This is a genomic window from Streptomyces sp. NPDC059695, from assembly GCF_042733785.1.
Taxonomy (GTDB): Bacteria; Actinomycetota; Actinomycetes; order Streptomycetales; family Streptomycetaceae; genus Streptomyces.
In genome coordinates, this window is sequence record NZ_JBHWFF010000004.1 from 267,415 (window position 1) to 312,309 (window position 44,895).

Consider the following 44,895-nt stretch of genomic DNA (forward strand, 5'->3'; position numbering starts at 1 on the left):
CTGGGTGTTGTTTATAAGAGAAAGGTCCCGGACCGACCGGCCCGCCCCCTCCACATTTCCGGACAGCCTCCAGCTCCGTCGAGACGTCCACAAACCGCCGAGCGCCCCCTCCCGCCACCCCATCGAAGGATCCCCACATGACACCCGCCCCGCAGCCCCCCACCCCTGCCACGACAATCCCGTCCCAGCCGATCAACCAGCCCGCACCGCCGCAGATGCCCGCCAGTCCTGCCCGAGGCGGAGCAAGTTGGGGCGGAAGCAGTGCTTCCGCCGTACCCGCCCATGAAGGGGCGGGAGAGGACCTGGACCGGGAGGCGCAGGTCCTGGAGGCTTCGACCGAGGGCGGATCGAAGCCGGGGGAAGAGCAGAAGCCGAAGCCCCGCCGTCGCGAGCGCGGTGTCCGCCAGCGCCCGCGTCAGCCGCCTGCGAAGAAGCGCCGTCACCAGCACTCGACGCGCTTCAACGACGACGAGTACGCGCTCGTCGCCACCGCCGCCGCCCAGTGCAACCTGACCGTCGCCGGCTTCCTCGCCCGTGCCGCCCTCGCCGCAGCCCGCGACCTCGACCGCACCAGCGCCGAGATCGCCACCGAGCGCGACATGCTCACCGCTCTGTTCGACAGCCGGCGCAAGCTCGGCTGGGCCGGCAGCAACCTCAACCAGGCCGTGAAGGCCCTCAACTCCGGCACGGACGCACCTCAGCTGGAGGCCACCGCCACGGCGGTCCGCCGGGCCGCCAACGCCGTGCACGCCGCCGCGACCAGCATCCTCGAACGACAGCAGGCTGCGTGATCCCCAGCATCAACCCGCCCGGCGACCGGACCATCGGCCTGCTCGCCTACCTCTACGGCCCCGGCAAGCGCGAGGAGCACGTCGACCCGCACCTCGTCGACTCGTTCGACGGCATGGCCCCCGACCCCGGCCGCGACCCGAACTCCACGCTGAAGGCCCTCCAGCAGCTCCTGGACCAGCCCGTCCAGGCGCTGCCGGAGCACGCCCGCCCCGCCAAGCACGTCTGGCACACCTCCGTCCGCACCGCGCCCGGCGACCGGACGCTGTCCGACGAGGAGTGGGCCGAGGTTGCCCGCCGGATCGTCGCCGCCACCGGCATCGACCCCGGCGAAGGGCAGCCCGGCTGCCGCTGGGCCGCCGTACGGCACGCGGACGACCACATCCACATCGTCGCCACCCTCGTGTGCGAGGACGGCACCCGGCCCGACGACTTCCGCTCCGGCAAACGCGCCCAGGCCGAGGCCCGACTCATCGAGAAGGAGCTCGGCCTGCACCAGGTCGCACCCGGCGACGGCACCGCCGCCCAGCGCCCCACCAGCGCCGAACGGCACAAGGCGGACCGCCAGGGCCGCGAGCGCACCGCCCGCGAAGAACTCCGCGAGACCGTACGACGCGCCGTGGCCGGCGCGACCGACGACGATGAATTCTTCGACCGCTTGGCCGCCGCCGGCCTCCTGGTGAAGAAGCGCGTCGCTCCCTCCGGTGATCTGCTCGGGTACAAGGTCGCGCTTCCCGACGACCGCAACAAGGACGGCGAGCCGGTCTACTACCCCGGCGCCCGCCTCGCCCCCGACCTCTCCCTACCCCGCATACGCGAACGCTGGTCCATGGACCAGCCCGAGCCGCCGCCTGCCAGGCCGATGGCACCGGCTGCCGCACGACGGCGTGCGGCAGCTGCGCTCTCAGATGCGGTCCTCGTCGTCCACCACGGCGAGGACGCCGTCGCGGCCGCGCACATCACCGCCGCCGGCGAGATCCTCGACGCGCTCGCCAAGACGTCCGCCGCCCACACCCGCCACCAACTACGAGAAGCCGCCTGGGCATTCGAGCGCGCTACCCGCTCCCACATCCGCGCTGCACGCGGACACGACCAGGCATTGCGGCAGGCCGCTCGCGAGCTCGTCAACGGCGGGGCCGCCCTCGGCCGCGGCGAGGACGGCGCCACCACGGCCATGGCGATCGACATGCTGTTCTTCCTGATCACCGCCGCCGCGCACTGGCACGCCAGGAAGGGCCACGCCCAACAGGCCGAAGCAGCCCACCGGGCCGCCGAGCACCTGCGCGTCGCCTACCAAGTCACCGCCGGCCAGCCGCTCGCCGTCCTGCACCAGCGCGGCCGAAACCTCGCCCGCTCGCTGTTGGAGAGACACGCCGCCGCCGTGCGGGCGGCAATGCCCGAGCTGGCTGAACAGGTACTAGCTGAGCCCGGCTGGCCGTCTCTCGCCGCCACACTCGCTGACGCCGAGGCCGCCGGTCACACCTCTGCCGACCTTCTTGCCGACGTGGCAGGACGCCGCGAGCTGAGCACCGCAGAGTCAGTCAGCGACGTGCTGGTGTGGCGCGTACGACGGATGGCCAATCTGCCTGCCGACCCGTATCCCGGGTACGTGGCCGGTCCCGGCGCCAAGCGTGATTCTGCTGCGCCACGGACAGCCGAGGCGCTGGGAATCAGCACTGCGAACGGGCCCCTCCGACGACGCTAAGCCGCAGGTCGAGCGGCGCAACATAGCCGAGAATCCCCGGTTAGCCTAACCGGGGATTCTCCGCACCATGGACCTATCAGCACCCACCCCACCATGTGAGGAGAACACCCATGCCCGAAACCGATTCCTACCTCCGCGCCGACGTCTTCACCCTGCTCATCGACACAGACTTCCGACTCCATCCCGACACCGGCACCTTCTCCCACTTCGACGGCCGCCCCTTCACCGACGAGGAGCAGGCCACCGTCCTCCTGGCCAACCGGGACGAGCTCGAAGCAACCCTCGAGGTCCGTCTCCTCATCGACACCGAGGTCCAGAAGAAGGTGGGAATCGCCGGACTAAGCATCGTCCTGGCCTCGTACGACGAGCGGCCCGACGAGGACTTCACGCTCGGAGACGTGATCACCCACCGGCCCCAGGATGGCCCCTCCGACATCGAGCGCCTCGCCTACGTGATGAACGGCTTCGTCCCCGACAAGCAGTAACACCAGCCCCAGGCACCTGACCCCACAGCACCGATCGACCGCACGGTGGGCTCGCCTCGGAACGTCGCTCAACATAACGGCGGCTGGGGCCATCCCCGGCTGCCGTTCGTGTCAGAGGCGCCCCCCAGGGCAATCGGCCATCCCCACGGCCTCGCTTGTCAGCGGCGGACATCCTGAGGCAGCAACGAAAGGGCCTCCTCCCACCGGAAACGATCCGCTCCACCACCCGCCTTCGGCTGGTGAGGCTCGTACGACCCGACCATCACACCCATCTCCCGCAACCGGTCCAGGCTCCGGCTGTACGCGGGGTGGGCGGCCATGGCGGCGTTCACGTACGGCAGGGCAACGGTCGGGATGCCCAACCCGTATGCCTCGCACAGGATGCCCAGGGCAAGAGTGTCGGCGATGCCGGCAGCCCACTTGTTGATCGTGTTGAACGTGGCCGGCGCGACGGCGATGGCGTCCGCGGGTGGCAGCGGCCGCGGGTCACCGGGACTGCGCCATGCGGACCGGATCGGGTAGCCGGTCTGTTGGGTGATCGCCTCGGCATCGAGGAAGCCGAGCCCTTGAGGTGTCGCGACGGCACCCACGTCCCAACCCTGGGCTTGCGCGGCGGTGATCAGCTGGTGGGCGTCGCCCGCTATGCCAGCGGCGCAGACGACGATGTACAGGAAGGGCTTCGTCGGCTGATCGTTCACCGCCTGCTTCCCCCGTCGGCGGCCAGGAGGTTTCCTGCTTCTTCGGCACAGCCCCACGAGAGCGTGACGCCAGTGCCTCCATGCCCATAGTTGTGCACGATCAGGTTGCCGCCATCCTGCCGCTCCGACTCGACACGGACTGCGGCGCGGGTCGGCCGGGCACCGATCCGGTGCTCCAGGACTCGGGCCCCGGCAAGGCGGGGCTCGACCTCCGCGCAGCGGGCCAGGATGTCGGCCGCCGCTTTGTCGTCGGGAGCGAGGTCACCCTCGCCATCGATGGCAGTGCCACCCAGGACGACGGTGTCGCCGTGGGGATAGAAGCACAGCAGGTCTGGTGAGAGGCCGGTGTCCTCGGAGAAGAACTCGGTCAGCCCCGGGTTGGTGACGACGACATGCTGGCCACGGATGGGCCGAAGGTCGGGGTCCGGAACCAGGTCCTTCGCACCCAATCCCGCGCAATTGACGATCACAGGGGCCGGACCGGCGTCCGCGAGCGAGGCCAGGCGTCGGCGCTCGACCGTGCCTCCAGCAGCGTCGAGCCGACGCAGGAGGTAGTCGAGGTAAGCGGGCATGTCGATGAGCGGAACGGTGAACCGGTAGCCCGCAGTGAAGCCAGTCGGCAGTTCGGCCGACTCGCACGGTCGGAAACCAGGCAGGGTGGTGGCCCAGTCCGGCGGTGCCTCGGCAGTGCGGGACGCCTCAATGCCGCTGGTGAGCCGGACGCCCGTCGACGGGTCCTCGGCCAGCTCGCGGAAGATCTTCAGGGACCGCTGCCCCCACTGGTCGACCTTGTCCTTCGGTTCGACCAGGTACGGCCCCCACATCGCCCCGGCCGCCAGCGACGTGACGCCGGGCACCTGCTCAGCGATCACATGTACTGAGGTTCCGCCCTCGGCGAGAACGACGGCGGTGGTGAGCCCTGCCACCCCAGCTCCTACAACTACAACGCGCTCCCCTGCGGTCATGATCCTGACCCTAGCGGCCAGGTGGCGTCGACGGGGCGTGCTCGGCGAGGGCGTGCTCCAGGACCGGCAGGAAGCTGCGCACGTGGAAGTTGCGCTGTCGGCGCCGCAGGTCTGCGGCGAGCTGGTGGAGCAAGGCCGCACTGCGGGGCGACCGCACCACGTCGAGTCGGTCGGCAGCGATCTGGCCGATCTCGCAGGCCGCCTCCAGGTCACCGTGAGCACTGTGTCCCAGGGCCAGCCAAGCCCCCTCGAACAAGGCCCTGCGCTGACTGGGGTCGCCGCGCGGGACGTCGTACGCTCCAGAGCGGAGCATCTCCGAACCCTGGGCGAGGAACCGTCGTCCCCTCGTTCCACCGTCTGCCTTCAGCTGCACGCGGCCCATCTGAATGAGGCCGTAACCGGCCTGGCAGTCCAAGTGATTGTCGGTGAGGAAGTACATCCAGCGAGGCTCCTCTTGGCTACCGTCCCGGCTGGCGATCAGTTCACGAGCGGCCCCGCGGGTGTGGCCGAAGTCGTTGTCACGGCCGGCGGCTGCGTACGCGTACGCGAGCCGCGACAGGACGGATGCCCGGACGACCGGCGGGGCAGCGTCGCTGGCCCGGCGGGCGGCCTCGCCGAGGGCGATGGCGTCTGCGGGGTGGCCCCGGCTCGCCGCCTGGAAAGAGAGGTCGCCAAGGATGTGGGCGCACAGAGGCAGGTCGTTGACCTGGTGCGCTGCCCGCAGCGCGGTGGCGAAGTAACGCTGCGCCAGGCCGTGGTCGGCGGCGTCGAAGGCCATCCAGCCAGCCAGCTGGCCGATCTCCGCGAGGGCGCGGATGAGACGGCTCGCAGCGGCGGGAGCGTGACCGCCTTCTCGGATCAGCAGCCCGACCGCACGGAACTGGGCACCCACATAAGGGAGGTGACGCGCCCCTCCGTGCTCGTCGTCGAGCGCGGAGAGCATGGGCAGGTGCTGCTCGACCTGGTCCACAAGCGGATCGGCGCCCACGGACGGCGTGATCCGGGGCGCGTACTGACCGCGCCCCGCAGTGCCGTCGAGATACTGGGCGACGATCGCGAGAAGCCCCGCGCCCGAGATCGCGAGGAACCGGCGTCGGTCGACGAGCCCTCCCATCACCCAGTCCTCCACGATCGCCTCCATACCCTGCACGGTCCAGGGCCGTGCGAGATCCGTGTCCGCAGGGACGAGCGCCGAGGAGTCGCCCACGCGGCCCTGCCAGAGTTCGGCCACCGAGACAGGTCTACCCAGTTCCTGGGAGAGCACGTAGGCGGCCATCATCGGTAACGGCGAACGCGGCAACGAGCCGGCGTCCCGCCAGTGGTACGGCGCCGACTCGGCCACCGTCCCCGCTCCGAACACCCTGTTCAGCTTGCGAGCAAGCGCCTTGGGGCTCCATCCGAGTTCATCCAGGCACCCCGCCAGTACGTCGTTGGGTTGCCCTGCCTGCGGTGCCACGTGCGACCACCTCTTGCCCCAGTGGTTCATCCATCACTTCTCGCGCTCCCTCATGGTGACGCCCTCGGACGGCTGATTCACCTCCTTCTCAAGGAAGTTGACCGAGTTGACCCGTTGATCGGGTCCTGCGCCACCCCCCTCCTCCGGTGTTCTTGGATCCCGGCGGAAGGCGCCGCCCTCGGTGCCGACGGAGAAAGAGGTGGGCCTTGAGACACCGCACGAGCACCTCCCGAAGCCGTCTCGGCAGTGTGCTGGACCACGACACCGAGCGTCCGGCCCGCGTCCCGGCGTTCGGGCACACCGACGGCGCCGCCGCGATCACGTTGATCACGGATCTGCCGTACGGGCCAAAGGCGGCCGAAGTCGCCCGGGAGGCTGTGACGGTCGCACTCCACGGCGCCGAGGCTGACTTGCTTGATGACGCCCGCCTGATCACGTCGGAGCTCGCGACGAACGCGTTCGCCTCGGGCAGGCCGCCTCTGGTCCTGTGCGTCGACCGCTGGAGTCAGACCGCCGGTGGCCTGGAGGTCGAGATCACGATCACCGACGGCGGCTGTTCTGACCCCGCGCCCTCCTCTCCTCCGGCTGCTGAGGAGGAGGCCGAGTCGGGACGAGGGCTGGTCATCGTCGAGGCCTTGGCCGATGCCTGGTCGCTGACGACCGGTACCCACGGCACCCGTGCCTGGTGCCGACTCAGGCGCGGGTCCCACCACTCGCCCGACGGCACCCATTGATGTCCACGCCCACGACACCCCTTCTTCGAAGGAGGCACCACACGGTGCGCATCGACCATGCCACTCCACCTCCCCCGCCGACGGCCGCCGTACCGGAGGCGGTGCGCCAGCCCCGTGTCGTCGTCGCCCTTCACGAGGGCTTCTATGGCGCGGCGTCGGGTACCGGCTTCAGCAACCGCGCCTTCCTCACGGCCCTCACCCGCCTGCTGCCGCCGGGCCACCTCTCCGTCATCACCCCGCATGTGTCGGAGACAGCGGGAGCGCACGACCGACGGTGGGCCAGCGAGGTCCAGCAGATGCTGCGACAGGCCAAGGCCGACGTGATCACGATCCCGGAGGTCCCTGCGGCGCCGGACTCGGTCCACGGCTCCGTGCAGCTGTGCGACCTGGCAGGCGAGGCAGCCGTACGCATCGCTGATCGAGCGTGCCGGTGCCTTCTCATCGGCCTCGACATCCCGTTCCTCGGGCTGGCCCCCTACACGTCGCCAGCCATGGACCTGCTTCTCGTGCCCCGCTCCACGACCGCGCTGACGCGACCCAAGGACATGTCCCGAGTCCGCTGGGAGCGCGACGCTCTGCGGGCGGCGACCGTCCGAGGCGGGCGGATCGGCGCCATCTCCTCCCATATGCGCGGCCACCTCATCGTCAGCTACGCCGTCCCCCGGGGAAGCATCGTGAGCGTCCCGAACGGGCTGATCCAGGAGGAGATGGCCCGGCCGACGAGCGCGCCGCCCCTGCCTTTCAAGGCACGCGCCGGATTCCTGCTCGCCATGGGCCGTGCGGTGTCGACGAAGGGCTTCGACGACCTCCTGGAGGCGTTGCACCTCCTCAAGGAGCGCGGGGTCCGAGCTCCGCACCTGGTCCTGGCGGCCGTGACTTCGGAGGAGCACGAGCGCCCCACCTCGTATCAGGAGGACCTGGCAGCGCGCATCCGTGCCTACGGCCTGGACGCGACCCTGATCACGCGCTTCACCCCCGCGATCCGCGCCTGGCTGCACAACCCGGCCCTGCGCGCGGTCATCGTTCCTTCCCGAGAGGAACCCTTCGGTCGCATCCCCCTGGAGGCGTTCGCGGCCGGTGCTGGCCCGGTGGTGGCTACCACGGCCGGCGGGCTGGCCCAGACCGTCGTCGAGGGTGAGACCGGCTTCACCGCCGCACCGCGGGACGCCAGGTCTCTGGCCTCCGCACTGCACCGTGCCCTGACCGTCCTGCCCCGAGAGCGCGACCGGCTCCGGAGCGCCGGGGCGGCCCTGGTGCGCTCGCGCCACGACTACGAGGCGAGCATCGGTTCCGTCGTCGAACGCATCGCTCCTTGGGCTCTCGCGCCGGCGTCCAGCGCGGAGGGCCGAGCGCGATGAACCGGCCGGTGGTGTTGATCAGTCTGGAGTCCCCGCACTCCTTCTGGCGGCTGTCCGCCGAGCACGAGCGGGCGCTGTCCGCCGCCTTCCCCGGTGTCGAGTTCCGTACGGCGACCGAGGAGGCCGTGCCGCACCAGCTCGCCGAGGCACACGTCTACTTCGGCTGGACGTTCAAGCCGTCGTGGCTGTTCGGCGCGCCTCATCTGAGGTGGATCGCGTCCCCGGCCGCCGGCACCGACCATCTGCCCGTCGCCGAGGCCCACTCCGTCGGGGTGGCTCTGACCCGCTCGTACGGGTTCCACGGCAGGCCCATGGCCGAGCACGCCATGGGCCTGGTCCTGGGTTTCTCACGCGGGTTGTTCATGAGCCAGCTCGCCCAGCGGAACCGGACCTGGTGGAAGGACGACCTGGCCGAGGAGTTCTTCGACCTGGCGGGGGCGACGATGACCATCGTCGGCTGCGGCAGCATCGGCGGACACCTCGCTCGTGCGGCCCACTCCTTCGGCATGGACGTCATCGGCGTACGGCGGACGCCGCCGGTGACCGCCGAAGGTGGGATCACGTGGATGCACACGTCGGCGGTGCACCAGGCGGTCGCCGTCGCCGACGTGGTGGTCGATCTGCTGCCCGCCACCCGGGCCACCGACCGCTTCTTCGAACACGACCTCTTCACGGCCTTCAAGCCGAAGTCCGTCTTCCTCAACCTCGGCCGCGCGGCGACCGTCGACCAGGCGGCCCTCCTGGCCGCCCTCAACGCCGGCCGCCTTCGCGGCGCCGCCCTGGATGTCTTCGACCCGAAACCGCTGCCTGCCCGCCATCCGCTGCGGCTCCACCCCCGGGTCGTCCTCACGCCGAAGAGCTCCACGCTCAGCCGCACGTACATAAACGAGGCGGTCGCGTTCTTCGCCGACAACCTGCGCCGCTACCTCACCGACCAGCCGCTTAACGGCCTGGCCGAGGTACCCGTTGCCCGCTCTCCCTTCGTAGGAGGCTGACTGATGCCCACCACGCGCCACCACGACCTCGCCACCGCCTTCGCCACGACCGGCCGCAACCACCCCTACCTGGCTTTCACTCTGAACTCGCTCTGCAACCTGGACTGCGTGTTCTGCAAGCCACGCTGCATGCCGGACTACGGGCACAAGGACCGTCCCCTGACCGCCTCCGACTATGCGGCCATCGCCGCCGAGGCCGGCGCCTGGAAGATCAGGAAGGCGCACTGCTCCGGCGGCGAGCCGACCCTCCGGGCGGACATCCTCGACGTGATCGCGGGCCTCGCCGACGGCCTCGGGCCCGACGCCGCGATCGGCATGACCAGCCACGGCAACCTGCGCCGCGGCCTGAGCGTCGAGAAGCTCCACCACGCCGGCCTGACGTACCTCAACCTCAGCCTCCACAGCCTCGACCCCGACCGATCCGCCGAGATCATGGGCGGCGGCGACCCGCGCATCACCCGGCGCACCCTCGACACCGCCCTCGCCCTCGGCCTGCGTGTGAAGATCAACTGTGTTCTCCAGCGCACCTACCTGGACGATGCCTTCGCCGTGGCCGAGCTAGCCCGCGACCTGCCCATCGCCGTCCGCCTGATCGAGCTCCAGAACATCGGCCCCGCGCAGGCGCTGTTCGAGGCCGAGTTCATCAGCGAGGCGGAGGTCCGCGACCGCCTCCACGAGTGGTTCGCGAACGCCGGCGAGGTCGGCAGGGACGAGCTCGGGGTGCGCAGCCCCGGGCAGTACCTCCGCCCGGACGGTTGGGCGGGCTCGATCGGCTTCATCTCGAACTCCAGCTGTGCCACCTGCTCCGACGCCAACCGCATCAAGATCACGCCCACGGGCGTGGCCCGCCCCTGCATCCTCCACAACCGCGACATCCCCCTGAAGCCCCACCTCGTTGACGGCACCCTCGGCGATGCCTTCGCGCACCTCTTCCAGGCAATGCTCGACCGCAATACCAACGACGCGTGGCAGGGCTTCCACTACGTCGACTACGACCTGCGCTGGGACCGGATGGAGCGCCCCGAAGGCAGCCCGGTCCTGCCCCTGCTCCCCCTCCTCACCACGAACGCGGCCCAGCCCGCTTGCTCCCGCGCCTCCACTGGAGAGCGGTGATGGTCATGGTCGAGGCACCGCCCCTGTACCCGGGGCTCGGAGCGCTGTACGAACGCGAGCTGGACGCCCACGGCGTCGGCGCGGTGATGCTCACCCACAAGTGGCAGCCGGCCGACCTGCTGGCTCCCCACTCCGACATCGACGTACGGGTCCTCCTCCCCCAGGCCCCGGCCGACTGGGAGGAGTGGAACCACCGCCTGGCTGCCGCGCACACCTCCGCGGTCGGCCGGGAGGTCTCCCATCGGCGTCTCCTGGAGCACCCGCCCGGCTTCGCCTTCACTGTGGCCGAGGCGGACGAACGGCTCGTCTCCGCGCCCGAGCTCGCAACCTGGTCGCTGATCAGCGGGAGCGCCCGGGACTTCCAGCGCTGGAAGTCCCGAGCCCAGATGGCTCCGTGGTGCGAGGTCGACGAACGGTTCTACCGGGGAATCCTCCAGGCCCGGCTGGGCGGCCGGTACCAGCTGGCTGCGGACAGCACCGACAACGTGGTTGCGGACATCGCCGCCTACCGGCGCCACTGCGTGGCCTGGCACTACCTCGCCCCGTGCTGGTTCGCCGCAGCCGCACTCGCGACACGGACCCGATGCCCAGGCAAGACGGCCGCCCTCACGCAGTGGCGTCCGGACGGGCTGGACGGATACGCCGAGCTGTTCCTCGGGCACGCCGAAGACCGACCCGACGCCCCTCCCCGCAGCCCGCGTCACCTGCTCCGCACGGCCCATGTCGCTTTGGAGGCGGCCATGCGGCGCGTGCCCGACGCGAACCGCCCCGCGGGCCAGGGCGAGGAGCACGCCCGTACCGACTGGGTGATGGCCGCCGGAATGCTTCGCGTACGCGTCGCCCGCTGGCTGTACTACCTCGACCCACCGCCCGGCGTGGCAACCGACTACCTGATCCGGCGCGAGGCGAAGGAACTCCGAGCCGCCGCGCAGGCCCTGAACGTGCTCGCGGCGGGCGGGGCCGCTTCCGCCCAGCAGCTGGCCGCCCGGATGGCGACGCTGATCCCCACCGGACCGACCACCGCCGGCACCCTGCGCGCGACCCTCGCGCTCTGGCACCGGCAGAAGTCCACCGTGCAGGACTTCCTCAGCCTCACCCCCGCTGACGTCCATCCCTGACACAAGGAGTCCAGCCATGCACGCGCGTGCGCCCCTGCCCCGCGCCCTGAAGACGGCGAAGATCAAGATCACGACGAAGTGCAACCGCTCCTGCGACTTCTGCATCTTCGCCGACGGCGCCCAGGGCGAGAACATGTCCATGGAGCTGTTCTCCACCATCCTGGCCCTGCTGGAGACCATCCCCTTTCAGCAGCTGCACATCAACGGCGGCGAGCCCACCGTGCACCGGGACTTCCCCGCCCTCAGCGACGCGGCCCGTACCCGCCTGCCCGACAAGGTCATGGTCCTGGGCACGAACGCCATCACCTTGGCCCGCAACAAGCGGATCATGGAGGCCACCCTCCGCTCGTACGACCAGGTCCTCATCGGCTGCGATGACGAGCACGAGAACTACGACGAGGTCCACGCCGTCGTGCCCCGCCTTCGCGAGGCCGGCAAGACCGTGGTCATCAACAGCGTCCTGGAAGGCATCAGTTCCTCCCGCCTCACGCAGCTCGCGAGGCTGTGCGACAGGTACGGAGCCATCCACGTCACCAACCACGTGCACCACGTCGACGTCGGCCAGCCGGCGAACGAGCTGCGCGGCATCTGCGACCGCTACCTCGACCAGCACCTGATGATCGAGATGGACGGATCCTGCTACCGCTGCTTCAACGCCATGGCGAAGGACGACAGCGAATTCAGCATCTGGGACGAGGACTTCGCGGCCAAGGTGTTCGCGCCCCGCGGCCACCACTTCCGGTTCTGCCTGCGCTGCCACGAGTACGCCGACTCCGGCACCGCCCTCCTCCCCGTCCCGGCCCTCACCGTCTGACCCCATAGCGGAGGTACACCACCATGCCCGCAGTCCTCGGACTGAACTTCCACCACGACACCAGCGCCGCCTTAGTCGTCGACGGCCGCCTCTACGCGGCCGAGGAGGAACGCTGGAGCGGCGTCAAGCACAACCACCCCACCCGCAAGGGCACGCTCACCGCCCCGACCCGCGCGCTCCAGTGGTGCTTGGAGGCCGCCGGCCTCGAACCGCAGGACATCGACGCCGTCTGGGCCGCCTCCATGCGCCCCAACCCCGCCGCCGGCTGGTGGCTGGCCGAGGAGCGTGACGAACTCGCCGCCCTCCTGCCCACCCCGCTCGGCGAACACCTCCGCCTCCTCTCCCACCACACGGCCCACGTGCTCTCCGGCTACCTGCTCTCCGGCCACGACCACGCGGCGGGCCTCGTCATCGACGCCGGCGGCTCCTCCCTCGGATCCGACTTCGGGCCGGGCCGGGAGCGCATCACGGGGTACGACCTGCGGCCCGATCGCATCGACCGCCTCCACCAGGGCATGCCGACCGTCGCCCCCAGCCCGGCCGGGCCCCGGCGTGTCCACTCCTCCCTCGGACACCTCTATCGGAACCTCGCGCGGCGGGTGATCCCACCCGGCGACGAACCCGAGGGCAGCATGATGGCGCTCGCGGCCTTCGGCGATCCCCAGCGCTTTGGAGCGCAGATCCGCGAGCTGGTCCGGCTCGGCGACGACGGCGAGGTCCGCATCGACCACCCCTGGGGCTCGGCGGACAGCAGCACACCGCTGCTGCTCGGGGGCCGGGCCTGGACCGCCGACAACGTCGCCGAGCAGCCGGACCATGAGCGGGCCGACCTGGCCGCCGCCGTCCAGGAGGTCTTTGCCGAATCCGTCGTCCACATCGCCCGCCACCTGCAACGGATCACCAGAGCCTCCACGTTGGTGTTCTCCGGCGGGTGCGCCCTGAACTCCCACCTCAACGGCCAGCTGGCAGCCGACAGCGGCTTCGACACCCTCTTCGTGGCACCGGCCCCGCACGACGCGGGCACTGCCGTGGGCGCCGCGCTCTACGGCTGGCACTACCAGCTCGGCCAGGAGCGCCTTCCGGTGCCCACCGACGCGGCCTGGGGTCCACACCCGGGCGCCCTGCCGGCGACGGCAATGCCGACCGGGTATCGCGCGCTGACCGGCCTCGGCCCGGGGCTGGCGCCCACGGTGGCCGCGCTGCTCGCGGAGAACCACATCGTCGGCTGGGTGCAGGGGCAGCTGGAGTTCGGGCCGCGGGCCCTCGGCCATCGCTCGATCCTCGCCCACCCCGGCTACGACACCACGCGCGACCGGCTCAACACGATCAAGAAGCGAGCCACATACCGCCCCTTCGCCCCGGCCGTCCTCGCCGAGCACGCCACGGAGTGGTTCATGTCGGCGGGCGACCCCTTCATGAACCGCGTCGCCCGCGTCCGCCGATGCCGAGCGGACCGCATCGCCGCGGTCACCCACCACGACGGCACCGCCCGCGTGCAGTCCGTCACCGCCGACCACCAGGGTCTGCACGGACTCCTGGAGCAGTTCCACGAGCGCACCGGACTGCCGCTGCTGCTGAACACCTCCTTCAACCGCAAGGGCACCCCGATCCTGCGGACCGCCGAGCAGGCTGTGGCAGCGGCGGCGGACCTGAGCCTCGATGCCCTAGCGGTCGGCGACACCCTGCTCCTCGCCGACCATGTGCCCGACCCCCGTGCCACGGCCCTCCGTACGAGGTGAGGCGGATGAACCCCATCGACCTGGACCACGTCTTGACCGTGCTCGGCGCCGCCGCGTGGGGCACGGACGAGCAGTCCCGTGCCCGCGTGGCCGGTGCCCTCGCCCTCACCGTCTACGACGGCCACACCCGCGACCAGGGCACGCCCTACCTGGGACACCCGCTCGCCATCATCACGCTGCTCGCCACGGAGATTAGGGTCAGCCAGGTCCAGACCCTTCTCCTCGCCCTCCTCCACGACGCCCTGGAGGTGGCCCCCGAATCGGAGGCGCTGCTCGTCCAGCACCTCGGCGCACCGTTCGCCTGCCGCCTGCGGGCGATGACAGCCGACCACCGCCTCGAACAGCGCCCTAAGGCCGCTGGCGACGAGTCCAGCTGGCGCTTCAAGCAGGCCGCGCTCCCACCCGAGGACCTCCTCGTCCGGCTCGCCGACCGCCTCCACAACCTGCGCGATCTCGCCGCCTCGCCCAACCTCGACCGGCGCCGGCGGTTCCTCCAGAGTCTGCAGGACTTCTACCTGCCGCTCGCCGAAGCAGCCCGTGGCCTCAGCCCTCAGCTGGAGGCCATGCACGCGCTGCTCCACGCCGAGTACGTCCAACAACAACAGGAGGTACGTCCGTGAAGCGGGTCGTCTACTCGATGGAGCCGGTCGGCCGGACCGGCGGCCGGGTCTACCTGCGGATGCTCCACGAGGCGACGGCCGACGACGTGGAGTGGCGCACGGTCCCGGACCACAAGCGCACCTATCGCGTCCGCCGCTGGCGCAAGCTCCGCCACCTCGCCCGCCTGGCCCCGACGGTCCGGGCGCTGGACGACGCCAGCGGAACCTTCGTGTGGGACGACCTGAGCCTGCTGCTCTTCACGCCCGAGATGCGGGCACGCACAGTCTTCCTCCTGCAGCACTACGAGCCGTTGCAGCACGACTCGGCCCCCGTCGAGGCCATGCTCTGGGAACGGCTGTTCCAGGTGCTGCCGCAGTGCGCCGCCGTAGTGTGCGTCGCCCCGTACTGGGCCGACTTCCTCCGGGCCCGAGGCGTCCGCGACGTACGGGTGATCTACAACGCCTTCGACATGACAGAGGTCGAGCGAGCACGTGGCTTCGACCGAGCCGAGTGCCGTGCGGAGTTCGGACTGCCCTCGGACGTGATCGGCGTCTACGCAGGCAAGGCCGTGCACTGGAAGGGCATCGAGAAGGTCTCGGCAGCCCTGGCTGACGCTCCGGGAGTGCGGGTGATCACCAGCGGCAGCAACACCATCGGCTTCGACGGCGCGCACTACGACGTGGAGCGTGAGCAGTACCTGCGCCTGCTGTGCGCCTGTGACGTCGGTGTCTTCATCCCCCGGATGCGGGAGGGCTGGAGCCGCTGCGCGGCCGAGGCCCTACTGCTAGGCCTGCCCTGCCTCATCCGCCCGGTGGCCGGCCTGGGCGACCTCGCCGCGCTGACCGGCCAGCCGACCCCGGACCTCGGCCGCCTGCCAGCGGAGGTCCGGGAACGCGCGACGGCACGCCAGACCGAGGCCAAGGCCGCGTACGAGGCCCTGGCCCGGTTCGATCTGAACTACTTCGGCAACGCCTGGGGCGACCTCCTCGCGAAGGTCGCCTGACCAGCGGCTACGCCTGCGCGGCCAGCTTCTTGGTCGCGGTGTCCAGACGGGTCAGCACGCGGTCCCGGCCGAGCAGCTCCATGGACTCGAACAACGGAAGTCCGATCGTCCGGCCGGTGACCGCGACCCGGATGGGCGCCTGGGCCTTACCCAACTTGAGGCCGTGCTTCTCGCCGACAGCGAGGAGGACGGCCTTGAGGTCGTCCGCCTTCCACTCCGCGACAGTGGCCAGCTCGGCACGGGTGTCCGACAGGATGTCGATCGCACCCGCCTTCATCGCCTTGCTCCACGACGCCTCGTCCTCGACCGGCTCGTCGAGGAACAGGAAGTCCACGTAGCTGGTGATCTCCGACAGCAGCGCAATCCGGGTCTGAGCCAGCGACGCTGCCGCCTCGAAGACGTCCTTGTCGAACGCATCCGGGGCCCACGGCGCGTATGGGGCGACGAGCCACGGCGCGCACGCGGCGGCGAACTGCTCCGGCTCCAAGGCGCGGATGTAGTCGCCGTTGAACGCCGTCAGCTTCTTCACGTCGAAGAAGGCAGGCGCGGTGTTGACGTCCTCGATCCGGAAGAGCTGCTCCAGCTCCTCGTACGGCATGATCTCCCGGTCTTCACCAGGGCCCCAGCCGAGGAGCATGAGGTAGTTCACCATCGCCTCGGGCAGGAAGCCCTCGGCGAGGTAGTCCTCCAGCGCGACCTTGTCGCGGCGCTTGGACAGTTTCTGCCGCTTCTCGTTCACGATCACCGGAAGGTGCGCCCACACCGGCGGCTTGGTACCGAGCGCCTCCCAGAGCAGCTGCTGCTTCGGCGTGTTCGACAGGTGCTCCTCACCCCGGATGACCTGCGTGATGCCCTCGTCCAGGTCGTCGACCACGTTCGCGATCAGGAAGACCGGGGACCCGTCACCGCGAGCGATCACGAAGTCCTCGATCGCACTGTTCGGGAACGCCGGCTCCCCGCGAATGAGGTCGACCACGACGGTCTCGCCCTCGTCCGGCGTCCGGAACCGCAGCGCCCGGCCTTCCTCGAAGGCAAGCCCCCGTTCCCGGCAGAACCCGTCGTACCCGAGGTGATCCGAGCCCGTTCGCTCCTTCAGCTGCTCCCGGGTGCAGTCGCAGTAGTACGCCCGGCCGGCCGCGAAGAGCTGCTGGGCCGCCTCGCGGTGCCGGTCGGCGTTATGCGACTGGAAGTACGGTCCCTCGAAGGCCGTGTCCTCGCCGTGGATGCCGATCGCCGCGAGCGCATTGATGATCCCGTCGATCCACTCCGGCTTGTTCCGGGCCGCGTCGGTGTCCTCGATCCGCAGGACGAACGTGCCGCCGGACTGTCGCGCCACGGCCCAGTTGTAGAGAGCGGACCGTGCACCACCGACATGGAACATGCCGGTCGGGGACGGGGCGAAACGAACGCGAACCGGAGCAGTAGACATGCGCTCCAGGGTACCGACGCCAGACACCCGCCCCGGACCACTCCCGCCTACCCCCGCACCAACATTTTCCGGCCGTCCTCGCCTCCTACTCGTACGTCTCCTTCCATCGCTTGCGGTGGAGCTGGTCCCCTTGTCCCAGGCCGTTCACCGCGCCGAGCGACAGCAGCGAGGCCCCGTTGTTCCACAGCCCGAGGTGATCGCGGTGGACGGCCAGGATGTCGTTCTCCGTGGCAAACGTCTCAGCTGGCCGGGTGAAGTACGTGGTGGCCACGAAGATCGCCACGTCGACCTTGAAATGCACCCTCACCCCCAGCAGGTCACGGACCTCCCGGCTGGGGATCTTGCTTTTGGGCGTGTACCGCTTGCACTGGATCACCATGGTCCGCCCGTCGGGGAGGCACCCCAGCACGTCCGCCCCGTTGTCGTGGGAACCGCCGACCCTCCGCACATCGGTGCACCCATCTCTTCGGCACAGGTCCACGACGAAGTCCTCGAACTCCGTGCCCGTCATCGCGTCGACTTCGGCAAGCGTCCGGTGCCCAGCCTTCACGGCCTCGTCATGCCGCCACCGCCGATCACCGCCCCTGATGAACCGATCGGTGCGCCACAACCACCACCCACCGCCGACAAGACCACCGAGAACGAGTGCACCGACGAGATAGGGCCAGATCGCGCTCCAATAGGCCACCAGGAGGACGACGCTCACGCCCCCGGCGATGGCGCCGCCGCGGAACCGCTGAGCTCGACGCTTCCGAGCCGCTGTTCCTCGCCGCTTCCGTACCGCCGTCATGGCGCCCTCCCTCGTCCCGTGCAGCAGTCTCGGGAAGCGTGAGGTGCCCGAGAAGGGCGCAGTTCAGCCAATGGCTGGTCGTAGTCAGGGCGGCCGGGGCCCGCACCGCGAACGGGGCACGGGTAACGGAGACGATCACAGGATTCCGGGTGGCCCTACTCAGATGCCTTCCGAATGGGTGACTACGGGAGCATGCAGCTGGCTCCATACCTTTCGAGTCTGGATGGTGGTTGCTCCAACCCGTCGGCTGCGTTTTGCTGGGAGGCATGGCACAGTCCCTCACTCCTCAGGCTCTGGAACAGCAGCGTGGGTTCCGAGGTATGAGCGTGAAGGAGCTGGCCGAAGCAACTGGTGTCTCACCTGGATCCGTGCGCCGCTGGGAGGCTGGCACACAAGCGGTAAGCGACCGAGCCTTCGGGCGCCTGCTGAAGGTGCTGCGCTGTGATGCGCAAGACTTGGCTGCAGGAGAACGGGGGACCGAAACGCTGCAGGATCTGCGTCGTCGGGCGGGTATGAGTACCGCCGAGGTCGCTTCGCTACTTCGCCGCAAACGAGCATCACAAGGTCTTCACATCAGCGCCGAGAAGATACGTGACCTTGAGCGTGGTCGCCCGGTGCGCGGGCAGGCTTGGCTGTCGCCCGAAACTCAAGGCCGAGTGGCACGGATGCTGGCCCAGGTCTACGGACTTTCTGACCGCGTAGTCATTGATGCCTGGCGCCGCACGCGCCCGAACGAAGTGGCCCCCGCGCTTCCCGCTCGTCGGCCTCGCAACGCGTCCGAGAAAGCGCTGACAACCTGGAGTGAGCTCAATGAGCGGCAGCGCAGCTACCTGACGTGCATCTTCCATCAGGATCAGGAGGCAGAAGAGGAACAGCGCCAGAATCGCTATGCAGGGGGCACTCACCGCCCCGCTGCAGCATGGAGACGGCTGACCTTGGCACTCAGTGCGCCAGCCGACCTCGTCGGCTTCACCCGCATCCAGGAGCGGCTCCGGGAGGCCGGCATTCACGACCCAGGGACCGGGTCCTCCGTCAGCGCACTGGACAGACGGGGGCTGATCACCGTTTACCGGGATCGCCTGTACGTCGATGGACTGGGGGATGTTCCTCGTACACGCGTAGAGATGACTCGGCACGGCCGAGCGGTCGCACGCGCAGCGCTCGGGGTTACTCCCGCTCCAGCACCGCCCGCAACGCTACTGTCGCCGTGGCTGTGGAAGATCGTGGTTCGTGTCGCGCGGGCAGGGGCGCAAGGCGTGGACGGCAGCCTCGCCGGACGGGGACCGCACTACCTTGCCGTCGGCCAGAGTCCCGACGGGCGTACACCCAGCCGCGGCTTCATTGTTCTGCGCCTCCCTGACGGGACGGACCACGGACGTTACCGCTGGTTCCTCACCGATTCCGGCCGACGCCATATCAAGGACCACATCGATACCTACCGCTCTTTGTATCCAAGCGTCGAAGTTGATTCGATCGCACCGACGTTCGTCTAATCACCCCAAAGGGTGAAGCTGAGGTCCATTGTCAGTGCGGTGTCGTAGCCTCCACACCGATGACGCGACACGGAGACACGACCACGGTCCAGCAGACCCATGTCCTGCTGGAGATCGTCAAGGCATTCGCGGTGTGTGAACACGCGATGGCTGCCGGGGAGCTGACCGGCCCCCGGCGTCTGGACCGCCTCATGGAAGCCCACGGGATTCTGATGGCCGCGTGTGGCCCCGGACACCACATCCCCTTCGATGAACTGATGGGCAGACTCACCGGTGAACGGGCCGGGTCTCTCGAGCGGTTGCTGCCCGAATGGATCAACGCCGAGGAGCTCGCCGGCGTCCGGCTCTTGGAGAGCGACGGCGTCGCAACCGAGGACGGCTTCGACTTCCGGCACGAAGCGCAGCGTGTCATGCGCGCTGCAGAGAAAGTCGGGAAGTTCAGCGGTCAGGTCACCAAACCCAAGCTGGATGACGAGTACAGCCAAGAGTCCGTCTTCAGCGCGATCAAGGGCCCCTTCTACGAGAGGCACCGCAGGACACTGGTTGAGAACCCGACCGTACCGAGGAAGGATCTGGCTACCCTCAACCTGCCATCTCGGGCCTACGACTTCTACCGCCCTATCGCGCAATACGCGCAGTACAGCGGCTGGTGGTGGCCCTGTCCGGCCTGTCAGTGGCCGATGAAAGTGACGACAGACCGATCCAACGGGCGTATCCGCGGCCAAGTCCGCTGCCTGTACCCCTGGCACGATGAGACAGGCGCGTCATACGAGTTCGTCGTGACCGCTCGCCGGAAGACGGCGCCCGAGCTGCAACCGACGTTCGAGTGCCGAGTGCCGTCGGGCCGATTCGCCCCGCTGTGGACCGGTGCCGTTCCGCTCGTGCCGGAGGCCCGAGCGGTGGAGGATACGGTCGTGCTGGTGCGGCCCGTGTGGCGATACACCGTGGTCCCCGGACTTCCCGAGCTGGCCCTACATCGGGCAGTGTCGGCCAGCCTCGAGGGAACACCCTGGACATCGCACCTGTGGCCCAACGGGGATCAGTGCGACCTGTGGATGACCCATGCCGACAACGATGCCCCCCGGTTCATGGCCGACTTCAAGGACTACACCTGGTCCAACCATCTGGTCAGCAAACTCGACCTGGACGGCGGCGACCGGGGCGGCGCCGAGTATTTGGTGGTTCCCGACCATCGCAGGGAGCAAGTGGACCAGCTCGATGCGGTGTGCCGCAGACACAGGATGAAAGCGGCGATGACCGCGACGGAATACCTGGAGATGGTCATCAACCACGCCAAGGGGGGCCGGGCATGAGCGGCGACATGACGGGCACGGAGGCTGGCCTCGCCGGAGCACTCGCACTGGCCGCCCACTACTTCCCACGCAAGGACGACGAGGGTCACGTCCTGGCCGGCTTCGAGGAAGCCACGTTCTTCGCGCACCGCAAGCCACAAGCCTGGTCCGAATGGGCGGCCTTGCCCAGCACTGAGCGAAACCTCATCCGTCAGGTCATGACCTTGATGGCCCAGGAGTGGACAGACCCGAAGAAACTCCGGACCTCGGTGCTCGCCATGCTCGGAGTCCTCTCATCAGAACCGGACATCACCGACCGCTCCGGAGGCGCGCTGCGTTTGCCGCCCGGAGATCCACACCTGGCGGACGCAGCGATCCCGCGGATGGGAGGTGACTTCCTCGGCTACGTGCAACGCGTCACCGGCCCCTTCTTCACCTTCGGCAAGCGCCCCAAGGCCCAGGCGTTCGCCGGCCCGGGAAAGCTGAAGACGAGGACTGCCTACCTGGGCCCGGAGCACGGCACGACCAGCAGGGAGATCTTCATCCCGGCTACGCCCGACTTTCGGGAAGCACCCGGACATGAGCTCCTGCCTCAGGTGCACACTCGGCCGCCGCGTGACCGGGTCGCGCCGACCGTGGAGCAGCTGTTGGAGGTCGCCAAGACTCTCAGCGGGCAGGACAAGAGCGTCCGCTACCTGCACAAGGTGCTCAAGCGGTTCTTCAAGAGCATGAAGACGACGACAGGAAAGCTGACCGAACTCGACCTGACTGCTGGCGATCTGCAGCTGCTCAACGCTCCTACAGGAAGCGGCAAGACTGTCCTGGTGAGGGTTCTGGCCTCCTGGGCTGCTCTGAACGACCGACGCATCACTCTCGCCGTCACTGACGTCCGGGCCACCTTGGAGATGGCCTGGGACATCAACAACGACCTGGCCTATCTCCACAACATCAAACGACTCGCCGAGTTCACTCACTGCACGCCGTTGATGTCCCCATCAAGCATGCACCGGCGCGCCATGGACTACGCAGCCCTCGGCACCTCCACCCAGATCGACGAGTGGGACCGTCGCGCCAAAACGGACATCGGCCTTCTGTCGACAGGATGCGCGCAGCGAGCGCTGATGGACCCGCCCACCCTGTACCCCTATGGGGAAGAGAACTGCACCTCGCTGACCTCAGAGGCCACTGGCTCCAACCGGCTGACCTGCCCGTTCGCACCGACGTGCGGCAAATTCCAGCAGTTCTACCGAGCCACCAACGCGGCCGTCATCGTCACCAACCACGCAAACCTGCTCGAAGGACGCACTCGCATCGGTGTCGTGCTAGACGGCCAAGAGTGGCGTGGTCAGGCGCGCGGCACCCGAGGCATGAGCGTGCTGGAGCTGACTCTGCGCTCCTCCGACGCTCTTGTGATCGACGAGATCGACGCCTTCCAGACGGCGGCGATCAGCCGCTGCACTTCGGAGATCACTCTCGCCTCCCGGAAGAGGACAACCGCACTGCGGGAGATCGACTCCGACGCGAAGAACCTTCCCGTTGTCCACGAGATGGGGCTCGTCTCACCGGTCAGCCATGCCCGCCTCATGGCCGAGATGCTGCTGCTGTGGCTCTGCTCCGGTCGTGGGCTGAAGCTGAATCCCGGCAACGAAACGGATGGCCCCGACGGCGCCGGCCGCGACAACACCGGCTGGCGTCTGGCCCACTCACGGGACCGCGAGATTCTCCAGATCCTCTTCCCCGAGGCAACTGCGGCCGAGGACATTCCGCCCGAGCTCTTCGCCTTCCTCAACGAGATCATGCCCGCCCACTGGTACGGCTCCGAGCCGGACGAGGAAGAGTTCGACCTCCCCGAAGGCGCGGACTGGGACGCCGTTCAGACCGCCCTGATGACGCTCACAGCGCAGCGCGGCCAGGACCACCTCACAGACACCCGCGACGAGATGCGCAAGCTTCTCCTCGGGCTTGTGCCAGATGCGCACCGGCAGGCTGCTGTGATCAACCTGCTGGTCACCCGGACTGTGCTGCGCGAACTCGACGGCGCACTCGACGAAGTGCGCGCGCAGGCACAGACCCTGCGTTACCTGGACCTGGGCTCGGTCCGCAAGATCCTTGAGACCATGCGCAGCAGCACGGTGGCCACCCTTTACCCCCTGGCGATGCTGGGCCGCTCCATCCACGGCTACCAGATCAAAGGCATGGACAACAAGGAGAAGGAAGCGGAGCTCCTCTCCCGGTCGTTCGGAGGCGATCCGCATACGTTCGTTTCCGAACTGGGCGGCCTCACATCGCTGTTGACCGCGGGCGTGCAGCGGCCCGTCATGGGGCTGTCGGCCACCGCCTACCTGCCACAGGCCGTGCAAGAGCACATCCACGCCCCGGTGCGATGGTGGCTGCCCGATACACGCCCCGAATCCATCGTCACCCTTGCAACACCCGTACGTAGTGGCGCTGGCGACGCGATGCGTATCGGTGGTCTGCCACCGGAACTTAAGCCCAACGCCCTGCGAGATCTCGGGCGGGGTCTTTACGAGCAGCAGCTTGCCCGACGCCTGACCCACCTGCAGAAACGGGAGCCGGAGCGAGCCCGCGTCATTCTCACCGTCAACTCCTACGAGCAGGCCGCCCACCTCGCTTCCGGAGTGGCGCAAGCCGACGGTCTGAACCACCGGGTCTGCCTGCTCGTGAAGAAGGCAGAGAAACAGAACTACGAGGAGCACCTGCCTCCTCACGTGGACAGGATGGTCCGCGAGGAACTGAAGGATTTCCCCGAACGAGGGGAGATCCTGATCGCTCCCCTCGCTGTCATCGGACGAGGTCTGAACATCGTCGTTGGCACACGCTCCGCAGTCCGCGACATCTACCTCTGTGTCCGGCCTGTCCTCAGCATCGAGGACACCGACTGGCTGCACGCGAGCGTCAACGCCGCCGGCGTCAACGCCCTCCCTGTCGGCGGCAGCGACACCCCGCTGGCCGAGTTGCGCAACGCCGGGGAAGCCTCCTGGAAGCAACTCTCCAAGATCCTCCGCTCCCCGGCTCGCTTCTCCAACATGGACCACGACCTGCGCAAGGAACTCGTGGCAGGAATGCTCGTCCTGCTCATCCAGCTCGCCGGCCGAGCCCGCCGCGGCGAGACTGACATGACCCTGCACATCGTGGACCATGCCATCCATGACCAGAAGTTCAGTTCCGATCTGGCCACGATCATCAAGCAGATCTATGCCGACTGGAACCCCGAGCAGCGCGCAATCATGAATGAGCTCTACGGTCAAGCACTTCAGGCATTCCTCACCTACGCAGGGCTCGATCGCGAGATGCTCTGAACGACCTACATCCACCCCCGCCCTCTCCGGGTGCAGGCGGGGGCTGCTTTCCCTTTTCGGGAGAAAAGCCGAGAGAAGAGGTAAGACCGTCCATGGGGCGTCGCAACACGCAGCGGGATCTCACCGCACACACCACATCGATCAAGTGCACCCCGCAGCTCCTGGACGGCATGACCGCCCTGGTCTGGGGCTTCGGTGACTACCACTCGCCGACGCGCAGAGCCTGGCGTGACCTGGGCAGCACGGCTAGCCGCAACAGCAAGCGGATCGCAGGCGTACAGGACTCTGACCCCTTCCTGATTCCGTACTCCATCGCGGTCACCGTCCTCCAGCAGATCACTGACGGGTATGTGTACCTGGACAGGGACCTGGCGTTCATGGTGACGCTCAGCCCCGTCGAACCCGCCGTCCTCAAGAACGTCTTCACCTACCTGGAAGGGATCGTCCGCAAGATCCCGCTCGACGAGATCCCGTTCATGGACGAGCCCACTCTGGCGAAACTCGTGGGCGGCGCCACCCCGCAGTCGCTCAGCCTCGCCGAGAACATCCTCGCTCAGAAGGACGACAGGCCAGCCAGCCCTGACAGCTGGGCCTATCAGGCGGTGAGGTGGCATATCGCGAAGAAGCTGGCCGCTAAACCGCTCTTGGACACGGAAGTGGAACCGGTCCGCGAGCTGTACGAGACGAAGGACGGCGAGACGAAGGAACGCATCGTCGACTGGCAGCCGTCCGCCAACACCGCGGCCGTGTATTACCGCCCCGACAGTGACGGCGACCTGATCGCATGGGACCACCCCATCGGCCCGCTGTTCGCCTCCCTGGCCCATCCTGTCAACCTCAGCGAAGCTGCCACCGCCCGTCCCAAGGACCCCACGCGGACGCAAGTCCAGTACGCCATGTCCCGCGTCTCGGTGAAGATGGCCACCTACACCGCCGAGCCCAACCCCGTCCTGAACCTGAACGCACACATCCGCCGCGTCAACAACACCGTGGTCCACGCGCGCACTGCCTTGCTCGATCAAGGGACGCAGCGCCCGCTGTTGTCCCTCGCTCTGGACGGGTGGGGCCTGCGCCAGGCAAACAAACACGCGCTGGAGATCCTGGCGAAACTCGACGCCGACCGGACTGCGCTCACAGCCTTGGAAGAGCGCGTTGCCGACGAACGCCACCGCCTGAACCTCAGGGACGAGAACGGTAAGAGGATCGACATCCTCACGCCCGCGCCCGGCACCATCCGGCCGACCATGCCCAAAACGGACTCCTTCGCTGTCGGTGCCGGGGCCGGCATCTACCAGCTCTCTCTTCTCCAGGACCAGATCCGGCGCGCCTTCGGCGACACCGTCTCTCTGCTCCAACTGAAGTCGAAGGGGAACGTGTTCGGCAAGCGGCTCCACGAACCCGCCACCTCGGCGCAGGTGAAGGAGAAGAAAAAGCGAAAGAGCGACGGGGACTACATCGACCTCATCGGTAATCCCTCGCCCGACAGCATCCGACGGTCCATCGAAGCTGCCGGCTACACCAAGCTCCGGATCCTGTGCCTCTGGTACCGGGACGAAACCCTCACGCGCATGATCCATGGTCTCGCCCACCCCTACAGCCTCAACCCGGGACAGATCGACCCCGACCCCAGCGGAAAGGACATCACGCCTCTCGCGGAGGGTATCGAGGCAGTTTTCTGCAACGCCGAGGCCCTGCTGAAACACGGTCCTGGAAAGGAGAGGGCCTCGGACGCCGAAGCCCTCATCAGCCAGTTCACGGAACCGGGCGTGCTCCTCGCGGCCTGGTGCGAGACGGAGCTCCCTGTCCGCGGGGATGAGCACGAAGGCATGAAGCCCGCCGAGGTGAAGTCCGCCCTCGCCGAGAATGACGCCAAACACCAGGTAGTACGGGAGCTCGCAAAGGCCGCAGTGCCATCTCAGTTCTTGGTCGGCCGCACCTACGACCCGTTTACCAAGTCGTTCAGCACCGTCAAGAGGCCCGCTGCGGCGTTCGAAGACCACCGCGTCTACATGGGGCAGCTGGACCTGTACCGATCGTGCGGCGTGATCGACGATCGGTTCGAGCGTGCTCTCTACCCTGAAGACGACCCCTATCCGTTGCCCCGCATGGCCTTCGTGGGCATCCATATCCGCAAGCAGGCCACCGATCGCAAGTACAAGGGACAACCCAAGAGGATCATCACCGCCACCGCGGTGATCCCGTCCCACAAGGCCGGCGAGCCCTGGCGCATGCTCGGTTGGAGCAACATCCACCCGCAGTGGGAACACTACGCGCGGGCGCAGAGCAATTTCCATGCCTCCAACTACCCGCTGCACACACAGGACGGACAAGGTGAGATGCAGCGTTGGGCGCAGGCCGGCGAGGACGTCCGTACCGCCCTCCAAGACCTCAGCGACGAGCTCTATGGGCTCCCGTACGCCCTGATGATCGACGGCCACGCCAGCCGCCGTGTGTGGCCGGGCCTGCATAACAACAAGCAGGGCCTCCCCCCGGACCCGAACGACCCGCGCCTGTGGCTCCCGGGGAGCGGCCTGCCCGCTTCCTGGAACCCCGTCAGCATCATCCGCATGAATTGCGCGCAGGCCGAGATGCCACGTCTCGTATCCGTCACCGAGACGCTGAAGAACGGCACCACCAAGCCACTCAAGACCTCCAGCGACCTCTACTACCCGGAAGATCGACCCGAGGGGCATCCATGGTTCCTGTTCACCGAGCCCCGCAACTACGGTAAGAAGCGCCACGGACAGTGGAAATCCCGCTGGCGCGCGGACCCGGGCAAGGCGTCAAAGAACGCTGACGAGCGCAAGGAGAACGAGCTCAACTCCCCTTGGTACAGCATGACCACGCGCGAAATCACCCCGATGCACACACTCAACGGGTACGAGCGCGAGGCCCTCGCCGTCGCCGCAGCCCGACTCAGCCACCAGGCACTCTCGTGGTCCGACCGGACCCGCTACCCCGCGCCACTTCACGCCGCACTGCAGATGGACCTTGGCCACCCCCAGTTCCGGCGTTCCGAGCCAAAGGACCAAGCGAGCCTCGACATCCTCAAGGAAGCCAGCGGCACCGACGCTTAAGCTGGCGTTGGCCCAGCCGTCGACGACACCGCACAGAGCTGACGCACCGCCGCCGCAGGGCGGCACCGCACGGAACAGGGCCCGGACCGCGACGCGCGGTCTGGGCCCTGCTGCCGAATCGGGGCTCTGCCGCCGTACTGGCTGCCGTACCTAAGAATCCAACTGCTGCTCGACCGCTGCTTCGTAGAAGGCATCCGCGAGTGCGACGATGATCGAGTTGATAGCCGGCCCGTCGGTGAAGAAGTAGTCGGCCATCGTGTTGTGGGCGTCCTGGTTGTCTGCGACCGCCTCCGTAACGGCTGCCTGGAAGTCCTGCGACTCCACGAACTGCTTCTTGGAGTTCACCTTGGTCTGCTTCACCAGGTTCGGGTCGGCGAGCAGCCGCTGGACGAGGCCCTGCACGAACTCCCTGATCTGGTACTCGGCGAACGACTCAGCGCCGAAGAGGTCGTTCATCTTGTCTATGACGACCTGGAGCGCGACGTACTTCGGGTCCTTCTTCGTTCCCGTGCCGGCGGCGCTGATGCCCTTCAGCTGCCCGTCACCCACGAGCGAGATGTCGACCGGGATCGCCTTGTTGTGCTTGACCCCGACCAGCACCACGTCAGAGAGGTCGACGTCGGCCGCCCACGCGGACTCGGCGATGACCTTCTCCAGCAGGCGCAGGAAGATCGAGAGCATCTCCATGTAGGGGTCGCCGTAGTCGACGATCTGGGACATGAAGTCATAGAGGCGTACGTAGGTGGAGACGTCCTTGCGGAACAGGTCGAGCGCCTGGAGCGTGACCTTGTCCTCTTCCTCGATCGCCCGCGCGTAGCGTCGCCGGAAGTCGTGCTGCGCCGGGCTGATCGCCGCCGAGAGGGCGTTGTTGCCCTTCCGGGTCACCCACAGTTCGGCGACCTTGCGGACGTCATCCTCGGTGTAGATTCCGGCCTGGGCGAGCTTGTTCGCCAGGTGGACGACGACGTACGGGTCGGTCTCGGTCTCGAGGGTCGCGTTCTTGAAGTACGGCTCGAAGGCCGCCTTGATGTCCTCGGGCTTGTTGGCGAAATCGATGACGAACGTCTTGCGCTTCTGCTCCCCACCCGCGGTGCGGTGGGTGCGGTTGAGTCGCGAGAGCGTCTGCACCGCGGCGACCCCCGACAGCTTTTTGTCGACGTACATCGCCGAGAGTAAGGGCTGGTCGAAGCCGGTCTGGAACTTGTTGGCGACCAGCATGATCTTGTACGTATCGCCCTTGAACGCGGCTGCCAGATCAGCCCCGGCACCGGGGTTCATGTTGGTCTCGGTGAACTCGTCATCCTTCGACGGCTGCGGGCCCCAGTCGCTGTGCCAGGTCTCGTCCTCGGCCATCGTCACCCCGGCAGAGAAAGCGACCAGGGTGCGGTAGTTGTACGAGGCGTCCTCGGCGCTCCGCCTGGCGATGTAGGCGTCGATGGCCCGCTTGTACTTCACCGCGGACTTGCGCGAGTCGGTCACCACCATCGCCTTCGCCTTGCCTTCGAGGAGGTAGGCGACGTTGGAGTGGAAGTGCTCGACGATGATCCGCACCTTCTGGCTGATGTTCGTCGGGTGGAGCTGCACCCACCGCATCAGGCCCTTGCGGGCGGCGCCCTCCTCGACCTCCCCTCCGTCACCGCTCTCGGCCCTGCCGGCGATCTTCAACGCGGTGTCGTAGTGCTGGTAGCCCTTGAGCACGTCGAGGATGTAGCCCTCCTCGATCGCCTGCTTCATCGAATACAGGTGGAACTCGTACGGCTTCCCGTCGGCGCCCTTGCGGCCGAACAGCTCCAGCGTCTTGTTCTTCGGCGTCGCAGTGAAGGCGAAGTAGGAGATGTTCTCCGACTCGGCCCGCTCGGTCATCTCCGCGGCCAGCAACGACTCCACATCGATCTCGCCACCATCCTCGATCTCCTTCACCTCCTCAGCGGTCAGCACCTGCTTCAGCTTCGAAGAGATCTGACCCGACTGGGAGGAGTGCGCCTCATCGGCGATGACGGCGAACCGCTTGCCCTTCAGGCCGGCGTCGCTCCGTATCTCGTCCAGCGCATGCGGGAAGGTCTGCATCGTCACGACGATGATCAGCTCACCGTTCTTCAACGCCTGAGCCAGCAGACCCGACTTCGACTTCGCGCCGGCCTTGCGGACGTCTTCGGGGCTGATAGTCGCGACGATCTTGCCGGTGCCGTCGATCTGCCGGATCGCATCCTGCAACTGGGAGTCGAGCACCGTGCGGTCCACGACCACGATGACCGAGTCGAAGACCTTCTGGTCATCGACATGTAGCCGCGCCAGCCGATGGGCTGTCCAGGCGATGGTGTTCGTCTTCCCCGACCCGGCCGAGTGCTCAATCAGGTACCGCTGCCCGACTCCCTCCTCCTTCACCGCCTCGACGATGCTCGTGACGGCCTCCCACTGGTGGAACCGCGGGAAGAGCATGCTCGTACGCCGCACCGAGTTGCCGGTGGTGACGTCCCACTCCTCCTTGGTCTGCACGATCATCAGCCGCCCGATGATGTTCAGCCAGGCGTGCTTCTCCCAGACGCGTTCCCACAGGTACGCCGTCGCCGACCGTTCGTCCTCGCCAGGCGGGTTGCCGGCACCGCTGTCGAAGCCGATGTTGAAGGGCAAGAAGTGGGTCTTCTCCCCCTCCAGCCTCGTGGTCATCGCCGCCAGGCCGTTCGAGACAGCGAAGTGCACCAGTGCCCGGTGCCCGAACGACAGCAACGGCTCCGGCCGCCCGTTCGTCAACGGATTGCGATCACGCTTGTACTGGTTGACCGCCTCGTCCAGCGACTGGGTGAAGTCGGTCTTCAACTCCACCGTTGCCACCGGGAGCCCGTTGACGAAGAAGACCAGATCGATACTGCGCTGGTCGGCGGTCGAGAAGTGCACCTGCCGCACCACCCGCACCCGCATCATCCCGTAGTGTGTCGTCGTGGTCTCGTTGAGTGACGTCTCGGGACGGAATTGCGCCAGCTTCAACCGGCCGCCGCCGATGTACTGCACCCCGTTGCGCAGCATGTTCAGGGTTCCGCCGCCGTGCTCCAGCGGCCGGTCCAGCGCCGCGGTCAGTACATCGAGGAACTTTTCCTTGGAGCCCGCCGCTTTCAACGCCTTCTCGTACGCCAGCCTCTGCGTATCCTTCAGCCACTCGAACAGGTCCTTTGGGAACAGCGCCCGCTCCCGGTCGTATTCACCACCGTCACGATCATGCGTCGAGTACAGCCAACCGTTTTCCTCCAGGTATTCGCAGATCTCCGTCTCGAAGACGTCCTCGTTGTGATCGGCCATCACGCCGCCCCCCGTGCGTCGATCTGCCCCGTCACCGCCGCTGTAATAAGCGCTGCATGTCGCTCCTGAGCAAGCTCGACGAACCTCTCCGACTCGACGATCAGTGTGTCGGTCTTCGCATCCTGCTCGTCGAGGTGCGACGCAATGCGGCGCTGCTCTTCTACCGGCGGCAGGGAAATGGGCAACCGGCCAAACATCGCCCAGTTACGGAAGTCGACGCTGCGTTCACGCACATTCGGAGCCTGTGTGACGAGGAAACCGCTGCGCCCTAGATACCGCAGCAAGCGAGCGACGTATGCCAGGTCATCTCCAGCGGTTGCTTCGCAGACGTGATACACCGGCGTAGCATTTCCGTGGCTATCAGAAACTCCCACAGCGCCCGCAAATCCGTCGAGGGCATGGAACACCAGGTCTCCCGGACGAATCTCTTGGTATCCATGCTCGGTGTTAGAGAAGGTATAGCCGTCCTCCCGGCGGTTGCTTCGAAGGGTCACGACGCCGTCGCGAAAAGCAGTAACAACGCCCAAGCCTGACAGTGCGGGGCGAGAGAGAGGTCGAAGTACTCGCTTGACTGTGGTGTGACGAGCCCGAGACGGCGCCCCCAGAAGGGCATCAGCTTCTGCATCGCGCCGCTCGCGGAGCATCTCGATCAGTCGCTTCTGCTCCTCGATGAGCACGTCGATACGCGCCGTCTCACGGTCGAGAAAGTCGGCGATGGCACCCTGCTCCGGCAGTTCTGGGAGTGGGATCTGAACTCGCCCAAGCCGTTTCCTCGGGATTCGCTGGCGTGTGGCCCCATCCTGAAGGCTCGCCATAAAACTGCGGGTCGGTGCAGCATTGACCGCATAGGTGACATAGCGCCTGTCTGCCTTGGTGTCGTCGCAGCGGAGAACAGCGACATCGACGACCGTCACAGCGCGCCCAACCTCTTGGGGAACAATGCAGGCACGACCCAATGGGTCTGGCATTCTCGCGATTAGGACGTCGCCAGCCAGCACAGGCGAGCAGTTGAGTCGCCCGAAGGCTGCTTCATTGATACGCCTGTCCGACCGGTCACGAAAGAAACCATCTCCAATATCAGCCAATTGAAGGAGTCTGATCTCGCCGTCTGGATCTTGATCCTTGCTCTCTACCCAGTCTCCGTCGTGAAATCCGCCCGAAACAGCGAGCGAAGCAAGAGAAACCTGCCTCACTTCTCGACCTCCCTCAACAGGTCGAGGATCTTGGCGACCTGCTTCTCCAGGTCGGCATCGATCTCTGCAAGGGGGCGAGGTGGAACGTACCTGTAGAAGTGGCGGGTGAAGGGGATCTCGTAGCCGGTCTTGGTCTTGGCCCAATCGACCCAGGCGTCAGGAACGTGCGGCTTCACCTCCGCGTCGAAGTACGTCTGGATGACTTCACGCTCCCCTGCGGCTCCGACGGTTGAGCCACCGTATGTGAAGGGCACGTTCTCGGTGTCACGCTTCTTCGAGTCGGGCTTCGGGCTGCCCTTCCGGTCGACGACAGGGTTCCCATCCTCATCGAGCAGGGGACGCTCGACGGTGACGGTCCAGTAGCCGAACTCGTCGTTGCGCAGCACCTTGGAGAAGTCAGGATCGGCGTCCTCGAAATCGGCGTACAGCCGCACGATCTCAGCGCGATCATGGTCGCTGATCTCGCGTCCCTTAGACCCGAGGTTCTTGCGCATCTTGGTCCAGAACGACGTGCCGTCGATGAGCTGAACCCTGCCCTCGCGGTCGGGGTGCTTGGTGTTGTCGAGGATCCAGATGTAGGTGGCAATGCCGGTGTTGAAAAACATGTTGGTCGGCAGGGCAACGATCGCCTCGACCAGGTCGTTCTCCAGCAGCCACCTGCGGATGTTGGAGGGGCCGGATTCGGCGGCGCCGTTGAAGAGCGGCGAGCCGTTCATGACGATGCCGACGCGGCCGCCGCCGTCCTCGGGTACGCGCATCTTGTGGGCCAGGTGGAGCAGGAAGAGCATCTGGCCGTCCGAGGTCGCGGGGAGTCCCGGCGCGAATCGGCCGTAGGGGCCGGCGGAGTCGCGCTCCGCCTTGACTGCCTTGGCGTACTGCTTCCAGTCCACCCCGTAGGGCGGGTTGGACATGCCATAGTCGAACTGGCGGCCCTTGAAGGCATCGTCAGTAAGCGTGTTGCCGAAGGCGATGTTGGTCGCGTCGTGGCCCTTGGCGAGCAGGTCGGACTTGCAGATGGCGTACGACTGCGGGTTGTACTCCTGGCCGTACAAGCTCAGCTTCGCTTCGGGGTTCTCGGCGAGCAGGTGCTCCTCTGCCAAAGAGAGCATGCCGCCGGTGCCGGCGGTGGGGTCGTACAGCGACCGGATGATGCCGTCCTCGGTGAGGTCGACGTCCTTTTCCGCGAAGAGGAGGTCGACCAGCAGTCGGATCGCGTCGCGCGGCGTGTAGTGGTCTCCGGAGGTCTCATTCGCGGCCTCGTTGAACTTGCGGATGATGTACTCGAACGCATCCCCCATGTCCGCGTTGGACACCTCGTCGGGGTGCAGGTCGACGTCGCCGAAGGACTGGACGATCTCGCGCAGGAGCCCAGCCTTCTCCAGGGCCAGAATCTCCTTCTTGAAGTCGAAGGACTCGAACACGTCCACGTCGGCGGAGAACCGGTCGATGTAGTCAGCGAGGTTGTCCGCCAGCCCGTCCGGATCGGCCAGAAGGTTCGCGAACTCGTAGTTGGAGGTGTTGTAGAAGCTCCGCCCCGTGACCTTCTTGACCTCGACCTTGAGCCGGTTCGGGTTCTCGTACCTCGCAGCCAGCTCCCGTACCGCCGCGCGGTCCGGCTCGAGGATGCAGTCGAGCCGTCTCAAGATCGTGAACGGGAGAATCACCGTCCCGTACTGGTTGGGGCGATAGGGGCCCCGAAGCCGGTCAGCGAGTGACCAGATGAAGCTACCGAGCGTGCTCACAAGGTTCCTTACGAGAATCGTCTAGCAGTGCTGATCACTCTGCCAGAGGCAGCAGCCAGCGTCCCATGGTTCAGCTATGGGACCTCCTCGACGTGCTCTTGCCGATCGACCCCGGAGCCTGCGCGTGCTGCCGGAGCGGAACTTCCCTAAGCGTTGGAAGATGGCAAAACGAAACAGGCTCGGCGAACTTCCACTACAGCGAGTTGAAGATGCGCCGGCACGGCACCGAAACATCCCTGGGCAAGCAACTGCTCCTGAGCGTGTACTGGACAGTGTCCGGACGGGAGCTGCGGGTCGTTCATGCCCTCACCTCCCGCAGGTGGGCTCCGGCCCACCGTCACCTGCAGGAAGCCCTACCTGACACCCCATCAGAACGAGCGTCAAATGAGCGTCACGAGCGTCATCTCAGCGTCAAGACATCGCCCGTAACGCCCACACGGCACATACCGCGCACCCGCAAAACCCCAGGTCACGCGTCCTTCTTCACCGGCTCCAGAATCGCCACGCACTCCACGTGGTGCGTCATCGGGAAGAGGTCGAACGCACGCAGCGTGCGTACCTTGTACCCGCGCTCCGCGAAGTAGGCGAGGTCGCGGGCCAGGGCTGCCGGGTCGCAGGCCACGTAGGCGATGCGGCGGGCGCCCAGGCCGGCCAGGTGGTGGACCGTCTGCTTGCCGGCGCCCGCGCGGGGCGGGTCCAGGACGATGAGGTCGACCTCGGTGATGCCGGTGCGCGGGAGGACCGCCTCGACCTTGCCCTGTTCGATGCGGACGCGCGGGAAGCCGGCCAGGTTGTGGCGGGCGTCCTCCACCGCGCGCTTGCCGGACTCGATGCCGAGGACCGCGCCCTGGTCGCCGACGCGGTCGGCGATGGCGCCCGCGAAGAGGCCGACGCCGCAGTAGAGGTCGAGGGCCGTCTCGCCCTTGCGGGGGGTGAGGCCCTGCATGACGGCGAGCATGAGGGTCTGCGCGGCCTTCGGGTGGACCTGCCAGAAGCCGCCGTTGCCGACGCGGTAGGTGCGGTCGTCGGCGCGCTCGCGGACGAAGGCGCGGCCGTGGACGCGGTGGACCCCGCCGTCCTTCTCGTCGACGCGGAGGACGGAGACCGGCTTGTCCAGCTCGACCAGCGGGAGGCGGCCGCCGGGCTTCGGGGTCAGGATGACCTGGCGGTCGTTCGAGCCGGAGGCCGCGATGGCCTCGACGGCGGCCATGCCCTCCCAGCCGCGCTTCTCGATGCCCAGCTCCGAGACGCCCTCGGCCGCGATCATGCAGTGGTCGATGACCTCGACCTCGTGGGAGCGGTGCTTGCGCAGGCCCGCGTGGCCCTCGGCGTCGACGGCGTACTGGACGCGGGTGCGCCACTTCGGGACCTCGCCCGCGGGCAGCTTGTCGCCCTCGGCCGGCATGACGGTGCCGTCCCAGCCGGCCTCCTCCGGGGTGAGCCCGGCCAGGCGCTGGAGCTGTTCGGCGAGGACCTCGCCCTTGAGACGGCGCTGGGCGCCCGGCTTGGCGTGCTGCCAGTCGCAGCCGCCGCACTTCCCGGGGCCGGCGAAGGGGCAGGGGGCCTCGACGCGGTCCTTGGAGGCGTCCAGGATCTCGATCGCGTCGGCGCGCAGGAAGCGGGAGGTCTCCTCGCCCTCGGTGACCCGGACGCGGACGCGCTCTCCCGGCAGCGCGTGGCGGACGAAGAGGACTCGGCCGGCCTCCGTACGGGCGATGCAGTGGCCGCCGTGGGCGACCGGGCCGACCTCGACCTCGTACTCCGCCCCGACCAGCGACGTAACAGGGGTGTTCTGCATGACCGGGGACTCCAGGAGGAAGAAGAAAGGTGGGCCGCCCCGCGGACCTCGGTCCGTACGGCAGCCCACCAGTCTAGTTGTTCTTTTTCAGTTGTTCTTCGCGGTGGGTTCCTTCTGGCGCTTCTCCACCGGGCCGCGGCGGACCGAGCCCGGCGCGTTCCACTCCTGGCGCTTCCTGGCCCGCTTCTTCGCGGCCTCGGAGGACTGGAGCTGGTACGGGACCGAGGTGACCATGACGCCGGGGGTGAAGAGGAGCCTGCCCTTGAGGCGCAGCGCGCTCTGGTTGTGCAGCAGGTGCTCGTACCAGTGGCCGACGACGTACTCGGGGATGTAGACGGAGACGGCGTCGCGCGGGCTCTCGCGGCGGAGGCTCTTCACGTGTTCGATCACCGGCCGGGTGATCTCGCGGTACGGCGAGTCGAGGATCTTGAGCGGCACGTTGATGCCGCGCCGCTCCCACTCCTCCTTGAGCGCCTTCGTCTCGGCCGGGTCGACGTTGACGGTCAGCGCCTCCAGCTCGTGCGCGTGCATGAGCTTGGCGTACGCGAGGGCCCGGAGGGTGGGCTTGTGGAGCTTGGACACGAGGACGATGGAGCGGACCCGGGAGGGGCGCACGTACTCGTCGGGGCGTTCCTCGGCGGCGGCGATCTCCGCGGCGACGGAGTCGTAGTGCCGGCGGATCGCGGTCATCGTGCCGTAGAAGATCACCATGCCGAGCAGCGCGACCCAGGCGCCGTGGGTGAACTTGGTGGCGAGGACGACGACGAGGACGAGGCCGGTGAAGAAGGCGCCGAAGGTGTTGATCGCACGGGAGCGGATCATGTGGCGGCGCTTGGCGGGGTCCCGCTCCGTCGCCAGGTGGCGGTTCCAGTGCCGGACCATGCCGATCTGGCTGAGGGTGAAGGAGACGAAGACGCCGACGATGTAGAGCTGGATCAGCCGGGTGGAGTCCGCCCCGTAGATCACGACGAGGAGGGCGGCGGCGCCCGCGAGCAGCACGATGCCGTTGGAGAACGCGAGGCGGTCGCCGCGGGTGTGCAGCTGGCGCGGCAGGTACCGGTCCTGGGCGAGGATCGAGCCGAGGAGCGGGAAGCCGTTGTACGCGGTGTTCGCGGCCAGGAACAGGACGAGCGCGGTGGCGGCGGCAAGGACGATGAAGAAGAACGTTCCGTCGCCGAAGACGGCGGCCGCGACCTGGGAGATGACCGGGTCCTGGACGTATCCCTCGCCGACCGGGACGCCGTTGTGCAGCAGGTCCGTGGCGGGCTTCTCGGCCATGCGCACGTCGGTGGCCATGGCCAGGAAGATGATGCCGCAGAACATGGTGACGGCCAGGCCGCCCATGAGCGCGAGCGTGGTGGCCGCGTTCTTCGACTTCGGCTTGCGGAAGGCGGGGACGCCGTTGGAGATGGCCTCGACTCCGGTGAGCGCGGCACAGCCGGAGGAGAACGCGCGCAGCAGCAGGAAGACCAGCGCGAAGCCGGCCAGCCCCTGGTGCTCGGCCTTGATCTCGAAGTCCGCGGTGGGCGCCCTCATGGTGTCGTCGAGGACGATGCCCCGGTAGGCGCCCCAGAGGATCATGATGAAGACGCCGGCGACGAAGACGTACGTCGGGATCGCGAAGAGGGAGCCCGACTCCTTCACACCGCGCAGGTTCATCACGGTGAGCAGCACGATCACGGCGACCGCGCAGGCCACCTTGTGCTCGACGACGAAGGGGATCGCGGAGCCCAGGTTCTCGATGCCCGAGGAGATCGACACGGCGACGGTCAGGACGTAGTCGACGAGCAGGGCGCTCGCGACGGTGAGTCCGGCCTTCGGCCCGAGGTTGGTGGTGGCGACCTCGTAGTCGCCGCCGCCGCTCGGGTACGCGTGCACGTTCTGCCGGTACGAGGCGACCACCGTGAACATCAGGACGACGACCGCGAGCGCGATCCACGGGCTGAAGTGGTAGGCCGACAGGCCGGCGACGGAGAGGACGAGCAGCACCTCGCCGGGGGCGTACGCCACCGAGGACAGCGGGTCGGAGGCGAAGACGGGGAGGGCGATCCGCTTCGGGAGAAGGGTCTCTCCCAGCTTGTCGCTGCGCAGGGCCCGCCCGATCAGGATCCGTTTGGGCACGTCGGTCAGTTTGGACACGGAGAGGATCGTAAGCGTTCGAAAAGAGCCACGCGCACCGGCACCCCCGATCCGCACCGAATCTCCCTGAGTACCACCTCGGATGCGGTCCCCGCCAGCGTTGCCGCTTAAGCTCGGACCGGGCGACCCGTCAGGGCGTCGTCCGCCACGGCCCGGGCCGATCGGGCGAGGAAAGTTGTGAGCAGGGTGTTTTCGCAGGTCAGCAAGGCGATCAGGAGTGCGGGGTAAGGGGACGTGCACATCGTCATCATGGGCTGCGGGCGAGTGGGAGCCGCTCTCGCGCAGACCCTCGAACAGCAGGGGCACACCGTCGCGGTCGTGGACCAGGACCCGACGGCTTTCCGCCGTCTGGGATCGGGCTTCGGCGGGCGCCGGGTCACGGGTGTGGGCTTCGACCAGGACACGCTGCGTGAGGCCGGGATCGAGGAGGCCGGTGCCTTCGCCGCGGTGAGCAGCGGCGACAACTCCAACATCATCGCGGCGCGGGTCGCGCGCGAGATGTTCGGCATCGAGAACGTGGCGGCGCGGATCTACGACCCCCGGCGCGCCGAGGTCTACCAGCGCCTGGGGATCCCGACGGTCGCGACGGTCCGCTGGACCGCCGACCAGATGCTGCGCCGGCTGCTCCCCTCGGGCGCCGAGCCGCTGTGGCGTGACCCGAGCGGCGGTGTGCAGCTCGCCGAGGTGCACACCTCCCCCGCGTGGATCGGCCACAAGGTGAGCCTGCTCCAGGAGGAGACCGGCGTCCGCGTCGCCTTCCTCACCCGGCTGGGCGAAGCGATTCTGCCGACCTCGCAGACGGTGCTCCAGGAAGGTGACCTGGTGCACGTGATGATGCGTACGGACGAGATCGCGAAGGTCGAGGCGGCCTTCGCCGAAGGTCCCGAGGAGGGCGGTCACTGATGCGTGTCGCTATTGCGGGCGCGGGCGCGGTGGGCCGTTCCATCGCGGGCGAGCTCCTGGAGAACGGGCACGAGGTCCTGCTGGTCGACAAGGCGCCGACCGCCATCTCGGTGGAGCGCGTGCCGCAGGCGGAGTGGCTGCTCGCCGACGCCTGCGAGATCACCTCGCTGGACGAGGCAGCGCTGCAGCGCTGCAACGTGGTGATCGCGGCGACCGGTGACGACAAGGTGAACCTGGTCGTCTCGCTGCTCGCCAAGACCGAGTACGGCGTGCCGCGCGTGGTCGCCCGGGTGAACAACCCGAAGAACGAGTGGCTGTTCAACGAGGCCTGGGGCGTGGACGTGGCCGTCTCGACGCCGCGTCTGATGTCGGCCCTGGTCGAGGAGGCGGTGAGCGTCGGCGACCTGGTCCGGCTGCTGCGCTTCAGCCACGGCGACGCGAACCTGGTCGAGCTGACGCTTCCGCCGGAGTCGGCGGTGGCCGGTACGCAGGTGGGCGAGGTCGCCTGGCCGCAGGACACCTCGCTGGTGACGATCATCCGCGGTTCGCGGGTGCTGACGCCGAGCCCCGAGGAGACCCTGGAGGCCGGCGACGAGCTGCTGTTCGTGGCCGCGCAGGCCCGCGAGGAGCAGCTGGAGGACCTCCTCCAGGTCCGGCGGGAGCCCACCGAGTCCTGAGACTCGGCCGTGCGTACGGGGAAGGGCCCGGACCTGTCCGTCAGGTCCGGGCCCTTCGTCGTACCGCAGCTGCGCTCTCGTACCGTTTCTCAGGCCTCGGGGTGGCGCTGCGCCGCCGCGGCCGCCTTGCGCTCCTTCTCGGCGCGCTCCTCGGCCTCCATCTCGGCGAAGACGTCGATCGGCGGCGGGGCCTTCGCGAGGAACACCCAGGTGAGGTAGACGGAGAGCAGGAACGGCGGGATCTTCAGGGCGACGAGCACCCAGCCGAACTTGGTGGTGTCGGCCCACCAGTACATCGGGAAGAGGATGGCGCACTTCCCGAGCAGGATCAGGCCCCAGGCCCAGCTGGCCTTCGTGTAGGCCTTCTTGCGGCCCGGGTTGCGGGTGCGCCAGGAGAGGTTCTCCTTGAAGACCGGGCCGAGGATCAGGCCGATCAGGGGCACTCCGGCGAGGGCGGTGATGATGTACGCCAGGGCGAGGCCCAGGGTGTACAGCATGCCGGGCAGGTAGAAGTCCTTGGCGTTGCCCGTCATCATCGCGAAGACGACGCCGAAGGCGACGCCGAAGACGCCGCTGAAGGCGTGCTTGACGGTGTCCCGGCGGATCAGCCGGACGGCCACCAGGACGAGCGAGACCGCGAGTGCGGCGATCGCCGACACCTGGAGGTTCTTGTTGATCGTGAAGATCGTGACGAACAGCAGGCCGGGCACGACCGTCTCGATCATGCCCCGCACGCCGCCGAAGGCCTCGAACAGCGCGGCCTCCGTCACCGCCTTGTCCGCCTGGGCGTCCTGGTCGGGGGTCGACCGGTCCGTGGTCGACCGGTCCGCGGTCGGCTTGTCGAGGGACGTCACCGGCTACTCCTGTCCGAGCGGTCGGAGCTCGTATTTGGGGTTGAAGAGGACCCGCCGGCCGTGGCTCATGGAGATGCGGCCGGAGGCGATCAGCTTGCGGCCGGGCTCGATGCCCACGATGGAGCGCCGGCCGAGCCACACGACGTCGAGCGGTGCCGTGCCGTCGAAGAGTTCGGCCTCCAGCGCGGGCACACCGGCCCGGGGACGCAGAGTGACCGTGCGCAAGGTACCAGTCACCTTGACTATCTGGCGGTCGGAGCAGTCGCAGATGCGCGTGCACCCCGAGGCCTCGGCGTCTTCCTGGAGCTCCTCCGACTCCAGGTCCTCCGGGGAGGAGGAGAGCCGGTCGAGCATCCGGCGGAACCTTCCGGCCGGCTTCTCTGTACGCGGTGCTGCACTCATACACAAAGCGTACCGGCCACCGGTGTCACCGGAGGCGGCCCCGGCCCCCCTTCCGTACGCCCTCCGCCTCAGTGTTCGAAGCGGTAGCCCATGCCCGGTTCGGTGACGAAATGGCGCGGGTGGGAGGGGTCGGTCTCCAGCTTGCGGCGGAGCTGCGCCATGTAGACCCGCAGGTAGTTGGTCTCCGTGCCGTAGGAGGGCCCCCAGACCTCCTGGAGGAGCTGCTTCTGGCTGACGAGCCGGCCGCTGTTGCGCACCAGGACCTCCAGGAGGTGCCACTCGGTGGGGGTGAGCCGGACGTCCCGCCCGTCGCGGTGCACCTTCTTCGCGGCGAGGTCGACGGTGAAGTCCTCGGTCTCGACCACGACGACTCCGTCCTCGGCACCGCCGACCGGCTCGGCGCGGCGCACGGCCGCGCGCAGCCGGGCGAGCAGCTCGTCCATGCCGAAGGGCTTGGTGACGTAGTCGTCGGCGCCCGCGTCGAGCGCCTCGACCTTCTCGTCGGAGGTCTGCCGGGCGGAGAGCACCAGGATCGGCACCCTCGTCCAGCCGCGCAGGCCCTTGATGACCTCGACGCCGTCCATGTCGGGCAGTCCGAGGTCGAGGACGACGACGTCGGGGTGGCGTTCGGCGGCGAGCCGGAGGGCGGTGGCGCCGTCGGGCGCGGCGTCGACCTCGTACTTCCGCGCCTTCAGGTTGATCACCAGGGCGCGGACGATCTGCGGCTCGTCGTCGACCACGAGGACCCGGGTCATGGAGGGGGCCTACCTTCTTCGTCGTGTCAGGGGGTACGGATAGGCGTACGGGCGATGCCGCTCGTACGCAAGCGGGTACGGGCCGGGTCGGTCAGGTCACCGCGTGGGCCGGCAGGCCGTGGGCCGGGGCCTGGGGGCCGCCCGGCGCGGCACGCAGGGTGAGGACCATGGTGAGGCCGCCGCCGGGGGTGTCCTCGGCGCCGAGGGTGCCGCCCATGGCCTCGACGAAGCCGCGCGCGACCGCGAGGCCGAGGCCGACGCCGGAGCCGCGCGGGGCGTCGCCGAAGCGCTGGAAGGGCTCGAAGATGCCGTCCTTGGCCTCGTCGGGGACGCCGGGGCCGCGGTCCACGACCCTCAGCTCGACCCGGTCCCCCAGGGCGCTGGCCGCGACGGCGACGGGCTCGCCCTCGGGGCTGTACTTCACGGCGTTCTCCACGATGTTGGCGACGGCCCGCTCCAGGAGGCCCTTGTCGACCTCGACCATGGGGAGCGTCTCGGGGATGTCCAGCTCGGCGCTGCCGTCCGGTACTCCCCCGAGGGCCATGGGGACGACCTCGTCGAGGTCGACGGTGCGGATCAGCGGGGTGACGGTGCCGGTCTGGAGGCGGGACATGTCGAGGAGGTTGCCCACGAGGTGGTCGAGGCGGTCGGCACCGGCCTCGATGCCCTCCAGGAGCTCGGCCCGGTCCTCCTCGGACCATTCGACGTCGTCGGAGCGCAGCGAGGTGACGGAGGCCTTGATGCTCGCGAGCGGGGTCCGCAGGTCGTGGCTGACGGCGGCGAGCAGGGACGTGCGGATCTTGTTGCCCTCGGCGAGCTTGCGGGCCTCCTCCGCCTCGCCGACGAGCCGCTGCCGGTCGAGGACGACGGCGGCCTGGGCGGCGAAGGCGCCGAGCACCCGCCGGTCCTCGGCGGGCAGCACCCGGCCCGTCAGGGCGAGGGCCAGGTGGTCGCCGACGGGCATGTCGACGTCCGCGTCCTCCGGGCGGGCCACCGGGTGGGGGCCGACGCTCGCCGCCCGTGTCCACGGCTCGACCTCGTCGGCGCGCTCCAGGAGGGCCACCGACTCCATGGAGAAGGTCTCGCGGACCCGTTCCAGGAGGGCGTCCAGGCTCGTCTCGCCGCGCAGCACGCTGCCGGCCAGGTAGGAGAGCACCTCGGACTCGGCGCGCAGCCGGGCGGCCTGGTGGGTGCGGCGGGCGGCCAGGTCCACCACGGAGGCGACCGACATCGCGACGCCGAAGAAGACGGCGATGGCGACGATGTTCAGGGGGTCGGCGATGGTCAGCCGGTGGAGCGGCGGGGTGAAGAACCAGTTGAGGAGGAAGGAGCCGACGGCGGCCGAGGCGAGTGCCGGGAGGAAGCCGCCGAGGAGCGCCGCGCCGACCGTGAGGGCGAGGAAGAGCAGCATGTCGTTGGCGAGACCGAGGTCCGCGTCGACGTGCGTGAGGAGCAGGGCGAGGCCGAGCGGGCCCACGACCCCGACCAGCCAGCCGCCGATGATCCGGGAGCGGCCGAGGCGGGCCCCGCGGGCGACGGGCAGGCCCCGGCCCTTGGCGACCTCGCCGTGGGTGACGATGTGGACGTCCAGGTCGGGCCCGGAGTCCCGGGCCACGGTCTGGCCGACGCCGGGGCCGAACACGTACTGCCAGGTCCGGCGGCGGCTGGAGCCGAGGACGATCTGGGTGGCGTTGACCCCGCGGGCGAATTCCAGGAGCGCGGAGGGGATGTCGTCGCCGATGACGTGGTGGAACGTTCCGCCGAGGTCCTCGACGAGGGTGCGCTGGACGGCGAGCTCCTTCGGGGAGGCCGCGGTGAGTCCGTCGCTGCGGGCGATGTAGACGGCGAGGACCTCTCCGCCCGCGCCCTTCTCGGCCAGTCGGGTGGCGCGCCGTATGAGCGTGCGGCCCTCGGGTCCGCCGGTCAGGCCGACGACGATGCGCTCGCGGGCCTGCCAGGTGGAGCGGATGTTGTGCTCGCCCCGGTACTGCCGGAGGTACTCGTCGACCCGGTCGGCGGTCCACAGCAGGGCCAGCTCGCGCAGGGCGGTCAGGTTCCCGGGGCGGAAGTAGTTGGAGAGGGCCGCGTCGACCTTGTCCGAGGTGTAGACGTTGCCGTGCGCCATCCGGCGGCGCAGGGCCTGCGGCGACATGTCGACCAGCTCGATCTGGTCGGCCCTGCGCACCACCTCGTCGGGGACGGTCTCCCGCTGCCGCACTCCGGTGATCGCCTCGACGACGTCCCCCAGCGACTCCAGGTGCTGGATGTTGACGGTGGATATGACGTCGATGCCGGCCGCGAGGAGTTCGGCGACGTCCTGCCACCGCTTGGGATTCCGGGAGCCCGGGACGTTCGTGTGGGCGAGCTCGTCGACGAGGGCGACCACCGGGCGGCGGGCGAGGACGGCGTCGACGTCCATCTCCTCGAACGTCGTCCCCCGGTACTCCAGGGTGCGGCGCGGGACCTGCTCCAGGCCGTGCAGCATGACCTCCGTGCGCGGCCGGCCGTGGTGCTCCACGAAGGCCGCCACGCAGTCCGTGCCGCGCTCCACCCGGCGGTGCCCCTCGGAGAGCATCGCGTAGGTCTTGCCGACGCCCGGCGCAGCGCCGAGGTAGATCCGAAGCTTGCCGCGTCCCATGGCTCGACCATACGTCCAGCCAATCGGACATTCCGCACGCGGGGAGAGGGCCCGGTGCGGTATTGACGTGATCCTGATGGCGGACCCCGTGTCGAGATCGCGGACCCGGCTCCGACCACCCTTCGACGGCGGGCCACCGGGCCGCCGCACGGCACACCCGAGGAGCACTCCATGAAGTACATGCTGCTGATGCAGTTCAGCTCGCGGACACTCGACGTCCCCTCGATCGGCGAGTGGCGGCCGGAGGAGGTCCGCGCGCACATCGACTTCATGTCCACCGTGAACGGGAAGCTGGCGGCGGCGGGCGAGCTGGTCGACGCTCAGGGGCTCGCCATGCCGGACACGGCGCTGATCGTCCGGGCGGACGCGGACGGTGCGCCGCTGGTGACCGACGGGCCGTTCGCCGAGACGAAGGAGTTCCTGGCGGGCTGGTGGATCGTCGAGGTCCCCGCGCGGCAGCGGGCCCTGGAGATCGCGGCCGAGGTCTCGGCGGCGCCCGGCCCGGGCGGCGCGCCGATCAACATGCCGATCGAGGTCCGCGAGGTGATGTCCGCGCCCCCGACGGAGGCGTGAACGCGGGGACGAGCGTCCGGTGCGGCGCGCCGCACCGGACGGCGGCGCCTTCGCCCGGGCACCACCGCACCGGCGGGTCCGCTCAGTGCTCGACGATCTCGCCGTCGCTGAGCTCCAGCACCCGGTCCGCCAGCCCCAGGAGCTGGGGGTCGTGGGTGGCGACGAGGGCGGTGCAGCCCTCGCTGCGCACCACGGCGCGCAGCAGCTGCATGACGGCGAGCCCGGTCTCCGCGTCCAGCTGCCCCGTCGGCTCGTCGGCTATCAGCAGCGCCGGCTTGTTCGCGAGGGCCCGGGCGATGGCGACGCGCTGCTGCTGGCCGCCGGAGAGCTCGCCGGGCCGCTGGTTCGCGTGGTCGGCGAGGCCCACGAGGCCGAGCATCAGGGCGACCCGCTCCTCGCGCTCCTTGGGGTCCGCCTTGCGCAGCCGCAGGGGCACGCCGACGTTCTCGGCGGCGGAGAGGATCGGGAGCAGCCCGAAGGACTGGAAGATGAAGCCGATGCGGTCGCGGCGCAGCTCCAGGAGTCCGTTCTCGCCGAGCGTGGAGAGGTCGGTGCCGTCGATGACGATCCGGCCGCCGTCGGCGGTGTCGAGCCCGCCCACGAGGTTGAGCAGGGTCGTCTTGCCGGAGCCCGAGCGGCCCTTGAGCGCGACGAGCTCGCCGCGCGGGATGTCGAAGGAGACCCCGCGCAGGGCGTGGACGGCGGCCTCGCCCGTGCCGTACGAGCGGCGAAGGGCCTCGACGCGGACCATCGGCGGGCCGGCCGGGTCCTCGGCGACGGCCGTAGCGGACCTGGTGCTGCTCTCACTCACCCTGTGCTCCCCCTCCTCGAACATGTGCGCCGCCAGTATGGTCCGCCGCCGCGCCCGAGGGCCAGAGCCGGGGCGCGGACCTGTGGAAAACGGCCCGGGGGGGGGGGCCCCGAGCCGCAGGGTAGGGGGGGGGCCCCCCGGCC

General features: G+C 68.4%; 34 protein-coding genes. 19 read left to right on the plus strand and 15 right to left on the minus strand.

Going from position 1 to position 44,895, the window contains the following annotated elements; genetic code table 11:
* Positions 1-137 precede the first annotated feature (137 nt).
* From ACFV2S_RS07775 to ACFV2S_RS07785, 3 genes are all read left to right on the plus strand, one after another.
* Positions 138-791, plus strand: coding sequence for a plasmid mobilization protein (locus tag ACFV2S_RS07775; protein WP_385555224.1), 654 nt, complete (start codon positions 138-140; stop codon positions 789-791).
* Positions 788-2,494 (plus strand): mobilization protein, encoded by a 1,707-nt coding sequence (locus tag ACFV2S_RS07780; protein ID WP_385555226.1) that lies wholly within the window; start codon positions 788-790, stop codon positions 2,492-2,494. Before ACFV2S_RS07775 ends, ACFV2S_RS07780 begins: the two co-directional genes overlap by 4 nt.
* Before the next feature lie 110 nt (positions 2,495-2,604).
* Positions 2,605-2,979, plus strand: a complete 375-nt coding sequence (locus ACFV2S_RS07785) for a hypothetical protein (RefSeq protein WP_385555228.1) — start codon at positions 2,605-2,607, stop codon at positions 2,977-2,979.
* A 158-nt stretch (positions 2,980-3,137) separates the two neighbouring features.
* Here the strand turns inward: ACFV2S_RS07785 and ACFV2S_RS07790 are convergent, their stop codons facing one another.
* Genes ACFV2S_RS07790 through ACFV2S_RS07800 form a run of 3 tightly spaced genes read right to left on the minus strand, consistent with a single transcriptional unit; the run spans position 3,138 to position 6,098 of the window.
* A complete protein-coding gene (locus tag ACFV2S_RS07790; protein ID WP_381715423.1) occupies positions 3,138-3,677 on the minus strand; it encodes a flavoprotein in 540 nt (179 codons plus the stop codon).
* Positions 3,674-4,642 carry an FAD-dependent oxidoreductase gene (locus ACFV2S_RS07795; protein WP_385555231.1) on the minus strand — a complete coding sequence of 323 codons (969 nt, stop codon included), beginning with the start codon at positions 4,640-4,642 and terminating at the stop codon, positions 3,674-3,676. The genes ACFV2S_RS07790 and ACFV2S_RS07795 overlap by 4 nt, the downstream gene beginning before the upstream one ends.
* Before the next feature lie 10 nt (positions 4,643-4,652).
* Positions 4,653-6,098 (minus strand): carph-isopro domain-containing protein, encoded by a 1,446-nt coding sequence (locus tag ACFV2S_RS07800; RefSeq protein WP_385555233.1) that lies wholly within the window; start codon positions 6,096-6,098, stop codon positions 4,653-4,655.
* A gap of 248 nt (positions 6,099-6,346) precedes the next feature.
* Between ACFV2S_RS07800 and ACFV2S_RS07805 the strand changes: the two genes are divergently transcribed.
* The 9 genes from ACFV2S_RS07805 to ACFV2S_RS07845 are packed head-to-tail and all read left to right on the plus strand — an operon-like array spanning position 6,347 to position 15,572.
* Complete coding sequence (locus tag ACFV2S_RS07805; protein WP_385555235.1) at positions 6,347-6,832, plus strand: ATP-binding protein; 486 nt, start codon at positions 6,347-6,349, stop codon at positions 6,830-6,832.
* Between the two features lie 44 nt (positions 6,833-6,876).
* Positions 6,877-8,190 (plus strand): glycosyltransferase family 4 protein, encoded by a 1,314-nt coding sequence (locus tag ACFV2S_RS07810; RefSeq protein ID WP_385555237.1) that lies wholly within the window; start codon positions 6,877-6,879, stop codon positions 8,188-8,190.
* A complete protein-coding gene (locus tag ACFV2S_RS07815; RefSeq protein WP_385555238.1) occupies positions 8,187-9,185 on the plus strand; it encodes a D-2-hydroxyacid dehydrogenase in 999 nt (332 codons plus the stop codon). The genes ACFV2S_RS07810 and ACFV2S_RS07815 overlap by 4 nt, the downstream gene beginning before the upstream one ends.
* 3 nt (positions 9,186-9,188) lie before the next feature.
* A complete protein-coding gene (locus ACFV2S_RS07820) occupies positions 9,189-10,298 on the plus strand; it encodes a radical SAM protein (protein ID WP_385555240.1) in 1,110 nt (369 codons plus the stop codon).
* The gene (locus tag ACFV2S_RS07825; protein ID WP_385555242.1) at positions 10,298-11,416 is read left to right on the plus strand and encodes a hypothetical protein; all 1,119 of its coding nucleotides are present in this window, start codon (positions 10,298-10,300) and stop codon (positions 11,414-11,416) included. The genes ACFV2S_RS07820 and ACFV2S_RS07825 overlap by 1 nt, the downstream gene beginning before the upstream one ends.
* 16 nt (positions 11,417-11,432) lie before the next feature.
* Positions 11,433-12,230: a radical SAM protein gene (locus tag ACFV2S_RS07830; RefSeq protein ID WP_385555244.1), complete on the plus strand. Its 798-nt coding sequence runs from the start codon at positions 11,433-11,435 to the stop codon at positions 12,228-12,230.
* Positions 12,231-12,253: 23 nt separating this feature from the next.
* Positions 12,254-13,969: a carbamoyltransferase C-terminal domain-containing protein gene (locus ACFV2S_RS07835; RefSeq protein WP_385555246.1), complete on the plus strand. Its 1,716-nt coding sequence runs from the start codon at positions 12,254-12,256 to the stop codon at positions 13,967-13,969.
* A 5-nt stretch (positions 13,970-13,974) separates the two neighbouring features.
* The gene (locus ACFV2S_RS07840) at positions 13,975-14,589 is read left to right on the plus strand and encodes an HD domain-containing protein (RefSeq protein WP_385555248.1); all 615 of its coding nucleotides are present in this window, start codon (positions 13,975-13,977) and stop codon (positions 14,587-14,589) included.
* Complete coding sequence (locus tag ACFV2S_RS07845) at positions 14,586-15,572, plus strand: glycosyltransferase (protein WP_385555250.1); 987 nt, start codon at positions 14,586-14,588, stop codon at positions 15,570-15,572. The genes ACFV2S_RS07840 and ACFV2S_RS07845 overlap by 4 nt, the downstream gene beginning before the upstream one ends.
* Before the next feature lie 7 nt (positions 15,573-15,579).
* On the opposite strand, the gene gltX is transcribed toward ACFV2S_RS07845, so the two are convergent.
* Positions 15,580-16,953 carry a glutamate--tRNA ligase gene (gene gltX, locus ACFV2S_RS07850; RefSeq protein WP_385555291.1) on the minus strand — a complete coding sequence of 458 codons (1,374 nt, stop codon included), beginning with the start codon at positions 16,951-16,953 and terminating at the stop codon, positions 15,580-15,582.
* A 133-nt stretch (positions 16,954-17,086) separates the two neighbouring features.
* On the minus strand, positions 17,087-17,707 hold the full coding sequence (locus ACFV2S_RS07855; protein ID WP_385555251.1) for a restriction endonuclease: 621 nt from the start codon (positions 17,705-17,707) through the stop codon (positions 17,087-17,089).
* Between the two features lie 350 nt (positions 17,708-18,057).
* On the opposite strand from ACFV2S_RS07855, the gene ACFV2S_RS07860 reads away from it, so the two are divergent.
* The 4 genes from ACFV2S_RS07860 (at position 18,058) to ACFV2S_RS07875 (ending at position 26,973) form a co-directional block, all read left to right on the plus strand.
* Entirely contained in the window at positions 18,058-19,284 is a 1,227-nt protein-coding gene (locus tag ACFV2S_RS07860) for a helix-turn-helix domain-containing protein (protein WP_385555253.1), read from the plus strand.
* A 59-nt stretch (positions 19,285-19,343) separates the two neighbouring features.
* On the plus strand, positions 19,344-20,597 hold the full coding sequence (locus ACFV2S_RS07865) for a hypothetical protein (protein ID WP_385555255.1): 1,254 nt from the start codon (positions 19,344-19,346) through the stop codon (positions 20,595-20,597).
* Positions 20,594-23,896: a hypothetical protein gene (locus ACFV2S_RS07870; protein WP_385555257.1), complete on the plus strand. Its 3,303-nt coding sequence runs from the start codon at positions 20,594-20,596 to the stop codon at positions 23,894-23,896. The genes ACFV2S_RS07865 and ACFV2S_RS07870 overlap by 4 nt, the downstream gene beginning before the upstream one ends.
* A gap of 92 nt (positions 23,897-23,988) precedes the next feature.
* Positions 23,989-26,973 carry an RNaseH domain-containing protein gene (locus tag ACFV2S_RS07875; RefSeq protein ID WP_385555259.1) on the plus strand — a complete coding sequence of 995 codons (2,985 nt, stop codon included), beginning with the start codon at positions 23,989-23,991 and terminating at the stop codon, positions 26,971-26,973.
* A gap of 150 nt (positions 26,974-27,123) precedes the next feature.
* Here the strand turns inward: ACFV2S_RS07875 and ACFV2S_RS07880 are convergent, their stop codons facing one another.
* From ACFV2S_RS07880 to ACFV2S_RS07900, 5 genes are all read right to left on the minus strand, one after another.
* On the minus strand, positions 27,124-30,267 hold the full coding sequence (locus ACFV2S_RS07880) for a type I restriction endonuclease subunit R (protein ID WP_385555262.1): 3,144 nt from the start codon (positions 30,265-30,267) through the stop codon (positions 27,124-27,126).
* Positions 30,267-31,460, minus strand: a complete 1,194-nt coding sequence (locus ACFV2S_RS07885; RefSeq protein ID WP_385555264.1) for a restriction endonuclease subunit S — start codon at positions 31,458-31,460, stop codon at positions 30,267-30,269. Before ACFV2S_RS07885 ends, ACFV2S_RS07880 begins: the two co-directional genes overlap by 1 nt.
* Complete coding sequence (locus ACFV2S_RS07890; RefSeq protein ID WP_385555266.1) at positions 31,457-33,202, minus strand: N-6 DNA methylase; 1,746 nt, start codon at positions 33,200-33,202, stop codon at positions 31,457-31,459. Before ACFV2S_RS07890 ends, ACFV2S_RS07885 begins: the two co-directional genes overlap by 4 nt.
* Before the next feature lie 469 nt (positions 33,203-33,671).
* Positions 33,672-35,000, minus strand: coding sequence for a class I SAM-dependent RNA methyltransferase (locus ACFV2S_RS07895; protein WP_385555268.1), 1,329 nt, complete (start codon positions 34,998-35,000; stop codon positions 33,672-33,674).
* Between the two features lie 87 nt (positions 35,001-35,087).
* Positions 35,088-37,139: an APC family permease gene (locus tag ACFV2S_RS07900; protein ID WP_383790076.1), complete on the minus strand. Its 2,052-nt coding sequence runs from the start codon at positions 37,137-37,139 to the stop codon at positions 35,088-35,090.
* A 234-nt stretch (positions 37,140-37,373) separates the two neighbouring features.
* On the opposite strand from ACFV2S_RS07900, the gene ACFV2S_RS07905 reads away from it, so the two are divergent.
* Positions 37,374-38,042, plus strand: a complete 669-nt coding sequence (locus ACFV2S_RS07905; protein ID WP_030687099.1) for a TrkA family potassium uptake protein — start codon at positions 37,374-37,376, stop codon at positions 38,040-38,042.
* Positions 38,042-38,719 (plus strand): TrkA family potassium uptake protein, encoded by a 678-nt coding sequence (locus ACFV2S_RS07910; RefSeq protein WP_329857199.1) that lies wholly within the window; start codon positions 38,042-38,044, stop codon positions 38,717-38,719. The genes ACFV2S_RS07905 and ACFV2S_RS07910 overlap by 1 nt, the downstream gene beginning before the upstream one ends.
* Positions 38,720-38,808: 89 nt before the next feature.
* Here ACFV2S_RS07910 and ACFV2S_RS07915 read toward each other — a convergent pair whose 3' ends face one another.
* From ACFV2S_RS07915 to ACFV2S_RS07930, 4 genes are all read right to left on the minus strand, one after another.
* A complete protein-coding gene (locus ACFV2S_RS07915; RefSeq protein ID WP_383790070.1) occupies positions 38,809-39,573 on the minus strand; it encodes a DUF3159 domain-containing protein in 765 nt (254 codons plus the stop codon).
* 3 nt (positions 39,574-39,576) lie between these two features.
* Positions 39,577-39,975, minus strand: a complete 399-nt coding sequence (locus tag ACFV2S_RS07920) for an OB-fold nucleic acid binding domain-containing protein (RefSeq protein ID WP_073906407.1) — start codon at positions 39,973-39,975, stop codon at positions 39,577-39,579.
* Between the two features lie 68 nt (positions 39,976-40,043).
* A complete protein-coding gene (locus tag ACFV2S_RS07925; RefSeq protein WP_189804617.1) occupies positions 40,044-40,730 on the minus strand; it encodes a response regulator in 687 nt (228 codons plus the stop codon).
* A 91-nt stretch (positions 40,731-40,821) separates the two neighbouring features.
* Positions 40,822-43,368 (minus strand): ATP-binding protein, encoded by a 2,547-nt coding sequence (locus ACFV2S_RS07930; RefSeq protein WP_383790067.1) that lies wholly within the window; start codon positions 43,366-43,368, stop codon positions 40,822-40,824.
* A gap of 171 nt (positions 43,369-43,539) precedes the next feature.
* Here ACFV2S_RS07930 and ACFV2S_RS07935 point away from each other — a divergent pair, with 171 nt between their 5' ends.
* Positions 43,540-43,941 carry a YciI family protein gene (locus tag ACFV2S_RS07935; RefSeq protein ID WP_385555273.1) on the plus strand — a complete coding sequence of 134 codons (402 nt, stop codon included), beginning with the start codon at positions 43,540-43,542 and terminating at the stop codon, positions 43,939-43,941.
* Positions 43,942-44,023: 82 nt separating this feature from the next.
* Here the strand turns inward: ACFV2S_RS07935 and ACFV2S_RS07940 are convergent, their stop codons facing one another.
* Complete coding sequence (locus ACFV2S_RS07940) at positions 44,024-44,692, minus strand: ABC transporter ATP-binding protein (protein WP_385555293.1); 669 nt, start codon at positions 44,690-44,692, stop codon at positions 44,024-44,026.
* Positions 44,693-44,895: the final 203 nt, after the last annotated feature.

Excerpts from the sequence above, each read along its gene's own strand:
- ACFV2S_RS07775 (WP_385555224.1), top strand. The coding sequence starts at position 138 with ATGACACCCGCCCCGCAGCCCCCCACCCCTGCCACGACAATCCCGTCC.
- ACFV2S_RS07785 (WP_385555228.1), top strand. The coding sequence starts at position 2,605 with ATGCCCGAAACCGATTCCTACCTCCGCGCCGACGTCTTCACCCTGCTC.
- ACFV2S_RS07795 (WP_385555231.1), bottom strand. The coding sequence starts at position 4,642 with ATGACCGCAGGGGAGCGCGTTGTAGTTGTAGGAGCTGGGGTGGCAGGG.
- ACFV2S_RS07815 (WP_385555238.1), top strand. The coding sequence starts at position 8,187 with ATGAACCGGCCGGTGGTGTTGATCAGTCTGGAGTCCCCGCACTCCTTC.
- ACFV2S_RS07820 (WP_385555240.1), top strand. The coding sequence starts at position 9,189 with ATGCCCACCACGCGCCACCACGACCTCGCCACCGCCTTCGCCACGACC.
- ACFV2S_RS07825 (WP_385555242.1), top strand. The coding sequence starts at position 10,298 with ATGGTCATGGTCGAGGCACCGCCCCTGTACCCGGGGCTCGGAGCGCTG.
- ACFV2S_RS07830 (WP_385555244.1), top strand. The coding sequence starts at position 11,433 with ATGCACGCGCGTGCGCCCCTGCCCCGCGCCCTGAAGACGGCGAAGATC.
- ACFV2S_RS07835 (WP_385555246.1), top strand. The coding sequence starts at position 12,254 with ATGCCCGCAGTCCTCGGACTGAACTTCCACCACGACACCAGCGCCGCC.
- ACFV2S_RS07840 (WP_385555248.1), top strand. The coding sequence starts at position 13,975 with ATGAACCCCATCGACCTGGACCACGTCTTGACCGTGCTCGGCGCCGCC.
- gltX (WP_385555291.1), bottom strand. The coding sequence starts at position 16,953 with ATGTTCCATGTCGGTGGTGCACGGTCCGCTCTCTACAACTGGGCCGTG.
- ACFV2S_RS07860 (WP_385555253.1), top strand. The coding sequence starts at position 18,058 with ATGGCACAGTCCCTCACTCCTCAGGCTCTGGAACAGCAGCGTGGGTTC.
- ACFV2S_RS07865 (WP_385555255.1), top strand. The coding sequence starts at position 19,344 with ATGACGCGACACGGAGACACGACCACGGTCCAGCAGACCCATGTCCTG.
- ACFV2S_RS07870 (WP_385555257.1), top strand. The coding sequence starts at position 20,594 with ATGAGCGGCGACATGACGGGCACGGAGGCTGGCCTCGCCGGAGCACTC.
- ACFV2S_RS07875 (WP_385555259.1), top strand. The coding sequence starts at position 23,989 with ATGGGGCGTCGCAACACGCAGCGGGATCTCACCGCACACACCACATCG.
- ACFV2S_RS07880 (WP_385555262.1), bottom strand. The coding sequence starts at position 30,267 with ATGGCCGATCACAACGAGGACGTCTTCGAGACGGAGATCTGCGAATAC.
- ACFV2S_RS07895 (WP_385555268.1), bottom strand. The coding sequence starts at position 35,000 with ATGCAGAACACCCCTGTTACGTCGCTGGTCGGGGCGGAGTACGAGGTC.
- ACFV2S_RS07910 (WP_329857199.1), top strand. The coding sequence starts at position 38,042 with ATGCGTGTCGCTATTGCGGGCGCGGGCGCGGTGGGCCGTTCCATCGCG.
- ACFV2S_RS07920 (WP_073906407.1), bottom strand. The coding sequence starts at position 39,975 with ATGAGTGCAGCACCGCGTACAGAGAAGCCGGCCGGAAGGTTCCGCCGG.
- ACFV2S_RS07925 (WP_189804617.1), bottom strand. The coding sequence starts at position 40,730 with ATGACCCGGGTCCTCGTGGTCGACGACGAGCCGCAGATCGTCCGCGCC.
- ACFV2S_RS07930 (WP_383790067.1), bottom strand. The coding sequence starts at position 43,368 with ATGGGACGCGGCAAGCTTCGGATCTACCTCGGCGCTGCGCCGGGCGTC.
- ACFV2S_RS07935 (WP_385555273.1), top strand. The coding sequence starts at position 43,540 with ATGAAGTACATGCTGCTGATGCAGTTCAGCTCGCGGACACTCGACGTC.
- ACFV2S_RS07940 (WP_385555293.1), bottom strand. The coding sequence starts at position 44,692 with ATGGTCCGCGTCGAGGCCCTTCGCCGCTCGTACGGCACGGGCGAGGCC.